The sequence below is a fragment of the Streptomyces malaysiense genome (assembly GCF_000980885.2).
GTDB lineage: Bacteria > Actinomycetota > Actinomycetes > Streptomycetales > Streptomycetaceae > Streptomyces > Streptomyces malaysiense.
Map to the genome: position 1 here is coordinate 1 of NZ_LBDA02000018.1, position 55,865 is coordinate 55,865.

Sequence of the window (55,865 nt, forward strand, 5' to 3'; positions counted from 1 at the left end):
CGAAGGTGCGCCGCGTTGCTGACCAGCGGATAAATCAGGCCAGAAGCGATTGACCGGCGTGGTCCCATTGCGCGGACATCCGGCTCCGACCAAGGTCGGGGGGTGAGTACGTTCTCCCCGCAGCGCCGAACCGCCTCCGCCCTCGAACGGCCCGGTCCGCCCCCGAAAGAGCACGAGCGGCGGACGTGGCCGCCCGGCGTCCGGCGGGCGCTCGTCCTCTTCGGTGCCGTCCGGCTGGCCGGGGCGATCCTGGTCGTGGTGGTGAACCTGCTCACCGGCCGTTCGATACTCAAGGGCCTGGCCCACTCCTGGGACTCCGTCTGGTACCTGCACATCGCCGCGCACGGCTACGGCACCCGGATGCACATCACGGAATCCGGCGCGGTGCAGACCGACTGGGCGTTCTTCCCGCTCTACCCGGGGCTGGTCCGGGCCCTCGACCAGGTCCCCCCGCTGACCCCGGGCGTGGCGGCGCTGCTGATCGCCTGGACCGCCACCGCGCTGGCGGCCGTCGGCGTCTACGCGATCGGGCACCGGCTGTACGGCCGCGCGGTCGCCACCGCGATGGTCGTCCTGTGGGCCGTGCTGCCGCACTCGGTCGTCCTCACCCTCGCCTACACCGAACCGCTGTTCGTCGCGCTCGCCGTCTGGTGCCTGTACGCCCTGCTGGACGAGCGCTGGCCGGCGGCCGGCGCGCTCGCCGCACTCGCGGGCCTGACCCGGCCGAACGGCTACGCCGCCGCCGCGGCCGTCCTCGGCGTGGCCGCCATCGAGGTGGTGCGGCGGCGGGGCCGCGTACCGCTCGGGCTGTGGGCCGGCGCCCTGGCCGCCCCGCTCGGCTGGACGGCGTACCTGCTGCTGGTGGGGCATCGCACGGGCTCCCTGCTGCACGGCTACTTCCAGGTGCAGAGCGCCTGGAAGTCACGCTTCGACGGGGGCCTGGGCACCCTCCGCTTCCTGGCGACGGTGCCGCTCACCGACGGCATCATCTACCCGGTGGCGCTGGTGGTCGTGGCGGTCGGCGTGTACCTGTTCGTCCGGTTGTGCCGGGAGCGCGTCCCCCTGGCGCTGCTGCTGTACACCGCCGCGCTGCTGCTGCCGGTCGTGCTGGTCTCGGGCCCCTTCGAGTCCAAGCCGCGCTTCCTGCTGCCGGCGTTCCCGCTGCTCATCCCCGCGGCACAGTGGCTGGTCCACCGGTGGCGCACCGATCCCGACACCACCCGCAGGCTGTGCGGGTGCCTCGCCGGATTCTCGCTGCTCTACGGCACGTATCTGGTGACCTTCGCCAACCACTCCCCCTGAGCGCCCTGACCGCCGCCCCGGTTGCTCCGAACGGGGTGTCCGGATGCTCCGTTCGGGTGCGAGCGTCAGCCGTTCGGCCGTGTCCCGGCCGCCGAGGGCTCCGGCCGCCGGCCCGGTGCCGCAAGGATGTCGGATGACTGACGTCGGCGAACCTGCGAGCGCCGGGAGGCGTACCAGCTGTGAGCATTCTGAACGAGCCCAAGGGGCCGGCCGACACCTACGACACCGAGGTGCCGGTGCGGCGCAAGCAGCCCGGCAATGTCGTGGTGAAGTGGCTGACGACCACCGATCACAAGACGATCGGCACCCTCTACCTCATCACGTCGTTCACGTTCTTCCTGGTGGGTGGTGTGCTGGCGCTCGTCATGCGTGCCGAACTGGCCCGCCCGGGGCTGCAGATCGTCTCCAAGGAGCAGTACAACCAGGCGTTCACGATGCACGGCACGCTCATGCTGCTGATGTTCGCGACACCCCTGTTCGCCGGTTTCACCAACTGGATCATGCCCTTGCAGATCGGCGCCCCCGACGTCGCCTTCCCCCGTCTGAACATGCTCGCCTACTGGCTGTACCTGTTCGGCTCGCTCATCGCGGTGGGCGGCTTCCTCACCCCGGACGGCGCGGCCGACTTCGGCTGGTTCGCCTACGCCCCGCTGCACAGCGAGGTGTACTCGCCCGGCGTCGGCTCCGACATGTGGATCATGGGGCTGGTCCTGTCCGGCTTCGGGACGATCCTCGGCTCGGTCAACTTCATCGCCACGATCGTCTGCATGCGCGCTCCGGGCATGACGATGTTCCGCATGCCGATCTTCGTATGGAACGTACTGCTGACCGCTGTCCTGGTGCTCTTCGCCTTCCCCGTCCTGGCCGCCGCGCTGCTCGCCGTCGAGGCGGACCGCCAGTTCGGCGCCCACGTGTACGACTCGGCCAACGGCGGGGCGCTGCTGTGGCAGCACCTCTTCTGGTTCTTCGGCCATCCCGAGGTCTACATCATCGCGCTGCCGTTCTTCGGCATCGTCTCCGAGATCATCCCGGTCTTCGCCCGCAAGCCCATGTTCGGTTACATGGGCCTGATCGCGGCGACGATCTCCATCTCGGGGCTGTCCATCACCGTGTGGGCCCATCACATGTTCGTCACCGGCGGTGTCCTGCTGCCCTACTTCTCCTTCGTGTCCTTCCTGATCGCGGTCCCGACCGGCGTGAAGTTCTTCAACTGGATCGGCACCATGTGGAAGGGCTCCCTGTCCTTCGAGACACCGATGCTGTGGTCGGCGGGCTTCCTCGTCACGTTCCTCTTCGGCGGTCTGACCGGAGTGCTCCTCGCGTCGCCGCCGATGGACTTCCACGTCTCCGACTCGTACTTCGTGGTGGCGCACTTCCACTACGTGGTCTTCGGTACGGTCGTGTTCGCCATGTTCGCCGGCTTCCACTTCTGGTGGCCCAAGTTCACCGGCAAGATGCTGGACGAGCGGCTCGGCAAGATCACCTTCTGGACGCTGTTCGTCGGCTTCCACACCACGTTCCTGGTGCAGCACTGGCTGGGCGCCGAGGGAATGCCGCGCCGGTACGCCGACTACCTGGCCGCCGACGGGTTCACCACGCTGAACACGGTATCGACGATCGGTTCGTTCCTGCTCGGCCTGTCGATGCTGCCCTTCCTCTACAACGTCTGGAAGACGGCGCGGTTCGGAGTGCCCGTCGGGGCGGACGACCCGTGGGGCTACGGCCGCTCGCTGGAGTGGGCGACCTCCTGCCCGCCCCCGCGTCACAACTTCCTGACCCTGCCGCGGATCCGCAGTGAGGCTCCGGCGTTCGACCTGCACCACCCGGACATCGCCCTGGCCGAGGCCGAGGCGCAAGGCGTGGTATGAGCGACCCGAGTCTGCGGCAGGGAGCCGCCGAGGGGGAACTGGCCAACGCGGTGGAGGGCTACCTGCTCTGGCAGTCCCGCGTCGCGGAGGCCGAGGGGCGGGCCCGGGAGTTCGCGCGGCCCATGGACTGGCTGACGACCGCCCAGCGCACGGAGATCGAGCGGCATTACGTCGAGGACGCCCTGCGCCGCGCCAGGAAGGACCTGGAACGCGTCGCCACCCGCTGCACCTCGCTGCGCGCCGAGTACGAGAACAGGTACCGGGAGCTGCGGCGCCGGTGCGTGGGCTGGACGCTGGGCGTGTGCGCGGGGCTGGCGGCGGCGGTGACGCTGCTGCTTCGCTGAGGGAGCCGCCCCTCCCCGAGAGGGGCCGGTCGCGGCGCGGCAGCCCGCGATGACGCGGAACACGCGCCGTCTTCGGGTGCTCCGGCGGAACCGGCCCGGCACGCCGCCGCGGTCCCCCCGCCGGTCAGCGGGAGAAGCGCGAGCTGCCCAGGTTGACCAGATGGCCGATCATGTCGATCCGGACGCCGTCCGGGGTGGCGTGGGCGGCGCTGAAGCCGACGTTCTCCGGGAGTTCGACGCGCCAGGTGGCCGCGGCCCGTTCGCTGCCCGGCATGTCGAGGGATATCTCGTTCCCCTGGGCGAGCAGTGTGCCGGTGCCGTCGGCCGGCCGGCCGGCCACGGTGCCGCTGATCCTGACCCGCGCCGCCTGGCCGCTGGAGCCCGGCGCCTGCGACACCTTGACGGGACCGCCGGTGCCGGCCAACCGCGTGAGCACGCCGGACAGCTGGTCGTACGACAGGGTCAGCGTGCCGGTGACCAGGTTCGCCTCGGCGCTGCGCGTGGCCGGCGAGGTCACCGTGACGCCGTGCAGGTCGAGCCGGAGCCGCTCGACGTTCAGGTAGCCGCCCTGCGCGTTGCTCGTGGTGGAGAGGGTGAAGTTCTCGGCCGTCAGGGCGACGTCGTCGAAGTCCCGGGCGAACGCCTGGGTCAGGAAGGGGAAGCCCTTGATCGACACGTCGACGCTGCTGTCCGTGGAGTTGCCGTAGCCGTACTTCTGCTCGGCGAGCCGGGCGGCCTCCTTGTCCGCGTAGTGCACGGCGACCCGGTCGGCGGCGGTGAACAGGACGGCCAGGATCACGACCGTGATCGCCAGCACCTTCACCCATCTTCGGCTCATCGCAACTCCCCCTGTGGTGCGTGGATTTGGACCGCACGCTCCGCGCGTGCGCTCCTGATCATGCACCACGGGCGGTCCGCCGCAGGCAGCGGGGGCACACCGGGGTCAGTGCCCTGGTGTGCCCCCGTGGAACGGTGCCCGGTGTCAGCGGCCGTGGGCCGCCGGATCACGGTCGTCCGCGGCCCGCACCGGGCCGGTGCCGGTGCTCTCCGCCGCCCGGTCGCCGTGGCCCGGCCACCAGGCCGCGTGGCCGATGAGCGCGGTGAGGCTCGGCGTGAAGAACATCGCCATGACGAACGCGGCGACCGCGATGCCGAAGGAGACCGCGAACCCCATCTCCGTGAGCAGCGCGTTGCCGGCCAGCATCATCGTGGCGAAGGTCGCCGCCAGGATGAAGCCGGCCGCGGCCACGGTCGGTCCGGCGTGCCGCAGGGCCTGGCCCGCCGCCTCGCGCGGATCGCGGCCCTCGCGGGCCTCCTCCCGCAGCCGGGCGATCATGAGGATGTTGTAGTCCGTGCCGATGGCGACGACGAAGAGGTACATGATCACCGGGAGCATGAACATCAGGCCGGAGTGCCCCTCCCCCTTCTGGAAGATCCACACCGTGGCGCCGAGGGTGGCGCCGAAGCCGAGCCCCACCGAGGCCATCAGGTACCAGGGCGCCACGACGCTGCGCAGCAGCAGACCGAGGATGACCATGATGAGCAGGGCGGCGACGGGGAACACCGTGCGGTAGTCGTGGTTGACCGCCGTGTCGATGTCCTTGTAGATCGAGGACATGCCGCCGACCAGCGCCTCGGTGCCGGCGGGCGCTTCCGCGTGGGCGGTGTCGCGTACCCGCTGCACGGCCTCGATCGCCTGGTCCGTGGACGCCTCGTACTTGAGGGTGACGGTGAAGTCCGCTGTCCTGCCGTCCTTGTCGAGCTGGCTCATCCGGGCGCTGGCGACGCCGTCGACCGCGCCGAGCTTGTGCGCGTAGGCGGTGAATCCGCTCTCGTCGAGCGGCTTGCCGTCGGTGCTGGAGAGGTAGACGTCGGTGGGCGCGGCGGCACCCGCGGAGTACGCCTGCTGCATCCGGTCCTGGACGACCATGGACTCCTGGGTCTTGGGCATCGAGCCCGAGGCCAGGTCGAAGGTCGCCTTGTAGCCGAGCGTGCCGACCGACAGCGCGAGCAGCACGAGGCCGGAGGCGACGGCGGTCAGCGCCGGCCGGCGGCGCACCGCCCGGCCGAGCGCGGCGAACCGGGCGTTCTCCGGCTCCTTCTGCCAGGACTTGGAGGGCCAGAAGACCTTGGGTCCGATCAGGGAGACCACGGCCGGGATCAGGGTGAGGCCCGCGACCAGGGTGGCGGCGACCGCGATGGCGAGCGCGGGGCCCATCTGCTTGAGGAAGCCGAGGGTGGACAGGACCAGCGCGAGGAAGGCGATGATGACCGCGCCGGCGGCCGAGGCGATGGCCTCGCCGACCCGGCCGACCGCGTTGATCATGGCCTCCTTGGACTCGTCACCGGCCCTGAGGCGTTCGCGGTAGCGGAACATCAGGAACAGGAAGTAGTCCGTGCCCACGCCGAAGAGCACCACGATCAGGATGGACGAGATCGAGCTGTTGGCCTGGAGTCCGAACAGCTTGGTGGCGTAGGCGATCAGCCCGTTGGCGACGGCCGAGACCAGGCCGATGAGGACGAGCGGCAGGACGGCCAGGATCGGCGCCCGGAAGATGATCAGCAGGGTCACCAGGATGATGACGAAGGTGCCGATGCCGATCAGCGCCTGGCCGCGCTTGGAGGAGTCCTGCTGGTCGAGGGCCTGTGCGGCGGATCCGCCCAGTCTGACGTCGAGATGGGTGCCCTTGGCCAGTTGCCTGACGTCGGCGCGCAACGTCTTGGCCGCGTCGGCCTGTTTGGGCTGGCCGGCGTTCTTGCTGTCCATCTGGACCAGGGTCAGGGAGTACCTGCCGTCCTTCGACGGCGGGCCGGGGACCACCTTCTGTACCTGGTCGATCTTCTTCTTGCCCAGTTCGTCGGTGATCCGGGCGATGTCCTTCTGGTCGGCGGCGGTCAGCCGGCCGCCGTCCGAGCGCTGGTAGAGCGCGATCGCGGACGGGGTGAAGGCGCTGGGGAACGCCTTCTGCTGGAGCTCCGCGGCTTGGATGGACTCGTAACTCTTGGGCAGAAAACTGCTCTCGTCGCTGTTGGAGGGCAGGCCTGGGGCGGTGGCGACGATCGCCACCGCGGCGATCAGCCATGCCACGATCGTCCAGACCGGATGCCGGACGACGGCGGCGCCAATACGTCGGAACATGCGGGAGGGTCCTCCTGTGAAGGAAGATCACCGCAGCCCGGGGAGCGGTCCCTGGCATCGGCGACCCCGACCGGCCCAGTCCGCCAGGCCGATCTAATGATTGTCTTAGGGATCACATCGTAGTGACCGGCGATACGTTTTTCGCAATGATTTCCCGGTGGTCTGTACCACGCCCCAAGCGGATCAAACCGGTCCGGAATTCCGCCAGATGAACACCTCGGTACCGGGAGCCCGCTCGGCGAATCGCCCCGCCGGGGAGACCTCCGCGAGCAGCCCGCGCAGGTCGGCCTCGAAGGAGTCCCGGCGGGAGCCGAAGAGGTGCGGGGTGGCGAAGGAGTGCGAGAAGGTCCAGGCGACGACGTCGTCGGCGGTGCGCTCCAGCATCCCGCCGCCGGGGGCGACATGGCGTTCGGGTCCGAGGAAGCCCGCCTGTGCCAGGATCCGGGCCTCGTCCCCGGGCGTGCCCCGGGGCAGCAGCCCGCGGCCCGCGCGGCGGACCGGCCCGAGGTACCTCCCGACCAGCGCGGTGATGCCCTCGTGGGGCACGGCGGGGTACGGCGATCCCCCGGTCACACGGGGCTCGCCCTTGAGGTCGGCGAGGTGGACCAGCGCGGCACCGGGCCGGAGCATCGCGCGGACGGTGCCGGCCACCCGGGCGCGGTCGGTCCAGTGGAAGGACCGCGCGAAGACCACGGCGTCGAACACACCGAGTCCGGCGGGGAGTTCCTCGGCACGCAGCCGCACCCAGCGGGTCCGCGCGGCCGCCCCCGCCGCGGTGGCCCGGCGTTCGGCCGCGCGGATCATCCCCGGGTCGGGATCGATGCCGACGGCCTCATGGAACAGGGCGGCCAGCGGGACGGTGACGGTGCCCGGACCGCAGCCCACGTCGAGCAGCCGGCCCCGGCCGTCGGCGGGCAGCGCCCCGGCGAGCAGGGGCACCAGACCGGGCGCGTACGGCAGTCTGCCGCGCTCGTAGTGCTCGGCGGCTCCGGCGAACAGGGTCTCGTCCCACTCCCAGGTCATGTGACAGCCCTTCCAGCGGCGGTGGTTCGGGTGACGGGGTGCGGGTGGAGCGGCTCGGGCCGGGGCCGGTCCGGCCGGCGGGCGACCCGGGGCCGTGACGTCTCAGCCGGCGGCGCCGGCGAGCGCGGCCTGTGACCGGCGCCGGGCCTCGGCGATCACGCGGGCACCGCGGTCCGGGGCGGTGTCGAGGCGGACGAGGACGGACGGGACGGCGATCGCGGGGAGCAGATGGCCGAAGAGCGCCGACATCCGCTCGTCCAGATCGGCCCAGCCGGCGACGGCCTGCGAGACGAACTGAACCCCTATCCAGGCCCCGAGGAAGACCTGGGCGGTCTCCTCCGGCACCACGTGCGGCAGCACCTCGCCGCCGGCCCTGGCCTCCGCCAGCAACGACGCGGTGAGTCCGGCCCAGGCCGGCCAGGCGCTGCCGAAGACGTCCCGCCCCTGGATGTCGGCCGAGAGCCGGACCGCGGCCAGCAGCAGGGGCTCACGCGGCAGCCGGTCGGCCAGGGTCATCCCCGCGTCCACCCACTCCTGGAGCTTCAGTTCCCGGGGGACGTGGTACTCGGCCGATATCCGCTCCTCCAGCACACCCCGGGCCAGGGCCGCCTTGGAGTCGAAATGGAAATAGAGCGCGCCCTTGGTGACACCGGCCCGGTTCAGTATCTCGGCGATGGTCGCCGCGGCATAGCCACGCTCGGCGAACACCCCGGCGGCGGCCTCCAGCACAGCCCGTCGGGTCCGCACAGCTCGCTCCTGCCGAGCCATGGACCCTCCTCAAGCTGAACGTTAAACCAATAAGCCCGTACCCTACCCCACGGCCTTTCTGCCACCGGGTCCCCGCGGGCTGTCGGGGAAACGGGGACACCAGGGGCGGGACGGGGACACGGTGTCCGGGAACTCGCCGGGGAAAACACCTGGCGTGCGCCGCGAACCGGGTCGGTCCGGGTTTGAATCTGGGGAGACACCGCACCCCATCGCCGCCCCAGGAGGACGCCATGCGCGTCGCGATCACCGGGTCCCACGGGCTCATCGGTTCCGCCCTCGTCCGTTCCCTCGCAAAGGACGGGCATCAGGTCGTCAGGCTCGTCCGGGAGGGGGCGGATCGCGATCCGGGGGACGGCAGCGAGGCGGTGGGCTGGGGTCCGGCCGGGGACGGGGTGCGGCTGGAGGGGGTGGACGCGGTGGTGCACCTGGCGGGGGCCGGGGTCGGGGACCGCCGGTGGAGCGCTTCGTACAAGCGGGAGATCCGGGAGAGCCGGGTACGGGGGACCAGGGCGATCGCGCGGGCGTGCGCCGGCGCCGACGTGCCGCCGCGGGTGCTCGTGTCGGCGTCCGCCACCGGCTACTACGGGGACACCGGTGAGCGGATCGTGGACGAGAGCGCGCCGGCCGGGGACGACTTCCTGGCATCCGTCTGCGTCGACTGGGAGGCCGCGGCCGACCCGGCCCGGGAGGCGGGGATCCGGGTGGTGCATCCGCGCACCGGGCTGGTGGTCGCGGGCGAGGGCGGGGCCTTCGGGAGGATGATGCCGCTGTTCCGGCTCGGGCTGGGCGGGCGGATCGGGTCCGGGGAGCAGTACTGGCCGTTCGTCTCGCTGACCGACCACATCGCGGCGCTGCGCTTCGCCCTCGACACCGACGCCCTGTCGGGGCCGGTCAACTTCACGGCCCCCGAGCCCCTGCCGGAAGGTGAGATCACCCGGGTGATGGCCCGTCTCCTGCACCGCCCGGCCGTCGTCCCCGCCCCCGCCTTCGCGCTCCGCGCCGCGCTCGGGGAGTTCGCGACGACCCTCATGTGCAGCACCCGTGCCGTTCCGGCGGCGCTGACGAGGACGGGCTTCGGTTTCCGTCACCCCACCTTCGAACAGGCTCTGCGGTCGGTGCTCTGAACCACCGTCACGGCGACGGGCGGTGCGCCGGCTTCGAGAGCCGCGCACCGCCCGCGCCGTTCACCTCAGCCGGTCAGCGTTCAGTGGCGGCCACCGCCCTGGCGCGGGTGGCCCGTGACGCGGTGCTGGTTCCAGGAGACCTGGTCGACCAGGCGGCCGCGGTCGTTGCGCAACTTGGCGGTGTCCGACTTGTCCCAGACCTGGGAGCGGCGGTCCTGGAACAGGTCGGACCTGGTGTCACGGCCGATGCCGGTGTGGACGCGGACCGTGGCGCGGGCGCCGAGGGAGTAGTGGTGGAAGGTGAAGGTGTGCCCGGCCGCGTCCGACAGCGTCCAGCCGCTGAGGTTCACCGCCCGGCGCGAGTCGTTGGTGACGGCCACCCACTGCTTGTTCAGGGCGACGTTGTTACGGGCCCCCCGACCCGTGCTGCCGTACCGCACATTGCTGATGTACACCACGCCGTGCGAGCGGCCCGAGTGGTGGCCGGCGGCCGCGGCGGGCAGCGCGGCGGCACCGACCACGGCCGCCGCCACGGCGGTGGCGGCGCTCAGCCGACGGACGGTCGTGCGAACAGAAACGGACACAGAGGTCCCCCTTTGTACATGATGCGTAGTGCTGGTGACGGCCGAGTGACCGCACCCCCACACTGTGCAGCGCTTCGAGGGGATTCCGTGTGGAAAACGAAATGCATTGCGGTTCCTTCAGGTTCCCATGACTCTTACTCCCTCTTACCGGTATCTTCCCTTTGCCTTGGGTATGAACGAATGGACCTTTTGTTCGGAGGACGCCGTCCGCTCGGAGGACCCCGTGTGCCGTCTGTTCGGCCTGACCAGCGCCCCCCGGCGCACCCGTGCCACCTTCTGGCTGCTGGAGGCACCCGACAGCCTCAGCGTGCAGAGCCACCGCGAGCCGGACGGCACCGGCCTCGGGTTCTACAGGGCCGACGGCACGCCCGAGGTGCACAAGGCGCCGATCGCCGCCTACGAGGACCGGGCCTTCGCCGAGGAGGCCCGGGAGGTGGAGTCGGCCACCTTCCTCGCGCACATCCGGTACGCCTCGACGGGCGGCCTGGACGCACGCAACACGCACCCCTTCGAGCAGCGCGGCCGTCTGTTCGCGCACAACGGGGTGATCGAGGGGCTCGATCTGCTCGACCGTCACCTGGGCGAGGACCGCGCCCTGGTGCACGGGGACACCGACTCCGAGCGGTTCTTCGCCCTCGTCACCCGGGAGACCGAGGCGAACGGCGGTGACGTGTCCGCCGGACTGGTGACCGCGGCGCGGTGGGTCGCCGGCAACCTGCCGCTGTTCGCGCTGAACGTCATCCTCGTCACGGCCGGCGAACTGTGGGCGCTGCGCTATCCGGACACCCATGAGCTGTACGTCCTGGAGCGGCCCGCGGGCGGCCATCACCGGTCACGTCATCTGGACCACACCGGCCGGCACGGACGGCTGCGGGTGCACTCGGCGGCGCTGGCCGGACTGTCGTCCGTCGTCGTGGCCAGCGAGCCCCTGGACGAGAGCCCGCACTGGCGGCCGCTGGCACCCGGCGAGTTGCTGCGTGTGGGCCGCGACCTCGGCGTCACGTCCCGTATCGCGCTGCCCGACCCGCCGGCGCATCCGCTCACTCTCGCCGACCTGCGCCCCGACGCGGCCGCCTCGCAGCGTCCCTCGTGAGACGCCGGGGGTCAGGAGTCCGAGTCCGGCTTGTCCCTGGCCTCCGCGTACGCCTCGGGCGGCGTCATGGACACCCCGTTGAGGCTGACGGTCTTGTACTGGCTGACCTTGGCGCACGTCTTGGCCTGGTCGGCCGTGGAGGCGTGGGCGTTGGAGACCGCCGTCTTGGTGTCGGCGGGCTGCCCGGAGGAGCCGCCGGGGAAGGTGGTGCCGGTCGTCCAGTCGCCGCCGATGACCAGGGTCAGTCCGCTGCCGGTGCCCTGCTTGAGGTGCGAGCCGGAGAGTCCGAGCGCCTTGGCGACCGTCTGGGCCTCGCCCTTCTGCCCGTCGCCGTAGGTGAGCGTGGTGGTCGCCGCCGGGCTCGGCGCGTTGGCCGTGCTCGTGCCGGAGCTGAAGCCCTGGTCGGTGAGCGCGGTGGCGATGGCGGAGGCGCGGCCGGTGACGGAGGTGCCGTTCTCGACCGTCACGGCGATCCGCGCGGCGGGCACGCTCGGCGTGGTGGCCTTCTTGGTGGCGGAGGCCGCCGCGCTCTTGCTGCCGGACCCGGTGGTCAGGGACTGGTCGTCCGCGATGGTGGCGAACAGCGTCTTGGCGCCGGGGCCCACCACCACACGGTTGCCGTCGGCCGGGTCGGCAGCCGTCTGCATGGTCGTGAAGGTCATCCGCTTGGTGGGGACCTTGTTCACGTCCGAGGCGAGCCCGATCAGCTTCTTCACCGTGTCGAGGCCGTTGTCCACGGTGAGCGCCTTGGTGGCGGCGTCGGCGAGGTCGTAGACCGCGCCGGGGTCGGTGAGCGTGCCCGCGCTCTTGAACTTGCGGATCATCGAGCTGAGGAAGATGTGCTGGGAGATCGTGCGGCCGAGGTCGCTGCCGTCGCCGAAACCGTGCCGGGAGCGCACGAACTCCAGGGCCGCGACGCCCTTGAGGGTGTGGGTGCCCTTGGACAGCTTCAGGTGCGAGTAGGTGTCGTAGACGTTGTCGCTGACGCACACGGGGACACCGCCGACCGCGTCGGACATCTTGACCACGCCGGAGAAGTCGAGCTTGACGAAGTGGTCGATGGTGATGCCGGTGAGCTGGTGGACGGTCTCCACCTGGCAGGCGGGGCCGTACTGCAGGGCGCTGTTGATCTGCCCGAAGTAGCCCGCCGTGGACTGGCCGCTCTCGGGGTTCTTGCAGGCCGGGACCTGCGTCATGGTGTCGCGCGGGATGCTCATCACGGTGGCGTTGGAGCGGTCGGCGGATATGTGCACGACCATTTCCACGTCCGCGTTGCTGCCGGTCTGCACACCGGTGTGGGAGCAGCCGCCGCCGAGCTTGCAGTCCGCCGCGGTGGTGCGCCCGTCAGAACCCATCACCAGGATGTTGATCGGGGTGCGGCCGAAGGCGTCGGGCTTCTCGGTGCCGCCCTTGCCGTCGAGGGAGAGGCTGTGGATGTTGCCGTTCAGGTGGTCGTAGAACCACCAGCCGGCGCCGGCGGTGACCACGATGAGCGTCGACAGCGATATCGCGGCGATCTTCAGCACGCGCCGTGCGCGCGGCACCGGGCGGGCCCTGCCCCTGCGGGCGCGCTTCGCGCCGCGGGAGCGGGCGGCAGCGCGGGCCGCGGCACGGCCGCCCTGGGGCCGGCCCTCGGAAGGTGCCGCCTCGGCGTGTGCCGCGTCCTCCTCGGGGGCCCGCTGGCCGGGCACCCGCCGGTCACGGCGGCGGGTGGCCTGGCCGGCCTGCCCGTCCCACGGGTCGCTCATCTCCCACTCCCCTGAACGGTCGGGCCGGGCCGTCGACACTGCGGCCTGGCATGCGCGGTGGTGTACGAGGCGGTGACGTGCCGCCCCACCTCGATTGCGTAGTTGCGCAATCTAACAAACAAACGCCCCGGAACAGCAGGGATGCACACGAGATTCACAGGTGAGGCATCTCATCGCACCGACGAGCCTGGGCGGGGTGGTACGGCAGCCGGAGTCTACGCGCCCCGTCTGTGAGCGGAGCGTACAGGCGGGCGCTCTTACCCGGGCCGGGTGCCCCGGCGGTCGGGAGGGCCGGTGACGCTCAGCCGCCGATCCCGTGCAGCCGGTGAACGGGGGCGGCGGTGTGCCGGGCGCGGGCCGTCAGTTGCCCGACCATCGCGCGCACGAGGGTCACCACGTCCGGATCGTCGATGTAGTAGATCTGGCGTCTCCCCTCGCGGCGGGAGCGGACGAGCCCGGCGAGCTTCAGCTTGGCCAGATGCTGGCTGACCGCGGGCAGGGCGCCGCCCACCCGGCCGGCGAGGTGCGTGACATCGCTCTCACCCTGCGACAGGGCCCACATCAGATGGAGCCGGGCGGCGGAGGCGAGCAGTCCGAACGCGGCGGCGGCCTCGGTCAGCACCTCGGCGGGCGGATCGTCGTACCCCCCGGCGTTGTCCGTCACGGTCTTCTCCCGTCCACGCCCTCAGCTCGGCCGGCGCGTATGCGCCGACCCAGTGTAGGGGTCCGGCCCCGGCGGCGGGCCGGGACCGGGAGCGGGCCGCCGCGGAGGCACGGGCGCGCCGTACGAGGGGCGGTGCGAGAGGCGCGGGGCGGGTGTCAGTCCTCGTAGAAGTTGTTGACGACGTCCGGTTCGTCGTCGTCGAACGCCTCGTTCAGCAGCGCGCCGCCGATGAGTCCGGCCGCGCCGGCGCCGATCAGCGCGCCCGTGCCGAACCGGCGGCCGCCGCGCTCCTCGTGGTCGTGGTGGTGGTGGTACTCGTGCGAACGGTCGTCGTACGGCCGCCCGTATCCCTGCTGCGGATAGCCCTGTTGGGGATAGCCCTGCTGCGGGTAGCCCGGCGCGGCCGGCTGGGGGTAGCCCTGCTGGGGCGGGGTGTAGAAGGGCGGGACCGTCGTCTGCACCCGCTGGGCGCAGCCGCCGCAGGTCTGGACGGGCCGGGGCACGCCCCACTGCGGGGACCAGGTCACGGTCGTCACACCGGGGCCGTGGTTGGGGTCGAAGAAACAGGTCATGGAAGAACTCCCGGTGGGATGCGGGGACACGGCGGACACGGGGGCGCGCGGCGGCGGGGCGGGGACCGGCGGCGGAGCGGCGGACGGGGCCGGAGCCCGGCGGGGCACCGGTCCGGACGCGGCCGGAGCCTTGTACGGAGCCGGTTCGGGCGCCGTCGCCTCCCCCAGCACCGTCACCCCGTAGTCGCCCGCGATGCCCGCGAGGCCGGCGGCGTAACCCTGGCCCACGGCGCGGAACTTCCAGCCCGCGCCGTGCCGGTACAGCTCGCCGAGGACCAGCGCCGTCTCGTGCCCGAGGGCGCCGCCGGTCACCTCGTAGCGGGCCAGTTCGGTGTCGCCGTCCTGGTCCAGGACGCGGATGTGGGCGCGCCGCACCTGTCCGAAGGTGTGGCCGCGGGCCGCCGCGTCGTACAGGGAGACCGGGAAGACGACCTTCTCCACGGCGTCCGGGAGCCGGGTGAGGTCGATCCGGATCCGCTGGTCGTCCTCGCCGGCGGGGCGCCCCTGGCCGTCGTGCCGGACCGAACCGTCCGGACTGCTCGGGTTGTTGAAGAAGACGAAGTGCTCGTCGGAGAGCACCCGGCCCGAGGCGTCGCACAGCAGCGCGCTGCCGTCCGGCTCGTAGCCGGTGCCGGCCTGCCAGCCCAGCCCGACCGTCACGGCGGTCAGGCCGGGGGCCAGTCCGCTCAGCGACACGTTGCCGCCCTTGGTCAGGGTCGTGCTCATGCATGTCCTCCAGAGCCACCGCGAAAGTCCGCGTCCATGATGATCAACGTGTTCCGCCCGTCACCGGTTCCGCGCTCGCGCAATGATTTGATCAAGAAGGGTCACAGGTGCGCGCTGATCGCGGGCAGCAGGTCCTGGAAGGTGCGGCCCGAGGCCGGTTCACCGAGGGCCTGCAACTGCCAGCCGGTGCCGGCGCGATGGAGCTTCGCCATGATCTGCGCCGTCCAGGCGCCGCCGCCGCTGAGGGTGTAGCGGGCGAGTTCCGCGCCGGTGCGTTCGTCGACCAGCCGGCAGAAGGCGTCCTGCACCTCGCCGAAGGTCTGCCCGGTGAAGGAGTTGACGGTGAACACGATCTGGTCGACATGTCCGGGCACGCGCGCCAGGTCCACCAGGATGACCTCGTCGTCGCTCCCGGCGCCCGCGCCGCCGACGAGGTTGTCGCCGAGGTGTCGTACCGAGCCGTCGTCGCTGGCCAGATGGCGGAAGAAGACGACGTCCGCGAGCCGCCCGCCCGCGAACAGCAGGGCGGAGGCGTCCAGGTCGATCTCCCGGGCGCCGGCCAGTCTGGCCAGGAACCCCTTGCGTGGCGCGGCCCGCCAGCCCAGGCCCATCCGTACGGCGTCCAGCGCGCCGCCGTCCGCCTTGTCGAGACTGATCCGCTGACCCTTGCTCAGGTTGACCGACACGGGTCCGCTCCCTTGCTCTCGTCGCCCTCACCGGTTCGCCGGTGCGAATCTACAACACTGTAGAAGAAAGCCGTCGCACGTCCGCTCTGTACGATGTGACGCCCCTTCGGCACGAAGGGTTGAGGCACGTCGGGCGGCAGCCAGGAAGGGAGGACGCGGGTGGCGGAGCCGGACGCGCACCACCGGCGCAGGGCGCAGGGGGCGCTGGAGACACGGGTGCTCGGGGCACTGCACGAGGCCCGCGGCCCGGTGACCGCGGGCTGGGTGCGCGACCACCTGGCCGCCGGGCTCGCTTATACGACCGTGATGACCGTCCTGGGGCGGCTGCTGGCGAAGAACGCCGTCACCCGCAGGCGCGAGGGACGCTCCTTCGTCTGGCTGCCGGCCGCGGACGAGGCGGGCCTCGCCGCGCTGAAGATGCGCCGGGTCCTGGACGGCGAGCAGGACCGGCACGCGGTGCTGGCCAGCTTCATCACCGCGCTGCCCGAGGGCGACGAGCGGCTGCTGCGCGCGCTGCTGGAACCCGGCGACGACTGAGCGCGCATGGGAATCCTCGTCTTCCTGCCCCTGGTCCTGCCACTGACCGCCTGGCCGATCGCCCGGCTGGCCGGGCAGCGGCTGCACCCGCGCACCGCGACCGTGCTGCTGACGTCGGTGTCCACCGTGATGGCGCTGTGCAGCACGGTGTGCCTGGCTCTGCTGATGGTGGTCGGCACCGCCCAACTGCCCGGCGATCCGCTGCCGGCCGGCTGGTCCGATCCGGAGGTCCGCGAGAGCGTGCCCCGGCACGAGATCGTGGGCAAGGCGGCGATTCCCGCGCTGCTCGCCGTTCTCGCCGCGTGCGGCCGCACCCTGGCGCGTCATGTACGGGTACGGCGGCGGGCCCACCGGGCGCTCGCCGGATTACCGGGCACCGAGGTGGCCGTGCTGGCGGACCGGGCGCCGTACGCCTACGCGCTGCCGGGCGGGCGGCGGGACCGGATCGTGGTGTCCACGGGGATGCTGGGCTCGCTCGCCGCGCGGGAGCGCCGCGCGCTGTTCGCGCACGAGCGGGCCCATCTCGCCGCCCGGCACCACCGTCACCTGCTGCTGGTCCGACTCGCCGCCCGCGCCAACCCGTTCCTGCTGCCGCTGCGCACGGCGGTGGCGTACTCCGCGGAGCGGTGGGCGGACGAGGAGGCCGCGCGGGCCGTGGGCAGCCGCCGGGCGGTGGCCCACGCGATCGGCAGGGCGGCGCTGGCCGCCGCCGGCCCCGCGCCCGCGCCGACGCTGCCCGCGCTCGCCGCGCCGGGGCCGCTCCCCCGCCGGGTCGCCGCGCTCCTCGGCCCCGAGCCCGCCGCCCGCGCCTGGCCGTCCCTGTTCACGGCGGCCGGTCTCGCGGTGTGGACCGCGGCCACCGGGGCCGCCCTGTCCGCGATGTTCTCGGCCGACTCGGCGCTCACCCTGGCGTTTCTGCTGCACGCCGCCGCACCGCTGTGACCGGCGGGCAGAATCGGGACCATGACCGTCACCGCGACAACGGACCGTGCCGCCGCCCGCCGCAGCCTGGAGGGCCTGTCGCTCGGCGACGCCTTCGGCGAACGCTGGTTCCCGCTCTTCCGCGAACCTCGCCGGGCCCGGCGGGAGATAGGGGCCCGGCAGGCTCCCGAGGAGTCACCGTGGCACTGGACCGACGACACCGCGATGGCCCTCGCCGTGCTGCGGGTGCTGGACGAACACGGCGAGATCCGCCCGCGCGAACTGGCCCTGTCGTTCGCGCTCGGCTATGCCGCCGATCCCGCCCGCGGATACGGCCACGGCATGCACCAGTTGCTGCCTCGGCTGCTCGAACTGCCGGATGGATGGCGAGAGTTCGCACGCGAGCTGTTCGGCGGCGAGGGCAGTCTCGGCAACGGGGCGGCAATGCGGGTGGCGCCGCTGGGCGCGTTCTTCCACTGCAGCCTTCCGCGGGTCGTCGCGGAGGCGACGCGCTCCGCGGAGGTCACCCACGCCCACCCCGACGGCATCGCCGGAGCGGTCGCCGTGGCGGTCGCCGCCGCGCTGTCCGTACGCGCCGGGCTGACCGTCGCCGACGTCATGGCCCTGACCCCGGACGGACCGGTCCGCGACGGGCTGGCCCGCGCCGCCGAGGTGCCCTTCGCCACCGAGCCGTGGCGCGCCTCGGACCTGCTCGGCAACGGGCAGCGGATCCGCGCCGACGACACGGTGCCGTTCGCCGTGTGGTGCGCCGCCCGTCACCCCGGCGACCTGGTGTCCGCCCTGTGGGCCACGGCGGAGGGGTTCGGCGACGTGGACACGACCTGTGCCATCGCCGGAGGCATCGTGGCCGCGCGCACCGGGGTGGCGGCCGTACCGCGCGCCTGGCTGGAGCGCCGGGAGCCGCTGCCGGGCGGCACCGGCGGGGCATCGTCCGGGGAAATCGGGGCAGGCGGCCCGTGAGCGGGGGTCGGGCAGGGAATTCGAGGAAGCTTCGGACAGGGTCGAGGTGCGCGTGACGGACATGGCGAGGATCGACGAACCACTGGAGCCGGGCGGGCTGGCGGTCGGCCGGGCGCCCATGGACGGGGCCGTCGTCGTCACGGTGACCGGCGAGGTCGACCACCGGACCGCCGGGGTCCTGCGGCGCGCGCTGATGCCCGCGGCCGCGACGGACACCCCCCGCACGGTCGCCGACCTCGCCGGAGTGGGGTTCATGGACTCCAGCGGCATCAACGTCCTCATCACCGCCCACCAGGCGCACGAGCCGGCCGGCTGGCTGCGCCTGGCCGGGGTGCGCAGACCGGTGCTGCGCACCCTGGAGATGGTCGGGCTCACCGGCCTGATCCACTGCTACCCGAGCGTGGACGCGGCGCTGGACGCCTGACCCCGGCCGCCGTGGCGGCGTACCGGACCGGTGCGCCGCTACGGGGTGGCCGTCTGGTGGAACTCGGGGACGGTGGCCGCGGCGCCCGCCCTGACGGACTCGACGACCTCCTGGTGCAGGTCCCGGCTGGCGCGTTCGGAGCGGCAGGGCACCGGGCTGCCGCTGAGCGTGAACCACTGGGAGGTGCCGCTGTACTGCACCGCCACATCGGCCTTGCGGCCGTCCCAGGTGGTGTGGACGGTCAGGTCGCCGGTGAGGATGCCCGCCTCCACGGTGCGGGCGCCGCCCCGGCCGGTGAAGACCCCGGGGGTGGTCCAGGATGCGAAGACCATGCTCTCAGCCTCTCTTCTCCGCTTCACGCCCCCCTGACGGGTTCGCGTGTTCATATCCCCCTGCGCTTGCCTTCCATGGTGCGTCATCGGGACGGGGAACGGCTGGGGCCGTACGGCCCCCGTGGGAGCGCCCCGCCGCCGGACGGCGGTGGTGCGCCGGCGGTTCTCGTGGTGTGCTGGTAGTGGCGGGAAGAGCCGTTGAGACGCGGAGAAGCGGCCGCGAGCCGCGCACCGCGCAATCCGGATCCGCGAGAAGCGGGTGGCTTTTCCCGCCCTCTTCGACCCGAGTCCGCCGCGGTTCCCCACGGCGCCCGTATCCGCGCTCCCCCGTCCGCGGTACGCCTACGCCGGATGCCGGGCGCCGTGGGTGCCCGCCCCGGCCCCCGCCCGCCCCGCGCGTGGGCCGAAAGACCCCCGCCCGGGACCGGGCGACCTGTGGCGGCGCCGGGCGGACGCGCCCACTCTGGGATCACCACCCCACGAAGGGAGCCGGTGCGATGACGTCCGCCACCACCATGACCACGGCGCTCGACCCCGTGCGGCGCGAACGGCTGATGAGCCTCGCCCACGAGGTCTCCTTCGAGGCCGGCACCCGGCTGTTCGAGGAGGGGCGGCGGGCCGACCGCTTCTGGATCGTGCGCACCGGCACGATCGCTCTCGACCTGCGGGTACCCGGCCGCCGGCCCGCCGTCATCGAGACCCTCGGGCACGGCGAACTGATCGGCTGGTCCTGGCACTTCCCGCCGCACATCTGGCAGCTGGGCGGCGAGGCGGCGAGCCCGGTGCGCGCCTGGGAGTTCGACGCCGCCGCCGTGCTCGCGCTGTGCGACGAGGACCCGGAGTTCGGGCGGGCGATCGCGCTCTGGGTCGGCCGCGTGGTCGCCCAGCGGCTGCACGCCTCCCGGATCCGGCTGCTCGACCTCTACGCGCCCTACGGCAGCGGGGGCGTCGAGTGACCGCCCGGCAGCCCGCCGAGGAGGCCCGTACCGGGGGCCCGAGCCGGGTCGGCGACGTGATGACGCGTGCCGCGGTGGCGGTGGGGCGTACGGCCCTCTTCAAGGACATCGTGGCGCGGATGGAGCAGTGGAACGTCAGCGCCCTGCCGGTCCTGGAGGGCGACGGACGGGTGGTCGGCGTGGTCTCCGAGGCGGATCTGCTGCCCAAGGAGGAGTTCCGGGACAGCGATCCCGACCGGACGACCCAGCGGCGCCGGCTGGGCGATCTGGCGAAGGCGGGCGGGGTGAGCGCCGAGGACCTGATGAGCACGCCCGCCGTCACCGTGCACGCGGACGCCACACTCGCCGAGGCGGCGCGCATCATGGCGCTCAAGCGCGTCAAGCGGCTGCCGGTGGTGACCGCGGAGGGGGTGCTGGAGGGTGTGGTCAGCCGGGGCGATCTGCTCAAGGTGTTCCTGCGCGAGGACCGGGAACTGGCCGACGAGATCCGGCGTGAGGTACTGGACGTGCTGTTCCCGGCGCCGGTGGAGCCGGTGCACGTCGTGGTGGTCGACGGGGTCGTGACGCTGACCGGCAAGGTCACGGACGGCACGCGGATCCCGCTCGCGGTGCGCATGGTGCGGGGGGTGGAGGGCGTCGTGGGGGTGGACTGCCATCTGGCGGAGGGCTGAGCACCGCCAGAGAGACCTCGTACTCCCGCGGTCCGACGCCGGCGCTCAGCCGCGGCCGCCGCTGAGGTTCCCCCAGCGAGGCCCTATCTGCTTCCACTCCTCGTCCCACTCGGCCATCCTGCGGCGGATCAGCCGGCCGCGGACCAGCCAGCCCCCGCACCACAGGGCCGCACCGGCCGACGGGCCGACGAGGACGCCGGTGAGGGCCGCCTGGAGGTCGGCCGAGGCTCCGGTGACCGGCGGGGCGACGACATGGTCGGCGTGGTCCGCCCAGACCGTGACGCTGCTGCCGGCGGGGGCACCGGACGCGACCTTCGCCCGGTCGGTGTGCACCGAGCCGTCCGCGTCCGTCCAGCGCACGGTGGCCCACACCCGCCCGTCGTCGTAGCCGGTGCCGGCGGCCGGGGTGGCGGCGGCCGGGTCGGTGAGCACCGCGGTGACGGGGTGCACCTGGGCGAGCCGGGCGGCGTACGACGCGGCGGACGCCTGGGCCGCGAGGAGACCGGCGGCCACGCCGCAGACGAGGACGAGCACCCAGGTGGCCAGGACGATCCAGGCCTCGACGACATCGCTGTGCCGCCGCAGCGGGTTGCGCCGCCACCGCCACAGCCGTACCGGCCTGACCGTCGTGGCAGGTGTCCGTGTCATCGTCACCGCCTCCTCTCGCGCCGGCGGGCCCCTCAGCGGGTGCCGGCCGACTCGGCGTCCGGCAGGTCCGGGTCCAGATCCGGGTGGCGCGGCGGCCCGGCCAGCGCGCACCGCACGTCCACCACGCCGGGCACGGCCCGCGCGAGGCGCGCGGCGAGCGGTACGAGCGCGGTCTCCCGGACCCGGCCGCTGAGCGTCACGACACCATCGTGCACCTCCACCCGGATCCCGGCCGCTTCAGCGCCGAAGAGCCGGGTGACGACGTCGCCGCCGACCTCGTCGGCGATCTCCGCGTCGCCGCGCAGGAACACCTTCAGCAGGTCGGAACGGCTCACGATGCCCAGCAGGGTGCCCTCGGGGTCCACGACGGGGAGCTGCTTGACGCGGGCGCGTGCCATGACGCGCGCTGCGTGCCCGAGGGTGGCGTCCGGGGTCACCGTGACCGCCGGGGCGCTCATCAGCGCCCGCGCGCTCGCCGCCTGCGCCTTGACCTGCTCGGCGAGGTGGCGCGTCCCGCCGTACCGGTCGAGGTCGCGGTATTCCTCCTTGGGCAGCAGATCCGCCTCGGAGACCACGCCGACCACGTGTCCGGCGTCGTCCAGCACGGGCACGGCGCCGACCCGCCACTCGCGCATGGCCTGCACGATGTCCTTGAAGCCCGCGCCGCCGCGCAGGGCGAGCACCCTGCGGGTCATCACGTCGTCCACGGTGGTCGGAGTGCCGTCCATGGCTTCCTCCAGGGGGCTCTGGTACGCGCCGCACGTTCAGCCTGTGGCCGCCGCCCGGCCGCTGTCATGGGCCGACCGGACCCCACCGGGTGCCCGACGGACCCGCCCCGGAAACCGGGGTTACGAGGCGGGCAGCGGGACCCGCCACTCCAGTGTGGCCCCGCCCCCTCCGCTTTTCCCCACGTCGAGCCGGCCGCCGAGCCGCTCCGCGCGCTCGGCCATGTTGCGCAGCCCGCTGCGGCGGCCGCCGCAGGGGATGCCGACCCCGTTGTCACGGACCCACAGGCGCACCTCACGGCCGTCGGTGGCGAGCAGCACCTCGGCCCGGTCGGCGTGGGCGTGCCGGGCGATGTTGGTGAGGGCCTCGGAGAGCACGGCGACCACGTGGTCGGCGATCTCGCCCGGTACGTCGGTGTCGACCAGGCCCTCCATGCGCACGCTGGGCGCGAAGCCCAGCACCGGGGCGGCCTCGCCCACCACCCGGACCACACGGGCGCGCAGCCCGCCGGCCGCGGCGCCCTCGCGGGCGCGCAGCCCGAAGATGGTCGACCGGATGATCTTGATGGTCTCGTCCAGGTCGTCCACGGCGCGCAGCACCCGCTCGGACGCCTCCGGGTGCTCGATGAAGCGGCCCGCGCTCTGGAGGGTCATGCCGGTGGCGAAGAGCCGCTGGATGGCGAGGTCGTGCAGGTCCCGGGCGATGCGGTCGCGGTCCTCCAGTAGTGCGATCTGCTGGGCGGCCTGCCGGCGCTCGGCGAGCTCCATGGCGATCGCGGCCTGCGCGGCGAAGCCCCGCAGCATCTCGGTCTCCTTGTCCAGGAACGCCGGGCGGTCGCTCTCGCGTGCCAGCAGCAGCACACCGCGGGCGCCGCCCTCGCCGGTGCCGATCGGGACGGCGACGGCGGGGCCGAGGCCGTCGAAGCGCGGCGGGTCCTGGCTGACGCGGGGGTCATGGGCGACGTCGTCGCTGGTGACCGGGGCGGCGGCGGTGAAGGCCAGGCCCATCAGACTGTGGTCCAGGGGCAGTACGAGGCCGCGGTGGGCGTCGGACTGGGCGCCGACCGCGATCTCCACGCCGAGCGCCTCGGTGTCCGGCATCGGCATCGCGACGGCGCCGAGCGCCGAGCCGGTGATCTCGCGGGCGCGTTCGGCGATCAGGTCCAGGGCCTCGGCGCGTTCGCTGCCGGACATCAGGCTGTGGCTGATCTCGGCGTTCGCCAGCAGCCAGCGTTCCCGCAGCCGGGAGTCCTCGTAGAGGCGGGCGTTGTCGATGGCGACGCCGGCGGCGACGGCGAGGGTGGCGAGCACCGACTCGTCCTCCTCGTCGAAGTCGGCACCGCCGCGCTTCTCGGTGAGGTACAGGTTGCCGAAGACCTGGTCGCGGACGCGGATCGGGACGCCGAGGAAGGTGTTCATCGGCGGGTGCCCGGACGGGAAGCCGTACGACGCCGGGTGGGCGGAGAGCTTCGGCAGGCGCAGGGGCTCCGGGTGGCGGATCAGTTCGCCGAGGATGCCGTGGCCCTCCGGGTAGGGGCCGATCTCGGCGATCCGCTCCTCGGACAGGCCCACGGTGTGGAACGCGGCGAGGCTCGTGCCGTCGGGGCCGATGACGCCCAGCGCCGCGTACTCCGCGTCCACGAGGGCCGCCGCGGCCTCCACGATGGAGTGCAGGACCTGTTCCAGCTCCAGTTCGCGGCCTACGGAGAGCACCGCTTCCAGCAGGCTGTGCACCCGGTCCCGGGTACCGCGGGCCGCGTCGATCCGGGCCTGCAGTTCCTCCAGCAGCTCGTCCAGCTTCAGCTGCGGCAGCCGCACGCCGGGCTCCTCCGTTCCGGTCACCACGCCCTCCACTCCCCGTCGGACCATGCCTTCGGACCGACGGGTTCCGAAGGACACGGTAGCCGCTCGGAGCATGGAAGGGATACGCGGCCGGTGCTTCGGCGTCCCGCGGCCCCCCGCATGCCGGGGGCATGTGCCCCGGTGCGCTTCCTGGGCCGTACGGCCCGGAGAGCGGGCCCGAACGGCACTGTCGAGAGGCATACGACAGGGGCGAGGGTGTTCTCAGGAGCGGCACCGGTCCCCCGCGGTGTCGCTCCGTTCCGTGCGAGAGCACCGGGCCGGCCATGGCTCCTCGTCACGACACCGCCCGGCACCGCATCGGCCCCGGCCGCGCGAGGGCGGTGCGCGCACGGTCGTGCGCGCCCCGCCCTCGCGCGGATCAGGCCGCGGGTACGGCGAGTTCGTGCTGCTCCCCGCCGAGGACGACCTTGAGGGCGCCGGTCTCGGCGGCCCGGGAGAAGACGTCGTACGCCCGCTCCATCTGCTCCAACGGGAAGGTGTGGGTGACCAGTCGGCCGGTCGGCAGCCGGCCGGCCGCGGCCATCCTCAGCAGCATCGGGGTGGAGTAGGTGTCCACCAGGCCGGTGGTGATGGTGACGTCCCTGATCCAGAGGTCCTCCAGGTGCAGCGTGGCGGGCTTGCCGTGCACGCCGACGTTGGCCACGTGTCCGCCGGGGCGCACCACACGGGCGCACAGTTCGAAGGTGTCCGGCACGCCGACGGCCTCGATGGCCACGTCCGCGCCGAGCCCGTCGGTGAGGTCCGCGACCAACTGGTGCGGGGCCTCGTGCACGTCCGCGACGGCGTCGGCGCCGAACCGCCGGGCGGCCTCCAGGCGGGCCGGTGCCAGGTCGACGGAGATGATCCGCTCGGGTGAGAACAGGCGTGCCGTGGTGATCGCGGCGAGCCCGATCGGGCCGGCGCCCACGATCACGACGGTGTCGCCGGGGCTCACCCGCCCGTTGCGGACGCCGACCTCGTAGGAGGTGGGGAAGATGTCCGCGAGCAGCACGGCGTCCTCGCTCGCCAGGGTGCCCGGCAGCGGGTGCACGGACAGGTCGGCGTACGGGACGCGGACGTACTCCGCCTGCGTGCCGTCGATCAGGTGGCCGAGGATCCAGCCACCGCCGCCCAGGCACTGGCCGTAGACGCCCTCCCGGCAGAAGCGGCAGCGGCCGCAGGAGGTGACGCAGGAGAGCAGCACCCGGTCGCCGGGGCGGACGGTGCGCACGTCGCCGCCGGTCTCGACGACTTCCCCCACGGCCTCGTGCCCCAGCACCGTGCCGGGCCGTACCTCGGGCACGTCGCCCTTGAGGATGTGCAGGTCGGTCCCGCAGATCGTGACCGCTCCGACCTTCACGACGGCGTCGGTCGGCTCCTTGATCCCCGGATCCGGAACGTCCTCCCAGGAGGCCTCTCCGGGCCCGTGAAAGACATATCCCTTCATGCCGCTCCTCACCCTCTCGCTCGGTGTGCCGCGGGGCCGGGACGCACGAGCGGGTGTACCCCGGCAGGGTCCAGCCTGGGTGATCCCGGGGGGATCGCGCTTGGGCCGTTCGGCCCGCATGCCCCGCCGGACGGGGCGTGCGGGGCGGGCCCGGTCCGGGGCGCGCTCGCGCAACCCGGCCTTCCCGGGGCCTCAGCCTCCCCAGGTCCACTCCGCGACCTCCGGCAGGTCCGTGCCGTGTTCGCGGATCCAGTCGTGGTGGCGGCTGCGGACGTCGGCCATGGCCTGGCGGACGGCGGCGGCGCGTACCGCGAGACCGGGGACGCGGTCGATGACGTCCATGACCAGGCGGTAGCGGTCGAGGTCGTTGCGGACGACCATGTCGAACGGGGTGGTCGTGGTGCCCGACTCCTTGTAGCCGCGCACATGGAGGTTCGGATGCCCGGCGCGGCGGTAGGCGAGGCGGTGGATCAGCCAGGGGTAGCCGTGGTAGGCGAAGATGACGGGCTTGTCGGTGGTGAACAGACCGTCGTACTCGAAGTCGGTCATCCCGTGCGGGTGCTCCTCGTGCGGCAGCAGCCGGGTCATGTCGACCACGTTGACGACCCGCACCGCGAGGTCCGGCAGGTGCCGGCGCAGCAACTGGGCGGCGGCCAGCACCTCCTGGGTGGGGACGTCGCCGGCGCAGGCGAGCACGACGTCGGGTTCGGCGCCGTTCTCGGTGCCGGCCCACTCCCAGATGCCGGCTCCGCGCGCGCAGTGGGCGCGGGCCTGGTCCATGGTCAGCCAGTCGAAGCAGGGCTGTTTGCCGGCGACGACGACGTTGACGTAGTCGCGGCTGCGCAGCACGTGCTCGGCCACCGACAGCAGGGTGTTGGCGTCCGGCGGCAGATAGACGCGGACGACCTCGGGGCTCTTGTTGAGGACGTGGTCCACGAAGCCGGGGTCCTGGTGCGAGAAGCCGTTGTGGTCCTGGCGCCAGACGTGTGAGGTGAGCAGGTAGTTGAGGGAGGCGATGGGGGCCCGCCAGGTCAGCTGCCGGGAGGTCTTCAGCCACTTGATGTGCTGGTTGACCATCGAGTCGACGATGTGCACGAACGCCTCGTAGCAGGAGAACAGTCCGTGCCGGCCGGTGAGCAGGTACCCCTCCAGCCAGCCCTGGCAGAGGTGTTCGGAGAGGATCTCCACGACCCGTCCGTGCCGGTCCAGATGCTCGTCGACCGGGAGCATCTCGGCCTGCCACGCCTTGCCGCTGGCGTCGAAGACGGCCTGGAGCCGGTTGGAGGCGGTCTCGTCCGGGCCGACGAGGCGGAAGTCCCGGCGCTCGCGGGTGTCCTCCATGACCTGTTCGAGGAGGCCGCCGAGGATGCGGGTGGGTTCGTGCAGGGCCGTGCCCGGCTTGTCGACGGCCACGGCGAAGTCGTCCAGGGGCGGCAGCGGCAGGTCGCGCAGCAGCAGACCGCCGTTGGCGTGCGGGTTGGACCCGAGGCGCCGGGCGCCCTCGGGGACGCAGGCGAGGACGTCGGCGCGGGGTCGGCCGTCCGGGCCGAACAGTTCCTCGGGCCGGTACGAGCGCAGCCACTGCTCCAGCTGCCGCAGATGCGCGGGGTTCTCGCGCACGCCCGGCAGCGGGACCTGATGGGCGCGCCAGGTGCCCTCGACGGGTACGCCGTCCACCTCGGCGGGGCCGGTCCAGCCCTTGGGGGTGCGCAGCACGATCATCGGCCAGTGCACCCGCTCGGTGATCCCGTCCTCGCGGGCGCTGGACCGCATCTGCGCGATCCGGTCCAGCGCGTCGTCCAGGGCGGCGGCGAGGGCGCGGTGCACCTCGGCGGGGTCCTCGCCGGTGACGTACAGCGGCTCGTGGCCGTATCCCCGCAGCAGGGCGTCGAGTTCGCCCTCGGGGAGCCGGGAGAGCACGGTCGGGTTGGCGATCTTGTAGCCGTTGAGGTGCAGGACGGGCAGGACGGCGCCGTCGTGCACCGGGTCGAGGAACTTGTCGGAGTGCCAGGAAGCGGCGAGCGGTCCGGTCTCCGCCTCGCCGTCGCCGATCACACAGGCCACGAGCAGATCGGGGTTGTCGAAGGCGGCGCCGTAGGCGTGCGCGAGGGAGTAGCCGAGTTCGCCGCCCTCGTGGATGGATCCGGGCGTCTGCGGGGCCACATGGCTGGGCACCCCGCCGGGGAAGGAGAACTGCCGGAACAGCAGCTCCATGCCGGCCGCGTCCCGGCCGACGTCCGGGTAGGTCTCGCTGTAGCTGCCCTCCAGCCAGGAGCCCGCGAGGACCGCCGGGCCGCCGTGGCCCGGTCCCCATACGCACAGCGCGTCCAGGTCGCGGGCCTTGATGACGCGGTTGAGGTGGGTGTAGACGAGGTTGAGTCCGGGCGAGGTGCCCCAGTGGCCGAGCAGCCGCGGCTTGATGTGTTCGGGGCGCAGCGGCTCGGTCAGCAGGGGGTTGGCCATGAGATAGATCTGGCCGGCGGCCAGGTAGTTGGCGGCACGCCAGTGGGCGTCCAGGGTGCGCAACTCCTCCTCGCCGAGAGCGGCTTGTCGGGGGGCGGCCTCGGTCATGGGCACTCCGATCATCGTCAGGTTCGTGGTCGGCCCGTGGTGCGACTTCGCTTCGCGGGCGTGGTCAGCCGGTTTCCGGTACGACGGCCACCGGACAGGCCGCGTGGTGCAGCACCCCGTGGGCGACCCGGCCGAGCTGGAGGCCGAACCGGCCGGAGCGGCGCCGGGCGCCGACGACGAGCAGTCCGGCGTCCCGGGAGGCGTCGACGAGGACGTCGCGGGCGTGTCCCTCGGCGGTCCGCCGACGCTGCTCCAGCCCCTCGGGGAGGTCCCGCAGGGCCTCCTCCAGCGTCTCGGCGGCCTCCTGTTCGTGGGCCTGGGCGGGCCCGCCGGCGAGCAGTGGATGCCCGGTGGTGCCGTGCGCGGGGCGCCGCCACGCCCGTACGGCCTCCAGGGGCACCCCGCGCAGCGCCGCCTCCTCGGCGGCGAACCGCACGGCGGCCGGGCCGGCGTCCTTCCCGGCGACACCGAGCACGACACGGCCGGGGACCGGCCCCGCCGCCGTGTTCCCCGGCTCGCCGCGCAGCACGATCACCGGGCAGTGGGCACGGGCGGCGACCGACAGGCTGACCGAGCCGAGCAGCAGTTCGGTGACGGCGTTGCGGCCCCGGCAGCCGACGACCAGGAGACGCGCGGTGCTGCTCTCCCTCACCAGTCCGAAAGACGGTTCGTCGGGCAGCACGGAGGTGGTGAGCCGCAGCCCGGGGTGGTGCCGGTGGGCCCGGCGTTCGGCGGTGTCCATGATGTCCTGGCCCATCACCTCCTCGACCGGTTTCCCGACCTCCTGGGCGATGAGGGAACCCTCGTAGCGCTCCCAGAGCGAGGCGTGGACGAGGCGGAGCGGTGCCCCGCGCAGGGCGGCCTCCTCGGCGGCCCAGTCCACGGCGCGCAGGCTCTCCTCGGAGCCGTCGACGCCGACGAGAACGGGCAGGTCCATCGTGTTCACTCTCCCTGGTAGGGGTCGACGACGAGGCGGGCCCGCACCCCATCGTTGACGGATTCACCGGCGTACGCGAGCCGTGCGGCACCGTTTCGGCCATGGGCCTCGCCGCTTCCGGCCGGCCGTCCGGCCGGGGGTGCCGCCTCAGCTGTGCGCGACGACGGCCACCGGCGCGGCGACGTGGTGCAGGACGGCGTGGGTGACGTGGCCGATGTGGACGCCGTAGGGGCTCGTGCGGACGCGGCGGCCGACGACCACCAGGGAGGCGTCCCGGGCGGCCTCGACCAGGACCGGCGCGGAGTTGCCGGCCCGGCTCACCTCGCTCACCTCGACGTCCGGGAACTTCTGCCGCCAGGGCCGCAGCACCCCGGTGAGCAGGGTCGCGGCCCGTCGTCCGAAGGAGGGCATGACCGGCGGGTCGGCGGGGATGCCGTACGCGGCGTACGGCGGCGGCGTCCAGGCGTGCACGATCCGCAGCGCGGCGCCGCGGCGGGCGGCGGCGTCGAAGGCGAACTCCAGCAGGGTCCGGCTGGGGCCCTCCGGGTCGTCGATGTCCAGACCGAGGACGACCGGCCGGAAGGGGGTGGCGGCGGACGGGACGCCCGAGGGGTCCGGCAGGTGTTCGTCGGCGGCCTGTTCACCCGCACGGACCAGTACCACCGGACGCGTCGTGTGCGCGACGACGTACAGCCCGGCCGAACCGACCAGGAACCCGCCGAGCCGGCCGAGACCCCGGGAGCCGAGCGCCAGCAGCTCGGCTCCGTCGGCCGCCTCGGCCAGGGCCGGCGCCGGTTCGCCGGTGGCCTGGTCGGTGACGACCTCGATACCGGGGTGGCGCAGCCGCAGGCCCGCCGCGGACTCGCGCACCGTGCGGGCCCATTCCTCGGAGGCGGCACGGTCCGCGTCGGTGCCGGCCTCGGGCTCCCGCACATGCAGGATCCGCAACGGCAGGTCCCGCAGCGCCGCTTCGCGCGCCGCCCATTCGACGGCGGCCCGGCTCTCGGGCGAGCCGTCGAGGCCCGCGGTGACGGTTCCGGTCATGTTTCCACCTCTCGCACGCGTCGCCCCGGGGGGACAGGAGCGACGATTCCAGCCTCGGGCAGAACCGGCGAGCCGATCAGGGGCCGCTGGTCCCCCGCCGGGACCGACCGGCCCTCCCCGGCGGCGGTGTCCCGGGAGGGCCGGGCGGCCCCTGTGCCGACCGGGCGCGACCGGCGCACGCTGGGGGCAGCGGAACCCCCGTCGAGAAGCCGGGCAGAGAAGCCGGGTCGAGAAGCTACGGAGTCACCCATGTACGGCACCCCGCACATCGTCAGCGACGTCATGACGACCACCGTCGCCGCCGTCGGCCGGCGCGCTCCGTTCAAGGAGCTGGTGGAGATGATGCAGGACTGGCAGGTCAGCGCCGTGCCCGTGATCGAGGGCGAGGGGCTGGTGGTCGGCGTGGTCTCCGAGGCCGACATGCTGCCCAAGGAGGAGCTGCGGGACGACCCGGCCGAGGAGTACCGGCAGCTGCGGCCGCCCGCCGACATGGCCAAGGGCGAGGCGATCACCGCCGGGGACCTGATGACCTCCCCCGCCGTCACCGTGCGCGCGGACGCCACCCTCGCCGAGGCCGCCCGGACGATGGCCCGCGCCCGGGTGAAAAGGCTGCCGGTGGTGGACGGGACCGGGATGCTGGAGGGCGTCGTCAGCCGCGCCGATCTCCTCAAGGTCTTCCTGCGCGACGACCAGGAGATCGAGGAGGAGGTGCGGCGGGAAATCGTGGCGCGGCTCTTCCCGCCACCGGACTCGGCCGTGGAACTGCGGGTGGAGGACGGCGTGGTGACCGTCCTCGGCCGGATCCGGGACACCTCGCTGGTCCCGGTGGCGGCCCGGCTGGTGCGGGCGGTCGAGGGTGTCGTGGACGTGCGCTTCGACCTGGCGACCGGCCGGCCGGCGGCGGGGGCGTGACATCCTGGGAAGGAGGGCCCGTCCAGGGGATCAGGGCCGGTCCAGGGGATTGGGGCCGGTCGGCCCTGGTGCGCGCGGCGCCGTCCGGCGATGATCGGCCCGACGACGGGCCGCAGCCCGTCCGCTTTCCGGGAACGAGAGGCCGAGATGACCGAGACACGCACCTTCACGGCACAGGACCCGATCCGGGTGTTCCTGCTGGACGACCATGAGGTCGTCCGGCGCGGTCTGGCGGATCTCCTGGACGCCGAACCGGACATCTCCGTCGTCGGCGACGCCGACACCGCCGCGCACGCGCTGGTCCGGGGCCCCGCCCTGCGCCCGCACGTCGCGGTGCTGGACGTACGGCTGCCCGACGGGGACGGCATCTCGGTCTGCCGGGAACTGCGCAACCGGATGCCGGAGCTGGCGTGTCTGATGCTCACCTCGTTCGACGACGAGGACGCCCTGCTGGACGCGATCATGGCCGGCGCGTCCGGCTATGTGCTCAAGCAGATCAAGGGCTCGGACCTGGTCTCCGCGGTGCGCACGGTCGCCTCCGGCCAGTCGATGCTGGACCCGGAGACGACGGCCCGGCTGATGCGCTCGCTGCGGGCCGACCCGGAGGAGACGCCGTCGCTGCCGCCGGAGCTGGCGAGCCTGTCGCCGCGCGAGCGGGACATCCTGGCGCTGATCGGGGACGGCCTGACCAACCGCGAGATCGGCAGGCGGCTGTACCTCTCGGAGAAGACGGTCAAGAACCACATCTCCCGGCTGCTGGCCAAGCTCGGCGTGCAGCGCCGGGTCCAGGCCGCCGTGCTCGCCTCCCATCTGGAGCCGCAGGGCGCGCAGCAGCGCCCCGGCCGCTGACCCGGGCACGCCACGGCGGTCCACCCGGCACGGGCGCCGCTCAGGGGAGTTGGGGCACGACGGCCACCGGGCACTTGGCGTGGTGCAGCAACCGGTGCGTCACCCGGCCCAGTTGGAGCCCGGCGTGTCCGCGCTCCCGCCGTACCCCGAGGACCAGCAGGTCGGCCGCGGCCGAGCGATGGAGCAGCACCTTGCCGGGCGGGCCCTCCAGGACGGTCCGGGCCACCCGTACGTCCGGGTACTCGCCCAGCGGGGCCTGGAGCAGCTTGTCGATCAGTTCGGCCGCCTCGTCCTCGTGGTCCGGGGCGCTCCCGTCCTCGGCCCGGTCGCCGGAGCGGCGCCAGGTGCGCACCGCGTCCAGGACACAGCGCCGGGCGGCGGCCTCGCGCAGCGCGAAGCGGGCGGCCGTGTCACCGGTGCCGGGCTCGCCGACGCCGAGCAGCACCCGCTCATGGGTGCCCCCGAGCCCCGCCGCGTCCCCGCGGACCACGATCACCGGACCGGTCGCCCGCCCGGCGACGGCCAGTCCGACCGAGCCGAGCAGCAGCCCCTTCAGCTCGCCCCGGCCCCGGCTGCCGGTCACCACGGCGGTGGCGTGCTCGCCCTCGGCGAGCAGGGCGGAGACCGGGTCCTCGGCCGGCACGGCGGAGTCCACCCTCAGGTCCGGGGCCCGCCGCCGGACACGCTCCGTCGCCGAGGCCACGATGTGCGCGGCCATCACATGGGGAGCGGACGGTTCGCTGCCGAGCGAGGGGAGCCGGCCCTCGTAGCGCTCCCAGAGCGAGGCGTGCACGAGACGCAGGGGCACCCCGAGCCGGACCGCCTCGTCGGCAGCCCAGTCCACCGCCAGCAGGCTGCCGTCGGAGCCGTCGACACCCACGACCAGGGGCAGGGGCATCGTCCTCACCGCCTTTCCTCGGGCTGCGCGTCCGCGCAGCGGCCCGTCCGGCTCTCCACGCTCGCACGGCCGAACGGGTGAGCCGATGGGTACATTGTCCCTTTCGGCGGGAATCGGACTACTCCGGCGAGGTCCGGGCGGCCCCTGCCCCCGGGCGGCCCGCCCGGCGCAGTCTGGAGGCGGCACCCCCGGGTGCCGGTGTCCCTGTCGGTGCCCCGAAAGAGGTCCTGATGACCCGTCTCCCCGAGGCCGGCCCCCCGTACGGCGCGCCCTCCGCGGCGGATCAGGCCGGCGTCGCCCGGCTGATGACCGCGCCGCCGGTGACCGTCGCGCCGGACGTCACCCTGGCACAGGCCACCCGCCTGATGGCCGAGACCGCCGTCGGCTCCCTGCTGGTCGTGGCGGACGGCACCCTGCGCGGCATCGTCACCGATCGTGATCTGGCGCTGCGCGGGCTGGGCGAGGGCCTGCCGCCGGACAGCAGGATCGACGCGGTGATGTCACCGCGGGTGGTCACCCTGGACGCGGGCGACGAGGTCCACGAGGCGTACCGCACCTTCCGCCGCACCGGAGTGCGCCGGCTGCCCGTGCTGGACGACGGCCGCCCGGTGGGCGTGCTCACCCTGGACGATCTGCTGCTGGACGTGTTCCGGCGGCTGGCGGATCTGCTGGGGCCGGTGGCCTGGAGCGTGCTGCGGGAGCCGCCGGGGCCGCCGTGAGCCGACGGCTCAGGTCTTCTCGGAGGGGACGATCACCACCGGGCACACGGCGTGCGCGGCGACGCGCTGGCTGACCGAGCCGAGCATGACGCGGGCGAAGCCGCCCCGGCCCCGGCTGCCCACGACCAGGACCTCGGCGCCCTCGGCGGCCCGGAGCAGGATCTCGGCGGCGTCGCCGTGGGCCACGCGGGTGCGCACCCCGGCGGCCGCGTCCGCGCCGAGCACCTCGGTCAGCTCCTGCGCCATCTGATCGCGGGTCTCCTCCTCGTCGATGTACATGTCCACGGCGGGCGCGGACCAGCCGTACAGCGGCACCTCCCACGCCGCGACGGCCTCCACCGCGCCGCCGACGAGCCCGGCGTAGCGCACGGCCCAGCGCACCGCCTCGAAGGAGGACGGCGAGCCGTCGACCCCCACCACGACCCGGGGCTTGGAGACGTCCTGGTCCATCTGTCCCACCTCTCTGCGGCGGCCCGCCGGCCACGGCTGTCGCCCCCTGTGCTCCACGCTGCGCGACGCGCCGCCGCGCCGCCAGAAAAGAGCGTCCGTTCGGCCCTGCCGCCGGGGGCCGGGGCGGTGCATCCTGCCGTAAGGGGAATGCCGTAAGGGGAATGCCGTAAGGGGAACCGGTAGGAACGGGAGGTGAGGCACGAATGGGCAAGCAGAGCAGGAAGAACGGCAAGGCGAAGGCCGGGGGGCCGCGCACCGGCCGCGACTGCGGGGCCCCGTTGCCCGCACGCCGGGGAGCGCGTCCCCGCGCCGGCGACGCGCCCCCGGAGCGGGCCACTGGCGCGGCCACGGCCCCGGCAATCAGTGGCTGCTGCTGCCCGGCGGCACATGGCGGCGGGTGGAGACGATCCGGGTGCGCGGGCTGTTCGGCTGAGCGGACGCCTCGGCTCCTCCGGGGCCTTTCCCGCCACCGCGCCACCCCGGCGAGGTCCGGCAGGGCGGCCCTAACCCGGGGTGACCGGGAGATCGTCGGTGAAGGCGTTGATCGGCCGGGCGATCGGGGTGATCCGGCGGGCGTCCAGCGCGGCCGGCGCGGATCCGGTGCCGAGGGTGCCCGCCGGGTGCCAGGTCCCGGTCACCGCGAGCCAGGTGTCGGCGGCGGGCGGCCCGGCGGAACCGGAACCGGAACCGTGGACATGGATCTTGACGGTCTGGGAGTCGGCGGCGCAGCAGGTGAAGATGATGCGGGTGAGGTACCAGCCGTCGCCCGCCGGGTCGGGCGTGACGAAGCCGGTCAGGCGGACGGTACGGCCCTGGATGGCCCGGCTGCGGTCCTGCTGGACGCGCTTGGTGAAGTCCGTGAGGGTCAGCGGCAGCGGGGAGGTCGCGGGCAGCGGCTCGAAGCCCTTCCTCTGCACGGCGACCGGCTTGGCGCCGGAGCGCGCGGCGGTGTACGCGCCGAGGGCGGGCGGGGCGAAGAGGAGGAGGCTCAGGGTGGGGAGGACGAGGAGCCAGGCGATCCTGGGGGTGCCGGAGTGGTCGTGCCCCTCGTGTCCCCCGGGGCCGTCGTGCGGGCGCCCCTCAGGCCCGTCGTGGGCGTGCCCTTCCTGATCGTCGGGGGCGTGTCCCTCGCTCCCGGTCCGGGAGAAGGCCGCCGCGATCCCGAGCAGGAGCAGGACGACGCCGGAGGCGATGAGCACGGGGCGCAGTCCGGGCTTGACGTAGCGCAGGTACGTGTCGCTGAACAACGTGACGCGCAGCAGGCCGAGGCCGGTCAGCTTCAGCAGCAGACCCTGGAAGAGGCGTCTCACAGCAGGGCCCCTCCGGTCAGGGCGCTGGCGGCGACGGCCACGACCGTGGTCGCCGTACAGAACCGCCAGGCGAAGGCGCGGCCGAAGGTGCCCGCCTGGAGGGCGATCAGCTTCAGGTCGACCATGGGCCCGACCACCATGAACGCGAGCCGGGCGGTCGGCGAGAAGCCGGTCAGCGAGGCGGCGACGAACGCGTCGGCCTCCGAGCAGACCGCCAGCAGCACCGCGAGGCCCGCCAGGAAGAGCACCGAGAGCCAGGGCGTGCCGGAGAAGGCGTCGAGGACGGCGCGCGGCACGGCGACGTTGAAGGTGGCGGCGGCCATGGCGCCGAGCACGAGAAAACCGCCGGCCTGGAGGAAGTCGTACTGGAAGCCGATCCGGAACTCCCGCCAGCGGCTGCGGCCGTGCGTGTGCCCGGTGTGCCGGTGACGCAGGGCCGGGCGCAGCCACTTCTCGTCACCCCGCCACAGCCACAGCCAGCCCATCACGGCCGCCGTGCCGAGGGAGGCGAGCAGCCGGGCGGCGATCATCGCGGGGTTGCCCGGGAAGGCGACGGCGGTGGCGGTGAGCACGACCGGGTTGATGGCGGGCGCGGACAGCAGGAAGGCGAAGGCGGCGGCCGGGGTGACCCCGCGGCGGATCAGGCTGTTGGCGACCGGGACGGAGGCGCATTCGCAGCCCGGCAGCACCGCGCCGGCGACACCAGCGACCGGTACGGCGAGCACGGCCCGCTTCGGCAGCACCCGGGTGAACAGGTCGGCGGGCACGAAGGCGTTGATGGCACCGGAGAGCACGGTGCCGAGGACGAGGAACGGCATCGCCTGGACGACGATGGCCAGGCAGACGGTGCGCCAGGCCCCTACGGCGGGACGGTCGAGCCACCCCGTGCCACCGAGGAGGACCACGGCCGTCGCGGCCGCCGCGAGCAGGACGGCGGCGCCGAGCGGCCACGGCCGGGGGCGGCGCACGGACGGGGGCGGAGGGACGGGAACGACCGCCACATCCTCCGCCGCGGCAACCAGTTCATCCGTTTTTTCCATGATCGCTCCGGATGTCGGTGTCCGGCCGACGATAGGCGAGGACCGGGGCCGGGACGCGTGTACACGCCGCCGGGGCGACCGCTGTGCACCACTTGGGCGCCCCGGCTCCCTCGGTGACACTTCTTACAATCCCGGCGGAAACGAGGCCGGAGTGACGGCAGCCACTTCGCACGGGGCGGGTTTTGTCTACGTTCAGGTGCCATGTCCTCGCACCCGCGCCGCGCGGCCGGCGTCCTCATGGCCTCGGCGGCCGCCCTGCTGTCCGCCGCCGTCCCGGCGGCGGCCGCCGTCACGCCCGCCCCGAAGACCCCGGTCCCCGATCCGCGCGCCACCGTCGCCGTCCTCGACCTCGACGCGGGCGCCACCACCCCCGTGGTCCGGGGCGAGGACCGCGCCTACGACACGGCCAGCATCGTCAAGGTCGACATCCTCGCCGCGCTGCTGCTCAAGGCGCAGGACGAGCGGCGCGCGCTGACCGACGACGAGCGCGGCCACGCCGAACCGATGATCCGGCGCAGCGACAACGACGCGGCGGACGCCCTGTGGCGGGAGATCGGCCAGGACGCAGGGCTCACGGCGGCCAACCGGCGCCTCGGACTGACCTCGACCACGGCCGGTACCGGCGGCAGGTGGGGGCTCACTCGGACCACCGCCGGCGATCAGATACGGCTGCTGCGCGCGGTCTTCGACGACAGCGCCGACACTCCCCTCAACCCCGACTCCCGCGCCTACGTCCGCGCCCTGATGGGCGAGGTGCTGCCCGAGCAGTCCTGGGGCGTCTCGGCGGTGGCCGCGCCGGGCGCCGAACTGAAGAACGGCTGGCTCCAGCGCACCACCACGGGGCTGTGGGACGTCAACAGCATCGGTGAGGTCACCATCGGCGGCCACCGCTGCCTCGTCGCCGTCCTCTCCGACGGCAGCGCCTCCATGAGCGACGGCGTCTCCCTGGTGGAGCGCACCGCCCGCACCGCCCTGGCCTGACGGCCGGGCGGGGGGGGCGCCCTCGGGGCGCGCGGACGGAGCGGCGGAAGGGCCCGGGGCGCGAGGGGGCCGGGGCGGTCTCCGATACAACCGTTCCGGTGGCACAGACGTCTCACAGAGTGGGGAACTCCCGTTCCCCCACCGACCGTTCGTCCGCCACTGTCGCTCCAGTCAGAGGATTCCATGCCCTTCAGCTCTCCCGGCCCCCGTGCGGTGCGCCAGACCGCGGGCGCGTTCGGCGCCGTCGCCCTGATCGCGCTGTGCGCCGCGCCGGCCGTGGCCGCCGACGTCCCCGCGACCGCCCTGGCGCTGGGCACCATCGCACCGTTCGACAAGGTGAAGCCGGGCAGCGAACTGCCGTTGTCGCCCACCTTCGCCGACACGGGCACGGCGACGCTCGACAAGGTCTGGCTGTCGTACTCCCTCACCCACGGCCTGGGCCGGACCGCGGTGCCGTCCAACTGCCTGAGCTACGCGGTCGGTTCGACCGACGAGGAGCCGGGCCACACGCAGGTGGTGTGCGAGTTCGACCAGCCGGTGCGGCCGGGCGTCGTCTACGCCCCGGAGCGACCGCTGGCCCTCAAGGCCCTGGACCGCGCCCTGTACGAGCACGTCCAGGTGGCCGTCGGCTCCTCGGCCCCGGCCCCGGACGACGGCGCCTCCACCCCGGCGCACGGTACGGCCGCCGTCGTGAAGCTGGTCGAGCGCACCGGCGAGACGGCGCCGCCGGCCGGCGCCGCGTCGAGCACGGACGTCGCGGTGAACGCCGTCAACACGGCCGACTTCCAGGTCGGCGGCGCCCGGTTGAAGGGCAAGGCCGGGGACACCGTCACGCTGCGGGTGAGGTTCGCCAACGCCGGGCCCGCCTGGGTGCTGCCGCAGCCGGGTCAGCGCGCGGCCCATGTCCTGGTCACGCTGCCCGAGGGCACCTCGGCGGTGCGGACCGACGCGCTGTGCGAGAACACCGGGGCCGAGTCCTACGCGTGCGGCACCGGCGCGCCCTGGGTGAACGAGCACGAGAGCAGGACGTACACCTTCAAGGTGAAGCTCGACAAGGCGGTGCCCGGCGCCCGCGGCTACGTGGAGATCGGCCCGGAGACCCGGCCGTTCGACCACGTCGGGAAGAACGACACCGCCCGCGTCACGCTCTCCGTCACCGGCGGCACCGACACCACGGGCGGCGGCTCCACCGGGGACGGCGGCTCGAAGGGCGGCGACGGGACCGGCGGCACCGGTTCGACGACGCCCACGGGCGGCACGGGCACGGACGGCGGTACCACCACGACGGGCGGCACCACCGGCACCACGTCCGGCACCACCGGGGGCCTCTCCACCGGCGGTTCCGGCACCACCGGCGGCAGCCTCGCGAGCACCGGCGCCGGTCCCGCGCTGCCCCTCGCCGGCGCCGCGGCCGTGGCCGTGGTCGTCGGCGCGGGCGCCGTGGTGGCCGCCCGCCGCCGGGGCGGCCGCCGCGACTGATCCCCGCGTGGTCCGGCCGGTGTCGCCGCCGGCCGGACCACGCGCCGGTCAGATTCCCGAGCCGCCGAAGCCCTGGGTGGTGTAGGCGCACTCGGTGTAGATGTACCCGGGGCGCAGCTTGGCGGTGTCGGAACCCGCGGTCGTCACCTGGCCGCCGTTCGGCTTGTGCACGAAGTACGTGGTGCCGACCGGGAGCAGCAGGGTGCGCTGCGGATAGTCCCTGCCGCCGGCACAGGGCTTGAAGGTGGACACCAGCGTGTCGGCGAGCGGGTACGACCGGCAGCCGCCGCAGGCCTTCAGGGTGAAGCTGCCGGTGACCGGACCGGTGTAGAGGACGGTGACGTCCTGCGGGCTGTCGTTCTTGACCGTGACGGAGATGCTGCCGCCACTGGCGGTGGTGGGCAGCTTCTTGCCGGCGGCCGGGATGGTCTGGGCGACCTCGGCGGCGATGGCGATCTTCTGGGCGCGCGCCCGGTTCTTGTGGTGCGGGTGCCCCGCGACGAACTTGTCCATCGTCTGCTGGGCGCCGCTGAAGTCGCCGCTCCGGTACTCCTGGACCCCGCAGTCGTAGGCGCCGTCGTCACCGCTGCGCCCGGCCCGGGACGCGGCGGACGCGAGCCCGCCGTCGGGGTCGCCCGCGGCCGTCCTCAGGTCGCCGATCCTGGTGTCGAGCTGCTGCAACTCCTCGACGGCCGCACAGGATCCGGAGCCGCCCACACCCTTCTGCGCCTTCTTCACGGCCGCGTCGACGGCGGGGACCACCTTCGTCGTCTGCGCGGAGCGCGGGAAGGTCTTCATCAGGTCGCCGAAGCGGGTGACCCAGTCCTGGCCGCCCGCGGACAGGCCCTGTGATCCGCACTCGTACAGCGAGGTCGCGAGGCGGTCGTCGGGCCAGCCGGCGAGCGTGCCGACGGTGGCCCGCGGCAGTTCACCGGGGACCGTGCGCAGATAGGTCAGCGGGGCCACGGCGGTGCAGTAGTCCTGGCTGTCGTAGGGCGCGGCGATCTCGGAGTAGTAGGTGCGCAGGCTGGCGGGGACCTTGCGGGCGGCACGGGAGCCGGGGTGGTCGGCGACGAGGCCGCGGTAGACCCCGAGGACCTCGCGGTAGTCCGGCTCGGCGGTGCCGAACGGCTTGCCCGCGTCCGCCGCCACCAGATGGTCGGCGCTCGCCAGACGGTCCAGGAGGGCCTGCTGCACGGCCTCGTCCCGGGCGTCCTGGTACCAGAGCGCGCCACCGGCCGGCACGGCGAGCAGCACCAGGCCGAGCAGCAGCGCGAGGGGCGCGCGGCCGGGCCACACCAGGCGGGTGCGCAGTCCGGTGTACGCGCCGTGGGCCGCCGCCAGCACCAGGAGGAGCGCGTAGCCGGCCAGCAGGGCGCCGGGGACGCCGTCGGCGTCGGCGGGCAGGGCGGCGACCAGCAGGATCGCGGTCGCCACCCAGCAGGCGGCCATGAGGAGCCGGCGCCGCGTGAGCGCGTAGCCGAGACCGAGTCCGCCGAGGTTGAGCAGGGCGACGGCGACGGCCCGGCCGGTGTCCGGGGGCGCGGGCGGCGGGCTCGCGGGCATGGGCGGCACGCCGACGCCCTGGCCCGGCCCGTACGGCCAGGGGCCCGCGGGCGCCGCTCCGGGGCCACCGGGACCTCCAGGGCCGGCGGCTCCGCCGGGAGCTCCAGCGGTGTTCCCGAATCCCCCGGAGCCCTCAGGCGGCCCAGCGGGCCCACCAGGGCCGGCACCTGGTCCCCCCGGTCCTCCCGAACCCGACGTCCCCCCGGGCCCTCCCGCGCCTCTCGGGCCCTGCGGGCCCCCGAAATCTCCGGACATGACGACTCCCCCCGGTCCGACGAACCCCCGCCGTGCGTGGCCTTCGATTCTAGCGTTCGGCGAACCCGCCTGAGCCCCAACACCAGTTCGCCCGAGGTCACTTGGGGATCGGACCACCCCTCCTTCCGACGTGGCCGCAGCCGGTGGGCCGGTCCGCCCGTCCGCAACCCGGGAACGGACACATCGCCTGACCGGCCCAATGCGGGTGCGTCGGAGGGGCGCGGAGCCGTGACGGGTGTGACCGTGGTGGAAGGAATCCCCGGGTGAGCGACTGACCGCCCGGTTGGCCAGCGACGAGGAGGCGGGATGCCGGACCAGGTCGGCGTGCGCGAACCCCTGCTCACGGACGATGCCGTCGCCGGGCACGCGCCGGACTTCGAGCAGCTGGGCGCCGTCGCGGACGCCGTGCTGTACGAGGGCTATCTGCTGTACCCGTACCGCCGGTCCTCCCCCAAGAACCGCGTCCGCTGGCAGTTCGGGGTGCTCCTGCCGCGTGACTGGGTGGAGCGCTTCGGTCCGGTGGCGCCCGGTGTCTCCGGCTCCGCGGACTCCTGGTACCAGCGGACGGAGTGCCTGGTCCGCGCCCCGGAGGACGACGCGGTCGTACGACTGCGGGTGCGATACCTCCAGATGCAGCACAAGCAGGTGGAGGACGCGGACGGGTCGCCGGTGGAGTCCCTGCGCACGGACGACGGCGTCACGCATCTCTCCTTCGACGAGGCGATCCCGCGCGAGACCGAGCTGGCGGTGCCGCTCGCCGAGCTGCTGGACGGCGGCCGCACGGTCGATGTCGGCGCGCCCGCCGGTGACGGGGACGAGCCGCTGCCGGGGGACGCGGGGCGGACCGTTCGGCGGCACCGGGAGCTGCGGGCCGCGACGACGGTGGCCGCCGAGCCGCTCGGGCCGGGCCTCTACCGGCTGCGGGTGCGCACCGAGAACACGGGCGTTCCGGCCGACCCCGGAGCCTGCCGGAACGAGGCGCTGCGGGACGCGCTGATCGCCACGCACACGGTCATCGGCGGCGAGGGCGTGGAGTTCGCCTCGCTCATCGATCCGCCGACGGCCCTGGCCGAGCGGGCGCGCGACTGCCGCAACGCGTTCACGTTCCCCGTGCTCGGCGGCGCGCCCCCGGAGCCGGCCGAGGGCGCGGGCCAGGGCGAGACCGGCCCGGCGATGCTCTCGGCGCCGATCATCCTGCCGGACCATCCGCGGGTGGCGCCGGAGAGTCCGGGCGATCTGCACGACGCGGCGGAGATCGACGAGATCCTGACGCTGCGCACGATGCTGCTGACCGACGAGGAGAAGGCGGAGGCGCGGGCCACCGACCCCCGGGCCGCGCGGATCCTGGACCGGGTCGACAGCATGCCCCGCGAAGTCTTCGAACGCCTGCACGGCGCGATCCGCTCGCTGACCCCGGCGGGATCGCCGGGCTCCCGGGCGTCCGGCCGCTCGGCCACGGCTCGCGCCGCGGCTCCGGCTTCCCGGCCGGCGGCCGCGGGCCCCGGACCGTCCACCGCCCCCGGGTCCGGCCCCGCTCCCGGCTCCCCCGCCACCCAGCGCCCCGCCTGGTGGCAGGAGGGCGGGGACGAGGGGTTGTCGCCCACCACCGACACCGTGCTCGTGGCCGGCGTCCCCGTCGGGGCCGGCAGTCCGGTGCTGCTGCGGCCGCGCACCCGGGGGGCCGACGCCCAGGACATGTTCCTGGCCGGGCGGTCCGCCACCGTGGCCGGGGTCTTCCACGACGTGGACGGCAGCGTCCGGCTCGCCGTGACCGTGGACGACGACCCCGCCGCCGAACTGCACGGCTGGTACGGCCGCTTCCACTACTTCCGGCCCGACGAGGTCGAACCCCTCGCAACCACGGGCACCCCGGCCACCCCCGGCCGGGCCCACGACCGACTGCGACGGAGGCCGCAGAGATGACCACACAGAGCGGTACCACCGAGGCCCGCGCCGACGCCCCCGAGGGCTTCGACGAGATCACCATCCTGTGGATCTCCGAGGGCATGAGCTGCGACGGCGACACGGTGTCGCTGACCGCCGCCGGGCAGCCGTCCATCGAGGACGTGGTGCTCGGCCTCATCCCGGGCCTGCCCAAGGTCAACCTCGTCAACAAGGTCCTCTCCCCGAGCCTGGGCGGCGAGGACTTCCTCGCCCCGTACCGCAAGGCGGCCCGCGGCGAGCTGGAACCGTTCATCCTGGTGATCGAGGGCTCGATCCCGAACCAGAACATCATCGAGGGCGACGGCTACTGGACGTCGTTCGGCAACGACCCGGAGACCGGCCAGCCGCAGACCCTGAACTGGTGGATCGACCAACTCGCGCCCAAGGCCTGGGCGGTGGTCGCGGCCGGCACCTGCGCCACGTTCGGCGGCATCCACGCCATGGCCGGCAACCCGACCGGCTGCATGGGCCTCGCGGACTACCTGGGCTGGGAGTTCAAGGCACGCTCGGGCCTCCCGGTGGTCAATGTGCCCGGCTGCCCGATCCAGCCGGAGAACTTCATGGAGACCCTGGTGTGGGTGCTCCAGCACGCCGCCGGCAGTGCGCCCCCGCCGCCGCTGGACCACATGCTGCGGCCGCAGTGGCTGTTCGGCAAGACCGTGCACGAGGGCTGCGACCGGGCCGCGTACTACGAGCAGGCCGACTTCGCCAAGGACTACAACTCCCCCAAGTGCCAGGTGAAGGTGGGCTGCTGGGGCCCCGTCGTCAACTGCAACGTGCCCAAGCGGGGCTGGATGTCCGGCATCGGCGGCTGCCCGAACGTCGGCGGCATCTGCATCGGCTGCACCATGCCCAGCTTCCCCGACGCGTTCATGCCGTTCATGGACGAGCCTCCGGGCGGCACGCTCTCGTCGATGGTGATCAAGCCGTACGGCGCGGTCATCCGCCGGCTGCGCGGGCTGACCAACGACATGGTGAACCACGAGCCCCGCTGGCGGCACAACAAGCAGAAGCTGACCAGCGGTTACGACCCGCACTGGCGGGCGTGACGCGGCACTCCCCCGCCGCCTCTCCCCCCGCCGCCCGCTCTCCCCTGCCGCCCACTCCGCCATCCGCCCCGCCCGACCCGAACAGCGAGGGACAGTACCGCAGATGACCACCACCGACGCGCGGACCTCAGGACGCAAACCAGCCCAGCTCGTGGACATGAACTGGGATCCGATCACCCGGATCATCGGCAACCTGGGCATCTACACGAAGATCGACTTCGCCAATCGTGAGGTCGTCGAGTGCCACAGCACCTCGTCGCTGTTCCGCGGCTACTCGGTGTTCATGAAGGGCAAGGACCCGCGCGACGCCGGGTTCATCACCTCACGGATCTGCGGCATCTGCGGCGACAACCACACCACCTGCTCCAACTACGCCCAGCAGATGGCCTACGGCGTCAAGCCGCCGAAGCTGGCCGAGCACATCACCAACCTGGGCGAGGCGGCGGAGTACATCTTCGACCACACGATCTTCCAGGACAACCTGGTCTTCGTGGACTTCTGCGAGGCGATGGTCAAGGCCACCAACCCAGGGGTGCTGGCCCGCGCCGAGCGCACCGACGCGCCCCGCGGGGACGTGCACGGCTACCGCACCATCGCGGAGATCATGAAGGCCTTCAACCCCTTCGAGGGCGAGGTCTACAAGGAGGCGCTGAAGGTCAGCCGGATCACCCGGGAGATGTTCTGCCTGATGGAGGGCCGCCATGTGCACCCCTCCACGCTCTACCCGGGCGGCGTCGGCACGATGCCGCAGCCGAGCGTCTTCACCGACTACCTCAGCCGGCTGATGCGCGTCATCGACTTCGTCAAGAAGGCGGTGGCGATGAACGACGACGTCTTCGACTTCTTCTACGAGGCCCTGCCGGGCTACGAGGAGGTCGGCAAGCGCCGTATCCTGCTGGGCTGCTGGGGCGCCTTCCAGAACCCCGACGTCGTCGACTACCGCTACGCCACCATGAACGAGTGGGGCAAGGCGATGTACGTCACCCCGGGCATCGTGGTGGACGGCAAGCTGGTCACCAACAACCTGGTCGACATCAACCTCGGGCTGCGCATCATGCTGGGCAGCTCCTTCTACGAGGACTGGGTGAACGAGGACCCGTTCGTCACCCACGACCCGCTGGGCAACCCCGTCGACATGCGCCACCCGTGGAACCAGACCACGGTGCCGGTGCCGCAGAAGCGGGACTTCGAGGGCAACTACAGCTGGGTGATGAGCCCCCGCTGGTACCACCCGGACACCGGCGAGCACCTCGCCCTGGACACCGGCGGCGGTCCGCTCGCCCGGCTCTGGTCGACCGCGCTGAGCGGCCTCGTGGACACCCCGTACGTGAAGGCGACCGGGGGCGGTATCCGCATCACCCTGCCCAGGGGTGAGAAGCTGCCGGAGACCACCCTGGAGTGGCGCATCCCGAAGTGGAGCAACACGCTCGAACGCGACCGCGCCCGGCCGTACTTCATCGCCTACGCCGCCGCCATGGCCCTCCAGTTCGTGGAGGAGGCCATGGGCATGCTGCAGAGCGGCGACACCAAGGTCTTCGAGAACTTCGAGGTGCCGGACGAATCGATCGGCTGCGGCTTCCACGAGGCGGTGCGCGGGGTCCTCTCGCACCACCTGGTGATCCGCGACAAGAAGATCGCCAACTACCACCCGTACCCGCCGACCCCGTGGAACGCCAGCCCCCGCGACATCTACGGCACGCCCGGTCCCTACGAGGACGCGGTGCAGGGCCAGCCGATCTTCGAGGAGAACGGGCCCGACGACTTCAAGGGCGTCGACATCATGCGCACCGTGCGCAGCTTCGACCCCTGTCTGCCGTGCGGGGTGCACATGTACATGGGCAAGGGCAAGACCCTGAGCACCGTGCACTCGCCGACGTACGGGGCCGACCATGGCTGATCCGGCCGGACGTCTGGCGGATCCGGCGGTGGAAGCCCGGCTCGCCCGGCTCGACGAGGTGCTGGCCGGACTGGAGCACACACCGGGTCCGGCCCTGGAGGCGGTACGGCTGCTGACCGAGGTCTACGGCGAGGCCCTCGCAAGGGTCCTGGACGGCGCGGACGAGCGGCTGGGCGCGCGGCTGGCCGGTGACGAGCTGGTCGGGCACCTCATGGTGCTGCACGGGGTGCACCCCCGGCCCCTGGCCGAGCGGGCCGAGGACGCGGTGGAGCGGCTGCGGCCCGCGGTGCGCGAGCGCGGCGGCGACCTGACGTGGGCCGGGGTCGAGAGCGGGGTCGCACGGGTGCGGCTCGACTCCGGCAGCGGCGCCAAGGGCGGCTGCGGCGGCGGGTGCGGGGGCGGCTCCGCGGACATCGCGGCGGCGGTCCGGGAGGCCGTGCTGGCGGTGGCCCCGGAGCTGACCGGGGTGGAGATCGTGCCGGACGGCGAGGAGCGCAGGGCCGCCCCCGCCTTCGTACCGCTGAACACGATCAAGCGCCGGTCCGTGCCGCAGGAGGCCGGGTGAGCGCGGACGGAGCACTCGCCCGGGTCATCCGCTCCGCCGCCGACCGCGCGGCCACGGCCGAGGCGGAGAGCTGCGAGCTGTGCGCGGCCCGGGTGGCGGACGAGCACCCGCACCTGTACGACACCGGGGCCGCCGAGGTGCGCTGTGTGTGCGGCCCCTGCTCGGTGCTGTTCGCGGACGGCGCGGCGGGCGAGGGCCGCTACCGGCTGGTGCCCCGGCGCCGGCTGCGGCTCCCGCCGGTCGACACCGGGGTGCTGGGCGTCCCGGTGGGCCTGGTGTTCTTCGTGCCGCGCTCCGACGGGGCGGTCACCGCGCAGGGGCCGAGCCCGGCCGGGGCGATGCGCTGGGAGGTGGACGCGGACGCCTGGCGGCGGCTGGCCGCCGAGGTCCCGCAGGTGGCGTCCATGACCCCGGACGTGGAGGCGCTCCTGGTGAACACCGTGCGGGGCCTGTCGGAGCACTGGATCGTGCCGGTCGACGACTGTTTCCGGATGACGGCCCTGGTCCGCCGCGAGTGGCGGGGGCTCTCCGGTGGCGGGCGGGTCTGGCCGGCCGTAGAACAGTTCTTCAGGGACCTCACCGAACGGTCGTAGTCGTACGACCTGGAAGGAGAGCGGACATGGGCAGCATCCGAGTGGGCCGCGCCCAGGCGAAGCCCGACACCCCGAGCCATGTTCCCGGGCTGCACCAGGGCAACAAGGGCCCGTACCAGGAGCAGACCGGACACCACCGGGACGGCAGCTCCGACGCGCGCCGCTCCACCGGTATCCACTGGAAGCGGCATGACGCCCTGGGCGAGAGCATGCCGAACATCTCGCCCGGCTGAGAGAACGGAAAGTGACCGCCATGAGCGATTGCAGAAGAAGAAGGCGCACCCGAGCGGGGATGTCCGGACGGCAGTTGCTGCTGCTCCAGGCCGCGCTGGTCGGCGGCGTGATCACCGCCCTGGTCGTCAAGGAGATCCCGGGCATCATGCGGGAGCTGCGGATCTTCCGGATGACCGGCGGGCCGGGCGCGAACCGGCGCTACCCCTGAAACGGCCGTGCACGAACTGTCGATCGCGTCGGCGATCGTGGAACAGGCCGAGGAGATCGCCCGCGCGGACGGTGCGGACCGGGTGTCCGCGGTGACCGTGCGTGTCGGCGAGCTGTCCGGGGTGGTGCCCGACGCACTGGACTTCGCCTTCGAGGTGGCCCGCGACGGCACGGCGCTCGCGGACGCCCGGCTCGTGGTGGAGCCGGTGCCCGCGCTGGCGTGGTGCGACGGGTGCGCCGAGGAGTTCGCGGTGGGCATACCGCCGTTCTTCTGGTGCCCGCACTGCGACCGTCCCTCCCAGGAGCTGCGCAGCGGACGTGAGCTGGAGATCACGGGCATCGACACGTAGGAAATCGACACGCAGGAAGCGGTCCGGCCCCCGACGGCGGGGGCCGGACCTGTGCGTACCGCTGCCGTCAGCAGATCCGGGGCAGTTGCTCGCCCAGCGGCAGGTCCACGACCCGGGTGCCGCCGAGGCCGGTGGCGACGACGACCATGCCCGGGTGGTCCGCGACGCACTCCCCGATCCGCGCCGCGCCGGTGCCCTGCGGGTGGGCGCGCATGGCGGCGAGCACCGCCTCCGCGTGCTCCGGCGGCACGAACGCGACGAGCCGGCCCTCGTTGGCGACGTACAGCGGGTCCAGGCCGAGGAAGCCGCAGGCGTTCTCCACCTCCTCCGGGACCGGGACGGCCCGGTCCCGGAGGAGTACGCCGGTGCCGGAGGCGCGGGCGATCTCGTTCAGGGCGGTGCCGAGCCCGCCCCGGGTGGGGTCGCGCAGGACGTGCAGGTCCTTGGTGACCTCCAGCATGGCCGCGACCAGACCGGCCAGGGGGGCGGTGTCGGAGGTGATCTCGACGCCGAACTCCAGGCCCTCGCGCACGCTCATGACGGCCACGCCGTGCTGTCCGATCGGCCCGCTGACGATGACCGCGTCGCCGGGCCGGGCGCGCCGCGGACGGATGTCGACGCCCTCGGGGACCAGTCCGACGCCCGCCGTGGTGACGTAGACGCCGTCGCCGTGCCCGGACTCGACCACCTTGGTGTCGCCGGTGGCCACGGTGACGTCCGCGGCCCGCGCGGCGGCGCCGACGGCGCGGGCGATCCGGCCGACGACGGACAGTTCCACGCCCTCCTCCAGGACGAAGGCGGTGGAGAGGAAGGCGGGCCGGGCGCCGCTCATCGCGAGGTCGTTGACGGTCCCGTTGACGGCGAGGTCGCCGAGGCAGCCGCCTGGGAAGAACAGGGGCCGTACGACGTAGGAGTCGGTGGAGAAGGCGATCCGGGCGCCGCCGAGGTCGAACACGGCCGAGTCGGTGAGGGCGGCGAGGAGGGGGTTGCCGTAGGCGGGGGCGAAGACCTGCTCGATCAGCTCGGCGGAGAGAGCCCCGCCGCCGCCGTGGCCCATGACGACGACCGGCTGGTCGCGCAGCGGGGCGGGGCAGGTCCAGCCCGCGGGGTCGACGGCGGTGTCGGAGGTGTCGGTGCCGGCGGGGGCGAGGCCGGGGGCGGCGAGGTCAGCCAACGGGGTTCATCTCCTCCCGCGGGATGCGCGATCCCTGCGGTGCCGGGGCGTTCATGCGGCGGTAGAGGTAGTAGGCGGCGCAGGCGCCCTCGCTGGAGACCATGGTGGCGCCGAGCGGGGTGCGCGGGGTGCAGGCGGCGCCGAACGCCTCGCACTCGGTCGGCTTGATCAGGCCCTGGAGGACCTCGCCCGCCCGGCACACGGCGGGTTCCTCGGTGCGGATGCCCGAGACGTCGAAGCGGTGCTCGGCGTCGTAGGCGCGGAACGCGTCGGTCAGCCGCCAGCCGCTGGCCGGGATGCGGCCGATGCCGCGCCAGTTGCGGTCGGTGACTTCGAAGACCTCCTCGATCATGGCGAGGGCGGCCGGGTTGCCCTGCTCGCGCACGGCCCGCGGATAGGCGTTCTCCACCCGGTGCTCGCCCCGCTCCAGCTGGTGCACGGCGCGCCGGATGCCCTCCAGGATGTCGAGGGGTTCGAAGCCGGTGACGACCACGGGGACGCGGTACTTCTCGGCGAGGTCCGGGTACTCGGCGGTGCCCATCACGCTGCACACGTGTCCGGCGGCGAGGAAGCCCTGCACGCGGCAGCTGGGCGCGGTCATGATCGCCTGCATGGCCGGGGGGACCCGGACGTGGGAGACCAGCAGGCTGAAGTTGCCGAGGCCCAGACGGCGGGCCTGGTGGACGGCCATGGCGTTGGCGGGGGCGGTGGTCTCGAAGCCGATGGCGAAGAACACCACCTGCCGGTCGGGGTTCTCGCGGGCGAGTTCGAGCGCGTCCAGCGGCGAGTACACCACCCGTACGTCGCCGCCCTCGCCCTTGACCCGGAACAGGTCGCGGTCGGTGCCGGGCACCCGCAGCATGTCCCCGAAGGAACAGAAGACGACCTCGGGGCGGGCCGCGATGTCCATGGCCTTGTCGATGACGTCCAGCGGGGTGACGCACACCGGACAGCCGGGTCCATGGATCAACTCGACCTCTTCCGGCAGGAGTTGGTCGATGCCGTGCCGGATGATGGAGTGCGTCTGGCCGCCGCAGACCTCCATCAGGGCCCACGGGCGGGTGACCGCGGCGCGGATCTCGTCCAGCAACCGCCGGGCGCGCGCGGGGTCGTTGAACTCCTCGACGTACTTCACCGGACCTCGCTCTCGGTCTCGTTCTCCTGGCGGGCCGCCTGTTCCCACGCGTCGCCGAACTCCTCCTCCAGCAGACCGAGTTGGTCGAACAGCTCCAGGGAGGCGCGGGCCGACTCCTCGTCCAGGCGCTGGAGCGCGAAGCCGACGTGCACGATCACGTACTCGCCGACCCGCACATCGGGCAGGTACTCCAGGCAGGCCTGTTTACGGACGCCGCCGAAGTCGATCAGGCCGGTGAGGGGGTCGGCCTGGTGGTCGATGGACACGACCTTGCCGGGCACTGCCAGACACATGGCTCACTCCGTCTCGTGGTGGGGTGCGGTGGCCGCGACCATCAGCTGGCCGAGCGCCAACCCGCCGTCGTTCGGGGGTACTTCGCCGTGCCGCAGGACCGTGAAGCCGTCGGCGTGCAGCAGGGCGGCGCACTTCTCCTCCAGCAGGGCGTTGGCGAACACCCCGCCGGTGAGGGCCACCGTGCCGAGGCCGGTCGCGCCGCGGGCCCGGCGGCAGATCTCGGCGACGGCGCGGGCCACGCCGCGGTGGAAGCGGGCGGCGAGGACCGGGGCCGGGGTGCGGCGGCGCCGGTCGGCGAGCAGCGCCCGCAGCATCGGCGCGGGGTCGCAGGCGAGGACGGCGCCGCCGGTGAGGCCGAAGGGGTAGGCCACCGCGTCCGCGTCCCGCGCGTCGAGGGCCGCGGCCTCCAGTTCCAGCGCGGCCTGCGCCTCGTATCCGGCACGGTGGCACACGCCCGCGAGGGAGGCCACGGCGTCGAACAGGCGGCCCATGCTGGAGGTGGGCACGCAGGCCACCTGACGGTCCAGTTGCCGGCGCAGGAGGGAGAGTTCACGCGGGGAGCAGGCGGTGACGCTGGGCAGGTCCGCCGCCCAGGGCAGGCCCGCGGCCCACAGCCGGGCCAGGGCCAGCCGGCAGGGGTTGGCCACGCCGGCGTCGCCGCCGGGCAGCGGGGCGGGGGCCAGCCGGGCGAAGCGGCGGTAGCCGGTGTAGTCGGCGAGCAGGATCTCGCCGCCCCACACCGTGCCGTCGTCGCCGTATCCGGTGCCGTCGAAGGCGACCCCGATGACCGGGGTGGTGCCGTCGAGACCGTGTTCGGCCATGGCGGAGGCGATGTGGGCGTGATGGTGCTGGACGAGCCGCAGCGGGAGCCGGGTGCCCGCGCGCCTGCGGGCCCAGCCGGTGGAGTGGTACCCGGGGTGCCGGTCACCGGCGATCAGCCGGGGGGTGACGCCGACCAGCCGGCCGAGCTGCCGCTCGGACCGCCGGGCGGCCTCCAGCGTGGCCAGGTCCCCCATGTCGCCGATGTGCGGCCCGAACCAGGCGAGGTCGCCCTCGCCGAGGCAGGGCGCGTTCTTCAGGTCACCGCCGACCGCGAGCGCGGGCCGCACCGGGACCGGCAGCCGCAGGGGGCGCGGGACGTAGCCGCGCGAGCGGCGCAGTACCTGTTCGGTACCGTCGGGGCGCACCCGCAGCAGGGAGTCGTCGCAGGGCGCGGCGATGGGCCGGTCGTGGGCGAGCCAGGCGTCGGCGAGTCCGGCGAGCCGGGTCAGGGCCTCGGCGTCGTCGGTGACGATGGGTTCGCCTGAGCGGTTGCCGCTGGTCATGACCAGCGCCCGGGGGCCCGGCGGGTCGCCGGGCAGCCCGAACAGCAGGGTGTGCACGGGGGTGTAGGGCAGCATGATCCCGAGATGCGGGCTGCCCTCGCAGACCTGGCCGGCCAGCGCCCCGGCGGGGGTGCGGCGGCGGACCAGCACGATGGGGCGGCGGGGTCCGGTCAGCGTGGCGCGCTCGGCGGGGGTCAGGACCGCGAGGCTCTCGGCCGCCGCGAGATCGGCGCACATCACGGCGAACGCCTTGCCGCCGCGCTCCTTGCGGCCGCGCAGCGTGGCGACGGCCCCCGGGTCGGTGGCGTCGCAGGCCAGGTGGTAGCCGCCGAGCCCCTTGACGGCGACGATCCGTCCGGCGGCGAGCAGTTCCCGTGCCGCCGCGAGGGCGGCCGCGTCCCGCGCCGGGCGGATGCCGGGGCCCGTCAGCGTCAGGCGGGGACCGCAGGCGGGGCAGGCGACGGGCTGGGCGTGGAAGCGCCGGTCGGCGGGATCGCCGTACTCCCGGGCGCAGTCCGGGCACATCGGGAAGCCCGCCATGGTGGTCGCCGCCCGGTCGTACGGCATGCCGGTGGCGATGGTGAAGCGGGGGCCGCAGTGGGTGCAGGTGACGAACGGGTGCCGGTGCCTGCGGTCGTCCGGGGCGGCGAGTTCGCGCAGGCAGTCGGCGCAGGTCGCGGTGTCGGGCGGGAGCTGGGTACGGCCGCCCGCCCGTTCGGTGGAGCGGATCGCGAAGGGTCCGGCGGCGCCCGTGGCGGGCAGTTCCTCGTGGGCGACGCGGGTCACCCTGGCCAGCGGCGGGGGGCGGTGGGCCAGCAGTTCGCAGAACCGGGCGACTTCCGCGGCCGGACCCTCGACCTCGATCAGCACGCCGTCGCCGGTGTTGCCGACGAACCCGGCCAGGCCCGTCTCCGCGGCCAGGCGGTGCACGTACGGCCTGAAGCCCACCCCCTGCACGGTGCCGTGCACGGTGAGCCGGCGGCGGACCGGGCCGGTCGCGGGAGCGGTCATGCGACGGGCGCGGACTCGGTGTGGTGGTGATGTCCGTGCGGGTGCGGGGCGAGCGGCGGCCGGTGCGCGGGGGCGCCGTCGCGGACGGCGAGTGAGAGGTCCAGGAGGGGGCCGACGCCGTCGCCGGTGCGGGCGCAGGACCGTACGATCTCCACCCCCGGGTTGACCCGCCGCACATTCGCGCGGAACGCGCTCTCGTCGAACCCGGCGGCCTCGGCGAGGTCGGTCTTGGTGATGACGACGACATGGGCGGAGCCGAACGCGGTCGGGTACTTCAGCGGCTTGTCCTCGCCCTCGGTGACCGCCATCAGCACGATCCGCAGGTTCTCACCGAGGTCGTAGGAGGCCGGGCAGACCAGGTTGCCGACGTTCTCCACGAAGAGCACCGAGGTGTCCTCGGGCAGCCAGCCCGCGAGCCGTTCGCGCACCTGGCGGGCCTCCAGGTGGCAGAGCCCGTCGGTGAGGACCTGCTGGACGGGGGCGCCGGAGCGGGCCAGCCGGGTGGCGTCGTTCTCGGTCGCCAGGTCGGCGGTGAGCGCGGCCACCGGCACGCCCCGCGCCACCGCGTCGGCGAGCATCCGGCCGAGGAGCTCGGTCTTGCCGCTCCCCGGACTGGAGAGCAGGTTGACCACGGTCACCCCTCGCCCCGCCAGTTCCTCGCGCAGGCGTGCGGCGAGGTCGTCGTTCTTGGCCAGGACGGCCTGTCGGACATCGGACCGGCACATGGGCGCTGCTCCTCGGGTTCGGCGGCTGGGCCCCGGGCCGCGTCCCGCGCGGCCCGGGTGTCATCGATCTTCGGCCGTCGCGGGCGCGTGGGCGGGCAGCGCAGCCGGGTGCGCCGGGCCGTTTTCCATCGAGCGGCCCAATGCGGCGGCCGGTGCGGCCGGGTCGGCCAGCAGCAGCGGGACGAGCGCGTGCAGCGCGATGACGGCGGGTTCGACGGCGGCGCGCACCGCCGGGCTGAGTCCGGGCAGGATGTCCTCGTCCCCGGCGGGCAGCACCTGCGGCTCGCAGGCCAGCACCAGCACCCGGGGCAGCGGTTCCTCGCCCAGGTGGGTGGCGAGGGCCAGCACCTTCGCCGGGTCCATGCCGTGCGCCTCCGGCGGGACGGTGCCGTCGGGGGGCTCGGCCTCGATCAGGGACAGCGTCCCGGGTCGCTGCCCGCTCCGGGCGGCGTCCACGAGTACGGCGGTCCCGCACCCGCCGAGCAGGTCGTAGGCGAGGTCCAGGCCGCGGATGCCGTAGTCCCGCACCCGCGCCCCGGGGGGCAGCGGGCGCTGTTCGAGGGCGCGGATCACCTCGGGCCCGAAGGCGTCGTCGGCGAGGAAGACGTTGCCGACACCGGCGACGAGGAGGGGTGCGGTCATCGGAGGGCTCCGGCTTCGGCGGGGTCGATCCGACCGGTGGGCGGCTGACGCGGGTCGGGCGGTGCGGCCAGTGGCCGGCACGAGCCCGTCGGGGTCCTGCGGACGAAGGCGGCTCGGAGGGCGTGGTAAGGGGCTTGCGGGTCGAAGAACAGGGCGTGCATACGGGCCAGTTCGGCCCGCCGGTACGCGGCGAGGGGCCGGCGCCGTTCGTCGGCGGCGCGGACCGACGCCTTCGCGGCGATCCGGCGGTCCAGGCCGGGGGCGGCGGCGAGGGTGACCGCGAGCCGCTCCACCGCCGCGGCGAACTCCCCCGGCGCGGCCGGTACGAGCCGGTCCACCAGGCCGAGCCGTTCGGCGGCCGCCGCGCTCACCGGCAGCGCCTCCTCGGTCAGCCGGCGGGCCTCGTCCGGGCCGACGCGGCGGGGCAGGGTGTACGTCCAGAACTCGGAGCCGTACAGACCCATGCGCCGGTAGTGCGGGTTGAGGACCGTGCCGGCGCGGCACCAGACCTCGTCGGCGGCGAGGGCGAGCATCGCGCCGCCCGCGGCCGCGTTGCCGGCCGGCGCGGCCACCACCAGCCGGTCGGTGGTCCGCAGGACCGCCTCCACCAGGTCGTCCATCGCGTTGAGGTTGACCCAGGACTCGTGCCCCGGGTCCGCGGCCGCCTCGATGACGTTGAGATGGATGCCGTTGGAGAAGAAGTCGCGCGCCCCGCCGAGCACCAGGACCCGGGTGGGGCGGGTGAGGGCCTGCTCGTAGGCGGCGAGCAGCCGGCGGCACTGGCCGGTGCTCATCGCGCCGCCGGGGAAGGAGAAGCTCAGCAGGCCGACGTCGCCGTGCTGCCGGTAGCGGATGTCGGTGTACGTGCGCCGGGACTGCGGCAGCTCCGACGGGGCCGGGACCTCGGGGAGTGCGAGGGCGGGATCGAGGGCGGCGAGGACCGCGGCGGCGGGCCGGCGGAAGGGCGCGGGGTCGCCGGAGTTCCTGCGCGGGCGCAGTTCCGGGATCCACACCGCGCCGTCCCGGGTGGCCCGGCAGACCGCCCCCGCGCGCAGGGCGAGCAGCTCGCCGGGGCGGCCGCGCAGCTCGTCCTCGGGATGGCCGCCGTGCAGGAACAGCTCCCGGCCGAGGAGTTCGTCGAGGACGCCGGGCCGGGAGTCGGCGCCGCGCAGCTTGCGCAGCACCGTGGCGGTGTCGTCGTCCGCCCAGTCGATGCGGCGGCGCTCCTGGCGGAAGGGGTCCCGCCGGACGACGTCGATCGAGGGGTCGCTCTGCGGGCGAGGCTTGAAGGCGCCCTCCGCGTGGCGCCGTACGGCCGTGAGCACGGCGGTGACGGCGGCGTCGGCGACCTCGTTGCGGTACAGGTCGCTCTTGCCGACCGGCGCCACGCGGAACGGCTCGGCGGCCCAGACGGGTCCCGCGTCCATGCCGGCCTCGGCCTGGAGCACGGTGACGGCCCACTCCGGGGTCTGCCCGGCGACGGCCCAGTCCAGCGCGGAGGGCCCCCGGTCGCCGGGCGGTCCCGGATGCACGATCAGACAGGTGCGCTCCCGCCACACGTCCTCCGGCAGGGCGGTCGTGAGCATCGGGGCGATCACGAGGTCCGGGCCCAGCTCCCGTACGGCGGCCCGCACCGGTTCCACGCCCCGCGAGGCCAGGACGACGTCCACGCGGTGCCCCCGGTCGGAGAGTTCGGCGTACAGGCGCTGGCTGAGACTGTTGAACGCGCTGGCCACGAGCAGGATGTCCATGACGCGGCATGCTCACCCCCGCGCCGCGCCCGGCGAAGGACCGCCACGGGGTTTCACCCCTGGCGCGCGGTGCTCTTGCGCCATCCGGACCGCGTGGGCGGAGTGTCTGCGCGAGCCTTCCGGCAATGCCCCGCCCACGCCCGTCGAGCCGCGGCGTTCCGCGGAGGCCGCTCGGGGCGCGGGGAGCGCGGAGGGCGCGGGGAACGGGAGGACGAAGCGCGTGCGGGGAGAAACACGCCGGGGCGATTCGCGCCGCGGGAGGTCAGTGGCGCTCGGCCCTGAAGCGGCGGCGTCTGCGCACACGCGCGGTCCGGGGCTTCGACGGGCGGGTCACCCATCGGTCCTCGACCTGGTCGAGACCGAAGAGCAGAAGGCTGAGAACGGGGAGCAGCAGAACCGCGACGGTGATCACTGGAGGTACACCTCCTGGCCGACGACACCCCGCGAGTGCCCCGGCGCCGGCCCGCCCACCGGGGAGGGTCGTCGTGAAGTCCCGTGACCGCCACCCGCGCCAGGGCCGCGTGGCCCACGTCCACTGTCACATCACTCGGCCGCCGTCACATCTCCGGGCGGACGCGCGTCATCCCCGGGGGAAACGGGGCAACGGAAGGGAACCATGGAGCGCGCCGGTGAGCGTGCCGCGGCCGGGGACCGGGGGACGAGCGAAAGGACCGGATGTATCCGCCGGACCCGGGAACGCCGTACCGGCCGGGCTGCACTCGGGGAGGCGGTCACGTTCGCGGGCGGGGTGTGACCCGGGCGCGGGCACTGGGCGGGCCGGGTGGGCGGGGGTGTGCTTACGGTGCTTCCAGGAGCATGGGACGGGAGCGACG

54 protein-coding genes are annotated in these 55,865 nt (G+C 73.6%); 24 read left to right on the top strand and 30 right to left on the bottom strand.

Annotated features, from left to right (window positions below; all coding sequences use genetic code 11):
• Positions 1-102 precede the first annotated feature (102 nt).
• The 3 genes from VT52_RS09120 to VT52_RS09130 all read left to right on the top strand — a co-directional run bounded on the left by VT52_RS09120 (position 103) and on the right by VT52_RS09130 (position 3,514).
• Positions 103-1,302, top strand: a complete 1,200-nt coding sequence (locus VT52_RS09120; protein WP_079174948.1) for a mannosyltransferase family protein — start codon at positions 103-105, stop codon at positions 1,300-1,302.
• 179 nt (positions 1,303-1,481) lie between these two features.
• Positions 1,482-3,170, top strand: coding sequence for an aa3-type cytochrome oxidase subunit I (gene ctaD / locus VT52_RS09125; RefSeq protein WP_046416606.1), 1,689 nt, complete (start codon positions 1,482-1,484; stop codon positions 3,168-3,170).
• Entirely contained in the window at positions 3,167-3,514 is a 348-nt protein-coding gene (locus VT52_RS09130; RefSeq protein ID WP_046416607.1) for a hypothetical protein, read from the top strand. Before ctaD ends, VT52_RS09130 begins: the two co-directional genes overlap by 4 nt.
• Positions 3,515-3,638: 124 nt before the next feature.
• On the opposite strand, the gene VT52_RS09135 is transcribed toward VT52_RS09130, so the two are convergent.
• The 4 genes from VT52_RS09135 to VT52_RS09150 all read right to left on the bottom strand — a co-directional run bounded on the left by VT52_RS09135 (position 3,639) and on the right by VT52_RS09150 (position 8,444).
• Positions 3,639-4,352 carry an LmeA family phospholipid-binding protein gene (locus VT52_RS09135; protein ID WP_206306471.1) on the bottom strand — a complete coding sequence of 238 codons (714 nt, stop codon included), beginning with the start codon at positions 4,350-4,352 and terminating at the stop codon, positions 3,639-3,641.
• A gap of 144 nt (positions 4,353-4,496) precedes the next feature.
• Positions 4,497-6,653, bottom strand: a complete 2,157-nt coding sequence (locus VT52_RS09140) for an MMPL family transporter (RefSeq protein ID WP_046416609.1) — start codon at positions 6,651-6,653, stop codon at positions 4,497-4,499.
• A 183-nt stretch (positions 6,654-6,836) separates the two neighbouring features.
• Complete coding sequence (locus tag VT52_RS09145) at positions 6,837-7,676, bottom strand: class I SAM-dependent methyltransferase (protein WP_046416610.1); 840 nt, start codon at positions 7,674-7,676, stop codon at positions 6,837-6,839.
• A 102-nt stretch (positions 7,677-7,778) separates the two neighbouring features.
• A complete protein-coding gene (locus VT52_RS09150) occupies positions 7,779-8,444 on the bottom strand; it encodes a ScbR family autoregulator-binding transcription factor (RefSeq protein WP_046416611.1) in 666 nt (221 codons plus the stop codon).
• A 230-nt stretch (positions 8,445-8,674) separates the two neighbouring features.
• Between VT52_RS09150 and VT52_RS09155 the strand changes: the two genes are divergently transcribed.
• Positions 8,675-9,568, top strand: coding sequence for a TIGR01777 family oxidoreductase (locus VT52_RS09155; RefSeq protein WP_046416612.1), 894 nt, complete (start codon positions 8,675-8,677; stop codon positions 9,566-9,568).
• 80 nt (positions 9,569-9,648) lie between these two features.
• Here the strand turns inward: VT52_RS09155 and VT52_RS09160 are convergent, their stop codons facing one another.
• Positions 9,649-10,152, bottom strand: a complete 504-nt coding sequence (locus VT52_RS09160; protein WP_240509696.1) for a lamin tail domain-containing protein — start codon at positions 10,150-10,152, stop codon at positions 9,649-9,651.
• A 223-nt stretch (positions 10,153-10,375) separates the two neighbouring features.
• Here VT52_RS09160 and VT52_RS09165 point away from each other — a divergent pair, with 223 nt between their 5' ends.
• On the top strand, positions 10,376-11,245 hold the full coding sequence (locus VT52_RS09165) for a class II glutamine amidotransferase (RefSeq protein WP_046416614.1): 870 nt from the start codon (positions 10,376-10,378) through the stop codon (positions 11,243-11,245).
• An 11-nt stretch (positions 11,246-11,256) separates the two neighbouring features.
• Here VT52_RS09165 and VT52_RS09170 read toward each other — a convergent pair whose 3' ends face one another.
• The 4 genes from VT52_RS09170 to VT52_RS09185 all read right to left on the bottom strand — a co-directional run bounded on the left by VT52_RS09170 (position 11,257) and on the right by VT52_RS09185 (position 15,641).
• Entirely contained in the window at positions 11,257-12,993 is a 1,737-nt protein-coding gene (locus VT52_RS09170; protein ID WP_240509697.1) for an LCP family protein, read from the bottom strand.
• A gap of 301 nt (positions 12,994-13,294) precedes the next feature.
• On the bottom strand, positions 13,295-13,657 hold the full coding sequence (locus VT52_RS09175) for an ArsR/SmtB family transcription factor (RefSeq protein WP_046416616.1): 363 nt from the start codon (positions 13,655-13,657) through the stop codon (positions 13,295-13,297).
• A gap of 155 nt (positions 13,658-13,812) precedes the next feature.
• A complete protein-coding gene (locus VT52_RS39380; protein WP_046416618.1) occupies positions 13,813-14,955 on the bottom strand; it encodes a TerD family protein in 1,143 nt (380 codons plus the stop codon).
• Between the two features lie 101 nt (positions 14,956-15,056).
• Positions 15,057-15,641 (bottom strand): TerD family protein, encoded by a 585-nt coding sequence (locus VT52_RS09185; RefSeq protein WP_046416619.1) that lies wholly within the window; start codon positions 15,639-15,641, stop codon positions 15,057-15,059.
• Between the two features lie 159 nt (positions 15,642-15,800).
• Here VT52_RS09185 and VT52_RS09190 point away from each other — a divergent pair, with 159 nt between their 5' ends.
• The 4 genes from VT52_RS09190 (at position 15,801) to VT52_RS09205 (ending at position 18,504) form a co-directional block, all read left to right on the top strand.
• On the top strand, positions 15,801-16,178 hold the full coding sequence (locus VT52_RS09190; protein ID WP_046416620.1) for a BlaI/MecI/CopY family transcriptional regulator: 378 nt from the start codon (positions 15,801-15,803) through the stop codon (positions 16,176-16,178).
• A 6-nt stretch (positions 16,179-16,184) separates the two neighbouring features.
• Complete coding sequence (locus VT52_RS09195) at positions 16,185-17,120, top strand: M56 family metallopeptidase (protein WP_046416622.1); 936 nt, start codon at positions 16,185-16,187, stop codon at positions 17,118-17,120.
• 21 nt (positions 17,121-17,141) lie between these two features.
• The gene (locus tag VT52_RS09200; RefSeq protein ID WP_046416624.1) at positions 17,142-18,080 is read left to right on the top strand and encodes an ADP-ribosylglycohydrolase family protein; all 939 of its coding nucleotides are present in this window, start codon (positions 17,142-17,144) and stop codon (positions 18,078-18,080) included.
• 61 nt (positions 18,081-18,141) lie between these two features.
• Positions 18,142-18,504 carry an STAS domain-containing protein gene (locus tag VT52_RS09205; RefSeq protein ID WP_046416766.1) on the top strand — a complete coding sequence of 121 codons (363 nt, stop codon included), beginning with the start codon at positions 18,142-18,144 and terminating at the stop codon, positions 18,502-18,504.
• Between the two features lie 38 nt (positions 18,505-18,542).
• On the opposite strand, the gene VT52_RS09210 is transcribed toward VT52_RS09205, so the two are convergent.
• Positions 18,543-18,836, bottom strand: a complete 294-nt coding sequence (locus VT52_RS09210) for a hypothetical protein (RefSeq protein WP_046416625.1) — start codon at positions 18,834-18,836, stop codon at positions 18,543-18,545.
• A 497-nt stretch (positions 18,837-19,333) separates the two neighbouring features.
• Between VT52_RS09210 and VT52_RS09215 the strand changes: the two genes are divergently transcribed.
• Together VT52_RS09215 and VT52_RS09220 are read left to right on the top strand one after the other, a co-directional pair.
• The gene (locus VT52_RS09215; protein WP_046416627.1) at positions 19,334-19,792 is read left to right on the top strand and encodes a Crp/Fnr family transcriptional regulator; all 459 of its coding nucleotides are present in this window, start codon (positions 19,334-19,336) and stop codon (positions 19,790-19,792) included.
• 59 nt (positions 19,793-19,851) lie between these two features.
• Positions 19,852-20,463 carry a CBS domain-containing protein gene (locus VT52_RS09220; RefSeq protein ID WP_046416768.1) on the top strand — a complete coding sequence of 204 codons (612 nt, stop codon included), beginning with the start codon at positions 19,852-19,854 and terminating at the stop codon, positions 20,461-20,463.
• A gap of 45 nt (positions 20,464-20,508) precedes the next feature.
• Here the strand turns inward: VT52_RS09220 and VT52_RS09225 are convergent, their stop codons facing one another.
• From VT52_RS09225 to VT52_RS09255, 7 genes are all read right to left on the bottom strand, one after another.
• Entirely contained in the window at positions 20,509-21,111 is a 603-nt protein-coding gene (locus VT52_RS09225) for an Rv1733c family protein (protein WP_046416630.1), read from the bottom strand.
• A 32-nt stretch (positions 21,112-21,143) separates the two neighbouring features.
• On the bottom strand, positions 21,144-21,839 hold the full coding sequence (locus tag VT52_RS09230) for a CBS domain-containing protein (RefSeq protein WP_046416632.1): 696 nt from the start codon (positions 21,837-21,839) through the stop codon (positions 21,144-21,146).
• Between the two features lie 120 nt (positions 21,840-21,959).
• Positions 21,960-23,678, bottom strand: a complete 1,719-nt coding sequence (locus tag VT52_RS09235) for a sensor histidine kinase (protein ID WP_240509698.1) — start codon at positions 23,676-23,678, stop codon at positions 21,960-21,962.
• Positions 23,679-24,057: 379 nt separating this feature from the next.
• Entirely contained in the window at positions 24,058-25,125 is a 1,068-nt protein-coding gene (locus VT52_RS09240; RefSeq protein WP_046416635.1) for a zinc-dependent alcohol dehydrogenase family protein, read from the bottom strand.
• A gap of 192 nt (positions 25,126-25,317) precedes the next feature.
• Positions 25,318-27,696 (bottom strand): phosphoketolase family protein, encoded by a 2,379-nt coding sequence (locus VT52_RS09245; protein ID WP_046416769.1) that lies wholly within the window; start codon positions 27,694-27,696, stop codon positions 25,318-25,320.
• Between the two features lie 64 nt (positions 27,697-27,760).
• Entirely contained in the window at positions 27,761-28,633 is an 873-nt protein-coding gene (locus tag VT52_RS09250; RefSeq protein WP_046416638.1) for a universal stress protein, read from the bottom strand.
• 147 nt (positions 28,634-28,780) lie between these two features.
• Positions 28,781-29,677 (bottom strand): universal stress protein, encoded by an 897-nt coding sequence (locus VT52_RS09255; protein WP_046416639.1) that lies wholly within the window; start codon positions 29,675-29,677, stop codon positions 28,781-28,783.
• Positions 29,678-29,926: 249 nt separating this feature from the next.
• On the opposite strand from VT52_RS09255, the gene VT52_RS09260 reads away from it, so the two are divergent.
• Entirely contained in the window at positions 29,927-30,589 is a 663-nt protein-coding gene (locus VT52_RS09260) for a CBS domain-containing protein (protein ID WP_046416642.1), read from the top strand.
• A 147-nt stretch (positions 30,590-30,736) separates the two neighbouring features.
• Complete coding sequence (locus tag VT52_RS09265; protein WP_046416644.1) at positions 30,737-31,438, top strand: response regulator; 702 nt, start codon at positions 30,737-30,739, stop codon at positions 31,436-31,438.
• Between the two features lie 40 nt (positions 31,439-31,478).
• On the opposite strand, the gene VT52_RS09270 is transcribed toward VT52_RS09265, so the two are convergent.
• Positions 31,479-32,336, bottom strand: a complete 858-nt coding sequence (locus VT52_RS09270; RefSeq protein WP_046416646.1) for a universal stress protein — start codon at positions 32,334-32,336, stop codon at positions 31,479-31,481.
• 230 nt (positions 32,337-32,566) lie between these two features.
• On the opposite strand from VT52_RS09270, the gene VT52_RS09275 reads away from it, so the two are divergent.
• Positions 32,567-33,055 carry a CBS domain-containing protein gene (locus tag VT52_RS09275; RefSeq protein ID WP_079174949.1) on the top strand — a complete coding sequence of 163 codons (489 nt, stop codon included), beginning with the start codon at positions 32,567-32,569 and terminating at the stop codon, positions 33,053-33,055.
• A gap of 9 nt (positions 33,056-33,064) precedes the next feature.
• On the opposite strand, the gene VT52_RS09280 is transcribed toward VT52_RS09275, so the two are convergent.
• From VT52_RS09280 to VT52_RS09290, 3 genes are all read right to left on the bottom strand, one after another.
• On the bottom strand, positions 33,065-33,505 hold the full coding sequence (locus VT52_RS09280; protein WP_046416647.1) for a universal stress protein: 441 nt from the start codon (positions 33,503-33,505) through the stop codon (positions 33,065-33,067).
• A 503-nt stretch (positions 33,506-34,008) separates the two neighbouring features.
• The gene (locus VT52_RS09285) at positions 34,009-34,815 is read right to left on the bottom strand and encodes a TIGR03943 family putative permease subunit (RefSeq protein ID WP_046416649.1); all 807 of its coding nucleotides are present in this window, start codon (positions 34,813-34,815) and stop codon (positions 34,009-34,011) included.
• Complete coding sequence (locus VT52_RS09290; protein ID WP_206306472.1) at positions 34,812-35,855, bottom strand: permease; 1,044 nt, start codon at positions 35,853-35,855, stop codon at positions 34,812-34,814. Before VT52_RS09290 ends, VT52_RS09285 begins: the two co-directional genes overlap by 4 nt.
• A 201-nt stretch (positions 35,856-36,056) precedes the next feature.
• On the opposite strand from VT52_RS09290, the gene VT52_RS09295 reads away from it, so the two are divergent.
• Entirely contained in the window at positions 36,057-36,836 is a 780-nt protein-coding gene (locus VT52_RS09295) for a serine hydrolase (protein WP_046416651.1), read from the top strand.
• 183 nt (positions 36,837-37,019) lie between these two features.
• Positions 37,020-38,315, top strand: a complete 1,296-nt coding sequence (locus VT52_RS09300) for a hypothetical protein (RefSeq protein WP_046416652.1) — start codon at positions 37,020-37,022, stop codon at positions 38,313-38,315.
• A 48-nt stretch (positions 38,316-38,363) separates the two neighbouring features.
• Here the strand turns inward: VT52_RS09300 and VT52_RS09305 are convergent, their stop codons facing one another.
• Complete coding sequence (locus VT52_RS09305; RefSeq protein ID WP_046416653.1) at positions 38,364-39,881, bottom strand: hypothetical protein; 1,518 nt, start codon at positions 39,879-39,881, stop codon at positions 38,364-38,366.
• A 561-nt stretch (positions 39,882-40,442) separates the two neighbouring features.
• On the opposite strand from VT52_RS09305, the gene VT52_RS09310 reads away from it, so the two are divergent.
• From VT52_RS09310 to hypA, 8 genes are all read left to right on the top strand, one after another.
• The gene (locus VT52_RS09310; RefSeq protein WP_240509699.1) at positions 40,443-42,059 is read left to right on the top strand and encodes a hypothetical protein; all 1,617 of its coding nucleotides are present in this window, start codon (positions 40,443-40,445) and stop codon (positions 42,057-42,059) included.
• Positions 42,056-43,129: an NADH-quinone oxidoreductase subunit B family protein gene (locus VT52_RS09315; RefSeq protein WP_046416654.1), complete on the top strand. Its 1,074-nt coding sequence runs from the start codon at positions 42,056-42,058 to the stop codon at positions 43,127-43,129. Before VT52_RS09310 ends, VT52_RS09315 begins: the two co-directional genes overlap by 4 nt.
• Positions 43,130-43,232: 103 nt before the next feature.
• Positions 43,233-45,026, top strand: a complete 1,794-nt coding sequence (locus VT52_RS09320; protein WP_046416656.1) for a nickel-dependent hydrogenase large subunit — start codon at positions 43,233-43,235, stop codon at positions 45,024-45,026.
• Complete coding sequence (locus VT52_RS09325) at positions 45,019-45,591, top strand: NifU family protein (protein ID WP_046416657.1); 573 nt, start codon at positions 45,019-45,021, stop codon at positions 45,589-45,591. Before VT52_RS09320 ends, VT52_RS09325 begins: the two co-directional genes overlap by 8 nt.
• Entirely contained in the window at positions 45,588-46,184 is a 597-nt protein-coding gene (locus VT52_RS09330; protein WP_046416659.1) for a DUF5947 family protein, read from the top strand. Before VT52_RS09325 ends, VT52_RS09330 begins: the two co-directional genes overlap by 4 nt.
• A gap of 26 nt (positions 46,185-46,210) precedes the next feature.
• Positions 46,211-46,417 carry a hypothetical protein gene (locus VT52_RS09335; RefSeq protein ID WP_046416662.1) on the top strand — a complete coding sequence of 69 codons (207 nt, stop codon included), beginning with the start codon at positions 46,211-46,213 and terminating at the stop codon, positions 46,415-46,417.
• Between the two features lie 20 nt (positions 46,418-46,437).
• A complete protein-coding gene (locus VT52_RS37525) occupies positions 46,438-46,626 on the top strand; it encodes a hypothetical protein (protein WP_143070858.1) in 189 nt (62 codons plus the stop codon).
• A 7-nt stretch (positions 46,627-46,633) separates the two neighbouring features.
• Positions 46,634-46,975, top strand: a complete 342-nt coding sequence (gene hypA, locus VT52_RS09340) for a hydrogenase maturation nickel metallochaperone HypA (protein ID WP_046416663.1) — start codon at positions 46,634-46,636, stop codon at positions 46,973-46,975.
• 67 nt (positions 46,976-47,042) lie between these two features.
• Here hypA and hypE read toward each other — a convergent pair whose 3' ends face one another.
• The 8 genes from hypE to VT52_RS37875 all read right to left on the bottom strand — a co-directional run bounded on the left by hypE (position 47,043) and on the right by VT52_RS37875 (position 55,444).
• Positions 47,043-48,032 (bottom strand): hydrogenase expression/formation protein HypE, encoded by a 990-nt coding sequence (gene hypE / locus VT52_RS09345; RefSeq protein WP_240509702.1) that lies wholly within the window; start codon positions 48,030-48,032, stop codon positions 47,043-47,045.
• Positions 48,033-48,141: 109 nt separating this feature from the next.
• The gene (hypD, locus tag VT52_RS09350; RefSeq protein WP_046416669.1) at positions 48,142-49,284 is read right to left on the bottom strand and encodes a hydrogenase formation protein HypD; all 1,143 of its coding nucleotides are present in this window, start codon (positions 49,282-49,284) and stop codon (positions 48,142-48,144) included.
• The gene (locus tag VT52_RS09355; RefSeq protein WP_046416670.1) at positions 49,281-49,577 is read right to left on the bottom strand and encodes a HypC/HybG/HupF family hydrogenase formation chaperone; all 297 of its coding nucleotides are present in this window, start codon (positions 49,575-49,577) and stop codon (positions 49,281-49,283) included. Before VT52_RS09355 ends, hypD begins: the two co-directional genes overlap by 4 nt.
• Positions 49,578-49,580: 3 nt before the next feature.
• Positions 49,581-51,914, bottom strand: coding sequence for a carbamoyltransferase HypF (gene hypF, locus VT52_RS09360; protein WP_046416673.1), 2,334 nt, complete (start codon positions 51,912-51,914; stop codon positions 49,581-49,583).
• Positions 51,911-52,639: a hydrogenase nickel incorporation protein HypB gene (hypB, locus tag VT52_RS09365; RefSeq protein ID WP_046416674.1), complete on the bottom strand. Its 729-nt coding sequence runs from the start codon at positions 52,637-52,639 to the stop codon at positions 51,911-51,913. Before hypB ends, hypF begins: the two co-directional genes overlap by 4 nt.
• A 60-nt stretch (positions 52,640-52,699) precedes the next feature.
• Positions 52,700-53,281, bottom strand: coding sequence for a hydrogenase maturation protease (locus VT52_RS09370; RefSeq protein ID WP_046416675.1), 582 nt, complete (start codon positions 53,279-53,281; stop codon positions 52,700-52,702).
• Positions 53,278-55,032 (bottom strand): enoyl-CoA hydratase-related protein, encoded by a 1,755-nt coding sequence (locus VT52_RS09375; protein WP_046416677.1) that lies wholly within the window; start codon positions 55,030-55,032, stop codon positions 53,278-53,280. Before VT52_RS09375 ends, VT52_RS09370 begins: the two co-directional genes overlap by 4 nt.
• A 262-nt stretch (positions 55,033-55,294) precedes the next feature.
• A complete protein-coding gene (locus tag VT52_RS37875; protein ID WP_167377673.1) occupies positions 55,295-55,444 on the bottom strand; it encodes a hypothetical protein in 150 nt (49 codons plus the stop codon).
• Between the last annotated feature and the right edge of the window lie 421 nt (positions 55,445-55,865).

Excerpts from the sequence above, each read along its gene's own strand:
- VT52_RS09130 (WP_046416607.1), top strand. The coding sequence starts at position 3,167 with ATGAGCGACCCGAGTCTGCGGCAGGGAGCCGCCGAGGGGGAACTGGCC.
- VT52_RS09135 (WP_206306471.1), bottom strand. The coding sequence starts at position 4,352 with ATGAGCCGAAGATGGGTGAAGGTGCTGGCGATCACGGTCGTGATCCTG.
- VT52_RS09140 (WP_046416609.1), bottom strand. The coding sequence starts at position 6,653 with ATGTTCCGACGTATTGGCGCCGCCGTCGTCCGGCATCCGGTCTGGACG.
- VT52_RS09145 (WP_046416610.1), bottom strand. The coding sequence starts at position 7,676 with ATGACCTGGGAGTGGGACGAGACCCTGTTCGCCGGAGCCGCCGAGCAC.
- VT52_RS09150 (WP_046416611.1), bottom strand. The coding sequence starts at position 8,444 with ATGGCTCGGCAGGAGCGAGCTGTGCGGACCCGACGGGCTGTGCTGGAG.
- VT52_RS09155 (WP_046416612.1), top strand. The coding sequence starts at position 8,675 with ATGCGCGTCGCGATCACCGGGTCCCACGGGCTCATCGGTTCCGCCCTC.
- VT52_RS09170 (WP_240509697.1), bottom strand. The coding sequence starts at position 12,993 with ATGAGCGACCCGTGGGACGGGCAGGCCGGCCAGGCCACCCGCCGCCGT.
- VT52_RS39380 (WP_046416618.1), bottom strand. The coding sequence starts at position 14,955 with ATGAGCACGACCCTGACCAAGGGCGGCAACGTGTCGCTGAGCGGACTG.
- VT52_RS09195 (WP_046416622.1), top strand. The coding sequence starts at position 16,185 with ATGGGAATCCTCGTCTTCCTGCCCCTGGTCCTGCCACTGACCGCCTGG.
- VT52_RS09200 (WP_046416624.1), top strand. The coding sequence starts at position 17,142 with ATGACCGTCACCGCGACAACGGACCGTGCCGCCGCCCGCCGCAGCCTG.
- VT52_RS09205 (WP_046416766.1), top strand. The coding sequence starts at position 18,142 with ATGGCGAGGATCGACGAACCACTGGAGCCGGGCGGGCTGGCGGTCGGC.
- VT52_RS09210 (WP_046416625.1), bottom strand. The coding sequence starts at position 18,836 with ATGGTCTTCGCATCCTGGACCACCCCCGGGGTCTTCACCGGCCGGGGC.
- VT52_RS09215 (WP_046416627.1), top strand. The coding sequence starts at position 19,334 with ATGACGTCCGCCACCACCATGACCACGGCGCTCGACCCCGTGCGGCGC.
- VT52_RS09220 (WP_046416768.1), top strand. The coding sequence starts at position 19,852 with ATGACGCGTGCCGCGGTGGCGGTGGGGCGTACGGCCCTCTTCAAGGAC.
- VT52_RS09225 (WP_046416630.1), bottom strand. The coding sequence starts at position 21,111 with ATGACACGGACACCTGCCACGACGGTCAGGCCGGTACGGCTGTGGCGG.
- VT52_RS09230 (WP_046416632.1), bottom strand. The coding sequence starts at position 21,839 with ATGGACGGCACTCCGACCACCGTGGACGACGTGATGACCCGCAGGGTG.
- VT52_RS09240 (WP_046416635.1), bottom strand. The coding sequence starts at position 25,125 with ATGAAGGGATATGTCTTTCACGGGCCCGGAGAGGCCTCCTGGGAGGAC.
- VT52_RS09245 (WP_046416769.1), bottom strand. The coding sequence starts at position 27,696 with ATGACCGAGGCCGCCCCCCGACAAGCCGCTCTCGGCGAGGAGGAGTTG.
- VT52_RS09250 (WP_046416638.1), bottom strand. The coding sequence starts at position 28,633 with ATGGACCTGCCCGTTCTCGTCGGCGTCGACGGCTCCGAGGAGAGCCTG.
- VT52_RS09255 (WP_046416639.1), bottom strand. The coding sequence starts at position 29,677 with ATGACCGGAACCGTCACCGCGGGCCTCGACGGCTCGCCCGAGAGCCGG.
- VT52_RS09260 (WP_046416642.1), top strand. The coding sequence starts at position 29,927 with ATGTACGGCACCCCGCACATCGTCAGCGACGTCATGACGACCACCGTC.
- VT52_RS09265 (WP_046416644.1), top strand. The coding sequence starts at position 30,737 with ATGACCGAGACACGCACCTTCACGGCACAGGACCCGATCCGGGTGTTC.
- VT52_RS09270 (WP_046416646.1), bottom strand. The coding sequence starts at position 32,336 with ATGCCCCTGCCCCTGGTCGTGGGTGTCGACGGCTCCGACGGCAGCCTG.
- VT52_RS09275 (WP_079174949.1), top strand. The coding sequence starts at position 32,567 with ATGACCCGTCTCCCCGAGGCCGGCCCCCCGTACGGCGCGCCCTCCGCG.
- VT52_RS09280 (WP_046416647.1), bottom strand. The coding sequence starts at position 33,505 with ATGGACCAGGACGTCTCCAAGCCCCGGGTCGTGGTGGGGGTCGACGGC.
- VT52_RS09290 (WP_206306472.1), bottom strand. The coding sequence starts at position 35,855 with ATGGAAAAAACGGATGAACTGGTTGCCGCGGCGGAGGATGTGGCGGTC.
- VT52_RS09295 (WP_046416651.1), top strand. The coding sequence starts at position 36,057 with ATGTCCTCGCACCCGCGCCGCGCGGCCGGCGTCCTCATGGCCTCGGCG.
- VT52_RS09300 (WP_046416652.1), top strand. The coding sequence starts at position 37,020 with ATGCCCTTCAGCTCTCCCGGCCCCCGTGCGGTGCGCCAGACCGCGGGC.
- VT52_RS09305 (WP_046416653.1), bottom strand. The coding sequence starts at position 39,881 with ATGCCCGCGAGCCCGCCGCCCGCGCCCCCGGACACCGGCCGGGCCGTC.
- VT52_RS09310 (WP_240509699.1), top strand. The coding sequence starts at position 40,443 with ATGCCGGACCAGGTCGGCGTGCGCGAACCCCTGCTCACGGACGATGCC.
- VT52_RS09315 (WP_046416654.1), top strand. The coding sequence starts at position 42,056 with ATGACCACACAGAGCGGTACCACCGAGGCCCGCGCCGACGCCCCCGAG.
- VT52_RS09320 (WP_046416656.1), top strand. The coding sequence starts at position 43,233 with ATGACCACCACCGACGCGCGGACCTCAGGACGCAAACCAGCCCAGCTC.
- VT52_RS09325 (WP_046416657.1), top strand. The coding sequence starts at position 45,019 with ATGGCTGATCCGGCCGGACGTCTGGCGGATCCGGCGGTGGAAGCCCGG.
- VT52_RS09335 (WP_046416662.1), top strand. The coding sequence starts at position 46,211 with ATGGGCAGCATCCGAGTGGGCCGCGCCCAGGCGAAGCCCGACACCCCG.
- VT52_RS37525 (WP_143070858.1), top strand. The coding sequence starts at position 46,438 with ATGAGCGATTGCAGAAGAAGAAGGCGCACCCGAGCGGGGATGTCCGGA.
- hypE (WP_240509702.1), bottom strand. The coding sequence starts at position 48,032 with ATGGGCCACGGCGGCGGCGGGGCTCTCTCCGCCGAGCTGATCGAGCAG.
- VT52_RS09355 (WP_046416670.1), bottom strand. The coding sequence starts at position 49,577 with ATGTGTCTGGCAGTGCCCGGCAAGGTCGTGTCCATCGACCACCAGGCC.
- hypF (WP_046416673.1), bottom strand. The coding sequence starts at position 51,914 with ATGACCGCTCCCGCGACCGGCCCGGTCCGCCGCCGGCTCACCGTGCAC.
- hypB (WP_046416674.1), bottom strand. The coding sequence starts at position 52,639 with ATGTGCCGGTCCGATGTCCGACAGGCCGTCCTGGCCAAGAACGACGAC.
- VT52_RS09370 (WP_046416675.1), bottom strand. The coding sequence starts at position 53,281 with ATGACCGCACCCCTCCTCGTCGCCGGTGTCGGCAACGTCTTCCTCGCC.
- VT52_RS09375 (WP_046416677.1), bottom strand. The coding sequence starts at position 55,032 with ATGGACATCCTGCTCGTGGCCAGCGCGTTCAACAGTCTCAGCCAGCGC.